The organism is Actinoplanes sp. NPDC000266, from assembly GCF_042899005.1.
In the GTDB taxonomy this organism is placed as follows: Bacteria; Actinomycetota; Actinomycetes; order Mycobacteriales; family Micromonosporaceae; genus Actinoplanes.
Genome location: NZ_JBIAZI010000003.1, coordinates 1,023,869 through 1,079,615, shown reverse-complemented (window position 1 = coordinate 1,079,615; position 55,747 = coordinate 1,023,869). Strand labels below are relative to the sequence as shown.

Below are 55,747 nucleotides of genomic sequence, written 5' to 3'. Positions count from 1 at the left end.
AGTTCCTCCGACAGGGTGCGCCACCAGCGGGGGAGCATGAAGTGCGGCAGCCGGAACTGGTTGACTCCCGGCCGTTGCCAGCTCTCCCACGGCTCGCCGCCGGGCGGCGCCGGGTCGCGTTCGAGGACGGTCACGTCGTGCCCGTCGTCCCGCAGCATCATCGCGGTGCTCAAGCCGGCCAGGCCGGCACCCAGGATCGTCATGTTCGCCATGCCCGGAGCGTGCGCCGCGGGACTGCTCACTCTCCAGGTCGTTCGCTGCCCAATCGCTGCCCGGTCTCGGCCTCCCACAGCCGCTCGGTCAGGGTCTCGACCGCCTTGGCCAGGTGCCGGCGATAGGTGCTGAACGGCAGACCCAGCGCCTCGGCGGCGGCTTCCTGCGAGGCCGCCGGTTTGATGTACGTCCGGTAGAGCACCGCGCGGAGACGCTCGCCCCGCGGCTCCGAAGCCAGGGCGTCCACCGCCTTCGCCAAGGCGGCGCGGACCTCGGCCGGGTCGCCGCCCAGAGCCGTGCCGATCAGCGGGCCACCACCGCCGGGATGGTGCAGCGCCGCCCGTACGGCCGCAACGAATTGGTCCTTGCCCAGCGGCGCCGGGCGGGTCAGCTCGTCCGGCGGCGGCCCACTGCCACCGGTCTGCTCGCGCTCGTTCATCATCTCGAGCCAGGCGTCGACCGGGAACCGCCGCCAGTCGTTGCCGTAGACCACGTGCCGCTGCCCGTCGCAGTCGGCCGACAGCACCTCGCGGAAGCCCAGATAGTCGAAGAACGGCCCCCAGAACGCGTGGTCGACCGTGGCCACGAACGCCCACGCCAGCGGCCGCCCGCACCATTCCACAATGGATGAGACCGAGCCCGCGAAGACCGCGTTCCGGTCACTCTGCGAGCCGTCCTCGCCGAGCAGGAACCGCGCGATGTCGACCTGCTCGCCCGGCCGCAGCGGCGCGGTGCGGTCGATGTGGGCGAGGATCGCCCGGACGACCGGATCGTCCTGGTCCAGAGCGAGACCCGACGGGCAGAGCGAGTGGTACGCGAAGCCGGGCCCGCCCACCACCGTGCTCGCCCCTTCCGGGCGGGCCGCGAACCACTCCCGGGCCAGCGCCTCCGAATGAGGGCCGACCTGCCGCCCGATCTGCGCGGCCACCGCCGCCAGCTCCTCGGGCCGGGACGGCACCACCGCGATGGAGCCGTGTTCCCGTACGGCCCGGAACTCGGCGCTGAAAGGCCCCCGCCGATGCAGATAGCCCAGCTGCTGGGCCAGCAGTTGCCGGTGCATGCCGGTTGCCGACCGCAGCCCGGACACGACGTAGTCGTGGATGATGCGGTGCAGCTCGCGGTAGCGGTCGGGGGAGCGGCGCTCGAACTCGGCGTCGAGCACCTCGCGGGTCAGGTCGTGCGGGAACAGCCCCTGCGGCCGGGCCGCGACGAACGGCCGGTCGCGCAGCCACTGCCAGACAGGGGAAGCGTGCACGTCGCCGACCGTGCGGCGCAGCAGATCCTCGGTGGTCACCTGCGCCTTCGCGCACGTGGCGAGCCCGAGCAGGTGCGCCTCGGACGGGGCGTCACGCATCACCGAGGCGGTCAGGGCCGAGATCAGGTCGGGCGCCTCGGCCAGGCTGCCCGGCACCACGCCACCGGCCGACACCACATCGGCCAGCAGCGCCAGCGCCAGCGGATGTCCCCGGCCCAGCCGCACGATCGCCTCGCGGTTGCCGGCGGCCACACCGGCCCGCGCGAGCAGGTCCGCACTGGCTTTCCGATCAAGAGCGGGCAAGTGACGTACGGCCACAACGGCGCGCCATCCGGGATCACAGCGCCACGCCGCCACGGGCGGGTCACGCCCGGCCAGCACCACGACCCCGTCGCCGGGCAGCGCCGGCACGAGATCGCGCCGCAGCCATCCGTCGAGCGCCTCCAGATGTTCGTAGCCGTCGACGAGCAGGACCTGCGGCTCGGCCCCGCCGACAGCACCCACGAAGTCCTCGGCGGTGGGCCGCAGATCCTGCCCGTCGACCAGCACCACCCGGCGCCCGGCCCGGCGGCCCCGCTCCCGCAGATGAAGCAGAAGCGTGGTCTTGCCGATGCCCCCGGGCCCGTGCACGAACAGCACCCGCCGGGGCGTGCGGCCGGCGAGAGCCTCGTCGAACCAGGCCACCTCGGTGTCCCGCCCGGCGAAGCTCCGCCACCGCACGTCCTCGACGACGTCGCCGAGCCTCGGCATCCCGTCAGTCTGTGCCCGCGGCCCGGCCGGCGCCGTCACCCAGCCGACAGGACCTTGGTCATGTTGCGCCCGGTCTCGGCAAAACCCAGCTGTTCGTAGAGGGCCCGGGCCCCGGTGTTGTGAGCGAAGACGTGCAACCCGATCCGCTTCAGCCCGGCGTCGTGGCACCAGCGCTCGGCGGCCAGCATGATCGCCCGCCCGTAGCCGCGCCGCCGAAGGCCGGCCTCGACGGCGACGTTGTAGACGAAAGCGGCGTCGTGGTCGACCTTGATCCAGAGGAAACCGACCCGCCGGTCACCGTCGTAGGCGTACCAGAAATGGTGCCCGGGGGTGGCGTACTCGCCGGGCAGCAGCCGCGCGTAGGTGTCGGCGGCGGCCCGGGCGGCTTCGGCCGCCGACAGCCCCGACGAGCCGGCGCTGCGCGCGTAGTGCGCTTCGACGCCGGCCCGCCAGGGCTTGTATTCGTCCTCGGTCATCGGCTGGAGCCGCACGTCCGTCATGCGGCCAACCTACCTAGAACGAGAAGGTGCACATCACCTTCACGCCGCCGGTGAACTCGGTCGTCTGATCCGGCGCCGGCCCGATCCGGTAGATGAAGTTGAGCTTCTTGCTGATGATCCCGCACTTGTCGGCGTACGAGGCGTCCTCGATCCACACCGACCGTCCGTCCTGCCCGAGATAGGCGGTGTAGACCGCCGCCCCGAGGAACTGCCAGACCCCCTTGCAAGCGCCCTTCGTGTCAGCGATCTTGGCGCTGATCTCACCCGACAGGGCGGCCACGCCGGCCAGCCCGCCCGCCTTCTTGGCCTTCTTCACCTTCTTGACGGCATCCGACACGAAGCAGTGCATCTTCGCCGCCGCCGACGCCTCACCGTAGAAACATCCACCCTTCTCCGACCATCACCATAAATGCCCGACAAAACCACCATCCCGGCCGATCCCGCACGGGGTCGGCAAACCGGCGACCCCTTCCGTGCAGCCGCTCCGCCCGGTTGCGACAGCCGTCCCGCCGTGGTGGTCAGCCGGCCGGGGACCAGCGGTTCTCGTGGCGGGCCGACTCCAGTGGGCGGCGGGTGCGCCAGCCGTGCCGTTCGAGGTCGGGGGTCTGCTCCACGTGAGTGACCGGGCCCAGGCACAGCCAGGCCACCGGGCGGATGCCGGCCGGGATGCCGAGCAGGGTGCGGAGGAAGTCCTCGCGGTAGAAGGAGACCCAGCCGACGCCCAGGTTCTCGGCGGTGGCGGCCAGCCACAGGTTCTGGATGGCCAGGCAGACCGAATAGAGGCCGGCGTCGGCGATCGCGTGGCGGCCCAGGATCGCCGGGCCGCCCCGGGACGGGTCGTAGGTGACCACGATGGACAGTGTTGATTCCAGGATGCCGTCGATCTTGATGCGGGCGAAGCGGGCGGCCGCCGCCGGGTCGTCGGCCAGGGTGGCGGCGAAGACGGCGCGTTCGTGCTGGACGTGCTGGTGGAACGACGAGCGCGGCGCGGCGTCCCGGATGACGATGAAGTCCCACGGCTGGGTCAGGCCGACGCTGGGGGCGGCGTGCGCGGCCGCCAGCACACGGTCGAGGGTGTCGTCCTCGACCGGTGCGCCGGTGAACTGGCCGCGCACGTCGCGGCGCGTGTGGATGGCGTCGTACAGGTTCACTTCTTCAGGGAGCCCGTGGTGGTGCCGGATCGTTGGTGCGCGAAGCACAGGACGCCCGGGTCGCCGGTCTCGATCTCTTCCAGGCGGGCGGTGAACAGGAGATACTTCGCGTCGGCCGGGGGCTTCGCGCCCGCGTACGCCAAAAATTTCTTCTCGCACGCGGCCTCGGCCTGATCATCGGTCGCTTTGGGCAGGTCGAACTTGGCGAACAGCTCGCTGCTGTGCGGCGACGAACAGGGCACCGCGTCGAGGTAGTCGCCGGTGTCGTTGTCCAGGTCCTTCACGCAGTCGCCGGCGCGCATGTTCTCGAAGCTCAGGGAGCGCTCGCCGCGCAGGACGCCGGTCGCGTCGCGGTCGGGGCCGTCGGCGACGTCACGGGCGATGGCGATGCCGGCGACCACGGCGATGACCGAGATCCACAGGCCGCAGACGCACAGGGCGATGATGGCGAAGCGCCGGCCCCGCTTGTCGCCGTTGCGCCGGCTCTGCCGCAGGCCGACGATGGCCAGGATGATGCTGATCAGTCCCACACAGCCGAACAGCGACAGGGTCAGGGCGGCGATGGAGAAGCCGTTGGTCTTGCCGTTCCACTGCGGGCGGGCGGGCGCGTACGGAGGCGGCGCCGGATAGTTCTGAAGATCCACCGGCGCCACCGTACCGGCCATCGACGGCCCGCGCTGCCCCGCTCAGCTCGCGGGGCGGCTCCGCCACAGCAGCCAGACGAAATAGGGCGCGCCGATCAGCGCGGTCACCAGTCCCGCCGCCAATTGCGAAGGGGCGATGACGGTACGCCCGAGGGTGTCGGCCACGCTCACCAGCACGGCGCCCAGGCCCACGGCGACCGGGACGGCCCGGGCGCTGCGCGAGCCGACCAGGGCGCGGGCCGCGTGCGGCGCCACCAGGCCGACGAAGGCGAGCGCGCCCACCGCCGTGGCCGCGGCCGCGGTGAGCACCGCCGCCACCGTCAGCAGGCCCAGCCGGGCCCGGTTCAGCGGCACGCCGAGCAGGCGCGGTACGTCCTCGTCGAGCGAGACCAGGTCGAGCGTACGGCTGGAGACCAGCGTCAGCGGAAGCGCGACCAGCAGCACCAGCGCGACCGGTACCACCTGGCCGATGCTGCGGCCGTACGTCGATCCGGCGAGCCAGGTGAGGGCGACGCTGACGTTCCACGGCGAGATCACCACGACGACCAGCGTCGTGACGGCCGTGGCGGCCGCGCTGACGCCGACACCGACCAGGACGATCCGGTCCGAGGCCAGGCCGCGGCCGGCCGCCAGCCAGTAGACCAGTGCGAACGTGCCCAGCGCGAACACCGTGGCCACCGCCATGACCGGCCAGGCGCCGATGCCGGGGAAGAGCAGGACCACCGCGACCGCGCCGACGCTGGCGCCCGGCGTCACACCGAGCAGGCTCGGCTCCGCGAGGGCGTTGCGGCAGACCGCCTGCACGATGGCGCCGGCCAGGGCGAGCGCCGCCCCGCCGAGCAGGGCCGCCAGCACGCGCGGCCAGCGCTGGTCGAGCACGAAGCCGACCTGCCGGCCGGCGTTGCCGCTGATCCAGTTCATGACGTCGCCGAGCAGCACGATCCGGTCGCCCAGCAGCAGCCCGGCGATCACCGCCGCCACCAGCAGCACCGCGATCAGCACGGACACGGTGATCACCCACGTGCGGGAGTGGACGGTGCCGTTCGCGCCGCGGGCCGGCGCCGCGGCCGGGCCGCCGTCGCGCAGCCGGCGGGCGAGCCAGACCAGGACGACCGCCCCGGCCAGGGTGGTGACGATGCCGGTGGGCACCGAGATGGCCACGTCGGCCGGCAGGATCAGCCGCAGGAGCACGTCGGCCCCGACCACGATCAGCGCCCCGCACAGGCCGGTGAACGGCAGCAGCAGCAGGTGTTTGCCGAGGCCGGGCACGCGCCGGGCGACCAGGCGGGCGATCACCGGCGCCGACAGGCCGACGAAGCCGATCGGGCCGGCCACGGTCACCGAGATCGCGGCCAGCAGGACGGCCGTGACCACGGAGAGGACCCGGGTGCGGCGCACGTCGACGCCGAGCACGCGGGCCGAGTCGTCGCCGAGGCCGAGCACGTCGAGCCGGTGGGCCAGCAGCAGCGCGGCCAGCACGCCGATCGCGACGACCGGGGCCGTCAGCTTGACGTTCTCGCTGCCCGACTGGACGGTCGTGCCGCTGCCCCAGGCGAACAGGCCGACGGTGTTCTGCTGGAAGAGCAGCAGGAGCACGGAGGTGAGCGCGTTCAGCGCGAGCGCGACGGCCGAGCCGGCCAGCACCAGGCGGGTCGGCCCGGAGGCGCCGCCGCGCGAGACGAGCAGGACGACACCGGCCGCGAGCAGGCCGCCCACGAAGGCGACCAGGCCGCCGACCGCGAACGGCACCGCGACGCCGAAGGCGGCCACGGCCACCACCGCGACGTAGGCGCCGGCGTTGACGGCCAGGGTGTCGGGGGAGGCCAGCGGGTTGCGGGCCACCGATTGCAGGATCGCGCCGGCGATGCCGACCGCGATGCCGACGAGCAGGGCCGCGCCGAGCCGGGGCAGGCGGCTGGCGACGAGCACCGCCACCGCCTCGTCGTTCTCGGCCGACCACGGGTTGATCGCCTTGAGCAGTTCGCCGACGCCCATGGCCGCGGTGCCCTGTGTGAGGTGCACCGCGGCCAGGACGGCGAGCAGCACGACCGCCACGGCGAAGACCGCTACCACGCCGTACACCTTTTTGAGCGGCGCCGCCGAAACCGGCGAAATCGTGCTGGTCATCGGTGGATCAGGCGGTCAGGGCGCTGGTGAGGGCGTCGATGTAGGCGTTCGCCGAGGCGGGGCCGCCGAACATCCAGATGCCGTCCGGGATGCGCTTGACCTGGTTGGCGGTGACGAACGGGAGCTGCTTCCACACCGCGTTGGTCTTCAGCGAGTCGGTGAAGTCGCCGCCGTCGGCGTCGTTGGCCACGTAGATGAAGGTGGTCGACGCGTCCTTGAGCTTGGTGAGGCCCTCGACGTCGGTCTGCGCGAGGCCGTAGTCCTTGTCGCCGCCGGTGGTCCACTGGTTCTTCAGGCCCAGCTCGTTGGCGATGGCGCCGAAGAACGAGTTCGGCGTGTAGAAGCGCAGCGACACGGTGCCGGCGTCGACCCAGCCGTCGGCCATGGCGAACGCGGCGCCGGACTTGTTGGCCTTGGCCAGCGCGTCCTTGCCCGCGGTGACCTTGGCGTCGAAGCCGGAGAGCAGCTCGGTGGCCTTGGCCTGGGTGCCGGTGGCCTGGGCCAGGGTGTTGACCGTCTTGCGCATGTAGCCGATCGGGTCGGCGCCGTCCGAGCCGCGCAGGGTCAGGACCGGCACCTGCTTGGCGATCGAGGCGATGACGTTCTCGGGCAGGTCCTTGGTGGTGACGACCAGGTCGGGCTTGAGCGCCACGATCGAGTCGAGGCTGGGCTCGCCGCGCTGGCCGACGTCGGGGGTCCCGGCGTCGATCGGGGCGCTCTTGTCCCAGTTGTTGTAGCCCTTCACGTCGGCCTGGCCGACCGGCTTCACGCCGAGCGCGACCAGGTTCTCGGTGAGGCCCCACTCCAGCGAGACGACGTTCTTGGCGGGGGCGTCGAGGTGCACGGCGCCGCGCTCGTCGGTCAGGTCGACCGGGCCGCTCGAGACGGCGGGGGCCGCGGCGGCCTCGTCGGCCGGGTCCTCGGTGGTGCCGCAGGCCCCGGTGAGGAGAACCGCGGCTACGCCAACGGCGAAAGCTCGGCGAGTGAGAGCCATGAGAGAAACGTCCCTTTCGAATTCAGGAGGTAAGTGACCGGCTGGTGTGCCGGCCGATGGGTCGCGTACGGACGTGGCCGTCGTCGCCGACGGTCACCTCGATGCGCAGGCCGTAGATGTCGGTGAGCAGGTCGGCGGTGAGCACCTCGGCCGGGCGGCCGTCGGCGCGCACGACGCCCTGGCACATCAGCACGACCCGGTCGGCGACCGCGGCCGCCTGGTCGAGGTCGTGCAGCACCACGCCGACCGCGACGTCGTGCTCGTCGGCGAGCTCGCGGACGATGTCGAGGATCTCGACCTGATAGCGCAGGTCGAGGAAGGTGGTGGGCTCGTCGAGCAGGACCACGCCGGTGTCCTGGGCCAGGCAGGTGGCCAGCCAGACGCGCTGGAGCTCGCCGCCGGACAGCTCGTCCACGGCGCGGTCGGCCATGGCGTCCACGCCGGTCATGGCCATCGCCTTGTCCACGTGGGCCGGTCCGCCGGGGTCACCCGAGCCGAACCGTCCCCGGTAGGGGTGCCGTCCGTAGGCGACCACGTCGCGTACGGAGACCCCGCCCGGAGTGGGCCGTGACTGCGTGAGAAGAGTGACCTGGCGGGCGAAGTCCTTCGGCCGCAGGCCGGCGGCGTCGTCGCCGGCGAGCAGCACGGTGCCCGACTGCGGGGTGTGCAGCCGCGCGAGCGAGCGCAGCAGCGTCGACTTGCCGGAACCGTTGGGCCCCACGAGAGCCACGACGGTGCCGGCACGCAACTCGATGCCCGCGCCGTGCACGACGGTCCGGCCGTCGTAGGCGAGCGTCAGATCGGCTCCGGTGAGCGCCGCGTCCCTGGTCATGAAGGTGAGGCTAACCTAAATCCGAGCGCGGCTCGAATCACGGGTCATAACGAGTCAAGATCATGTATGTGTTTAGGGTGACGTCATGATCGCGCACCCGGGGCTCCGCTTCACCGACCACACCGTGACCGTGCCGCTCGACCACAGCGACGCCGGCCAGGGGACGATCGAGGTCTTCGCCCGCGAGGTCGTGGCCTCCGACAAGGCCGGCGACGACCTGCCCTGGCTGCTCTACCTCCAGGGCGGGCCGGGCGGCAAGTCGCCGCGGCCGTTGCGTTCGGGCAGCTGGATCGCCCGCGCGGTCAAGACCCACCGGGTGCTGCTGCTCGACCAGCGCGGCACCGGCCGCAGCACCCCGCTGACCCCGTCCATGGCCGGCTCGGTGAAGCACTTCCGGGCCGACAGCATCGTGGCCGACTGCGAGATCCTGCGGGCCCGCCTCGCCGGCGGGCAGCGCTGGGACACGCTCGGCCAGAGCTACGGCGGCTTCGTCACCATGACCTATCTGTCCCACGCGCCGCACGGTGTCCGCACGGCGTACGTGACCGGCGGCCTGCCCGGCCTGACCGCCACCGCCGACGAGGTCTACGCCCGTACGTATCCGCGCGTGGCCGCCAAGAACGCCGAGTACTACCGCGCCTTTCCCCAGGACCGGGCCAAGGTCCGCGCGATCGCCGACCGCCTGGCCGCCGAGGACGTCCGGCTGCCGGACGGCGACCGGCTCACCGTCGAGCGCTTCCGGACGCTGGGCAGCGCGTTCGGCATGAGCTACGGATACGCCCAGGTGCACTGGCTTCTGGACGAGGCGTTCTCCGACTCTTTCCGGTACGAGGTCATGCAGCTCACCGGCTTCGTCGGCCAGCCGCTGTACGCGCTGCAGGAGTACATCTACGGCCAGGGGCCCGGCGCCACGAACTGGGCCGCCGACCGCGCTCTCGCGGCACGGCCGGAGTTCGCCGCGGACGCCGGCCCGCTGCTGTTCACCGGCGAGATGATGTACCCCTGGATGTTCGAGCAGATCCGCGCGCTGCGCCCGTACGCCGGGGCGGCCGCGGAACTGGCCGCCGCCGGCGACTGGCCGCTGCTCTACGACCCCACGATCCTGGCCGCCAACGAGGTGCCGGTCTACGCGGCCGTCTACGCCGACGACATGTACGTCGACATGGGCCTCTCGCTCGAGACGGCGGCCGCGGTCGGCAACGTCCGCACCTGGATCACCAACGAGCACGAGCACGACGGCCTGCGCACCTCGGGCGAGGACGTGCTCGGCCACCTCATGGACATGGCCGCCTTCACCAGGTGAACCGGCCCGGATAGCTCACCTCGGCCAGCCTCGCCTGTCCCTCGGTGCTCGGGTGGAAGTAGTCGATGCGGTTGACGAGCTCGAGGTCGAAGCGCACGTTGTGCACCTCGCCGGAGTCCCAACGGCACTTCTTCCCGTACGCCCGGCAGGCGTCCGCGAGCGTGTCGTTGTAGGCGTCGATGCGCCGTGCGACCTGGCGCCGCCGGTCCTCGTCGGCCTCGGCCGTGGAGGTGGGACGGGCCAGCAGGGACGGGCAGATGCCGCGGCTCCACGCCTTCACGGCCCTCGCGTCGTCGTGCCCGATCTCCCACAGCCGGTAGAGGTCGGGAATGCTCACCATCAGCACGCGCGTCTTCGGCAGCCCCTTCTTGAGCCGGGCCAGAGCGGCGTCGACCCGCTGGCGGAACGCGGCGGCCGAGGTCATGCCGGTCACGCCGGGCGCGCAGGCGTCGTTCGAGCCGATCAGGATCGTCACGTACTGGACCTTGGTGTTGACCGCCTTGCGGGCCTGGGCCGCGAGGTCGGCCGCCTCGGCGCCCGGCTCGGCGAAGTTGTAGGCCTTTCCCTTGATCGCCGCGTTGTGGTCGCGGATCCGCCGGTAGTGACTGTCCACCGCGGAGTCGCTGCCGGTCGCCCACGAACGGCGTTCGCAGGCGACGAGCGCGAAGCAGCTGGCGAACCCGGCGGTGATCGAGTCGCCGAGGGCGGCCATCGACGACGGATAGCCCTTCGACGAGCCGGCCGGCTTCGGATCGGCCGCGCCCGTGCCCTCCTCGCAGGCCAGCGCGAACACACCGAGCAGGGCGAGCACGGCAAGGTGCCAGCGACGCATCCCAACCCCAAGATTCACAGAGAGTGACGACGTGGCCACTCTACAGTGCCGGGACATTCCTCCCGGCCCGTGACCCGCGCGCACTTTCCCGCGCCGTCAGCTTGGTCCGGCGGCCCGCAGCTTGCTGAAGATGCCGGAGACGTGATCGCGGACGGTTCTCTCGCTCAGCCCGAGCCGCCCGGCGATCTGCGGGCAGGTCAGGTGCTGCGCGGCCAGGCCCAGGATCTGCCGCTCGCGGTCGCTGAGCTCCGGGAACGCCTCCGGCCGCCGATCGAGCCCCGAGAAGTACTCGATCAGCCGTACGGCCAGGGCCGCCCCGAAGACTTCCTGGCCGGCGGCCACCGCCCGTACGGCCCGAAGCAGCTCGGCCTTGCGGGCGCCCTTGAGCACGGAGCCGCGGGCGCCCGCCCGCATCGCGGCGAACACCGCGTCGTCGTCCTCGGCCATGCTCAGCACGAGAACCCGCACATGCGGCATGGCCCGCACCAGCCGCTCGGTAGCGGCGACGCCGCCCATCCCCGGCATGGCCAGGTCGATCATCACCAAGTCGGGCTGCAGCCGCGGCGCCATCACCAGCGCCTGCTCACCGCTGGCGGCGCCGTCGGCCACCTCGATGTCCTCGGACGTCTCCAGAAGCGCCCGCAGCCCCTCCCGGAAGGCCGCGTGGCCGTCCACGATCAGCGCGCGGATCGGCTCCATCAGCGTCGTCCCTCCCGCGCCCTCTCCCGCGGGAAAGCCAGCCCAACCCCCGGCCGTACGCATCCGGTCCGCCCCCGTCCGTCGTCATCGACCTCGGCCACCAGCCGCACAACGGCGGATCGGGCGCCGGAGTGACGGCAGTCCTCGGAGAGCCATCCGCTCCCCTTGATACGCCAACGGCGGCCCGGCGGGAACCGCCGCGACGGGAAGCGGACGGAACGCCGCTATTTTGTTCCCATGAGTCAGCTCGAAGACGTAGCCGCCCGCGACGGCTGGCGCTGCTGGGTGTGCGACGAACCGGTGGACCGCGACATGTCGGTGAACGACCCGCGCGGCCCCAGCGTCGACGCCCGTACCGCCGACCGCAAGGCCAAGCTCCCCGAACGCCTGGCCCACCGCGCCTGCAACACCCGCAAGGGCGCCGTGAAAGTGGTCATCGCCTGGCCCGACCGCCTGCACGTCACCGAGCCGGCCCCGCTGATCGCGGTGGCCGAACGCCTGGAACGCAAGGGCGGCCGCGAGCTGGTGGCCCGCTGCCCGAGCCGGAAGGACGCCCAGGAGACGGCCGACTGGCTGGCCGACCGCTTCTCCCGCCTGCTGCCGGCGGTGCCGGTGACCGCCACCGTCGACGCCGGTGGCGGCCAGTTCCTGGTCGCCCTGTCCACCGCCGCCGGGCGCGGGCGGCGCTGAGGTCACTCGTAGCAGCCCGGGCGGTCGCTCTCCACCTGCACGTAGACGACCTTGCTCTTCTGCACGTTGATCCGGTAGTGGGCGCCGTCGCCCTTGACGACGTCGACGAGGGCGTCGCCGCTGGTCCGCTTGGCGGCCGGCGTCTCGTCCCCGTCGGCGCGCCAGGTCAGCTGCGGATAGGCCTTGCGCACGGCGGCCAGGCTGCTGCCCGGCTTGATGCCCTCCGGCGTCTTCTGCCCGCCGAAGGAGTCGAGCGCCCGCAGCCCGTGCTTGCCGTTGAAGATCATCCAGTCCTCGTCCGACTGCCCCTTCCAGTGCGCGGAGACGCAGGCGTCGGCCCCGGCGGTGTCCTGGCCGTCGTTGACGACGATCAGGCCGGTCGCCTTGGCCGCCTTGAGGCTCATCCCGATCTTCAGAGGTCCGATGTGGTCCGGGTGGATGGTCAGCCCGGCCGGCGCCTCGCTCGTCGCCGCGGTGGACGGCGCGCTCGACGGCGCGCTCGACGGGGCGCTCGACGGGGCGCTCGACGGGGCCGGGGCTGTTGTCGTGGGTGTGGCCGTCGTGGGTGAGGCCTGGCTGTTCGGTGTGGTGGTGGTGTTGCCGCAGGCGGCGGCGAGAGCGACCAGAGTGGTCGCTCCGGCGATCTGGACGAGACGGCGCATCGGAATTTCCCTTCCCCGTATCCGGCGTCCCTCGGCGGTGACGCGCGGCCCAGTCAGCATCGCGGCTCCGGGAGAACGGCGAATCACGGATACGTGCCAACGCGGCCACGGCACGTAGCGGCCGCTACGCTCGGGCCATGTCGGCCCCCGGAGACGTGCCAGCGGAGATCCTCGAGCGGCTGCGGCCGATCTGCCGGGCGCTGCCCGAGACGTACGAGGAACCGGCCTGGATCGGCGTCCGCTGGCGGATCCGCGCCCGAACGGTCGCCCACGTCTACACGCCGGACCCCGCCCGGCATCCGCAGTACGCGCGCTACGGCGAGTCCCCGACGGTGATGACGTTCCGGGTACCCGCCGTCGACCTGCTGGGCCTGACCACCCCCGGTTTCCCGTTCTTCCGCGCGGCGTGGGGCACAAACGTGGCCACCGCCGTCCTCGGCCCCCACACGGACTGGACCGAGATCACCGAACTACTGACCGACAGCTACCGCGAGATGGCCCCGAAGTTCCTGGCCACCCGCCTCACCGGCCCCTGACCGCGCGAACTGAGTTTCACCGGCGAACAACGGGGGCACTGCCTGGCTGTGCGTCGCGGGTCCCGGCGGGTCTGGCGCTGGGTGCTCATCGCCTGCAGCGTCGTCGCCGTCGTGGTGCCGATCGGCCTGGGCCTCGCTCATCGAAGCATCGAATATGCCGGCTGGGAAGCGTCGATCGCCGCCGTGGCGATCGGGCTGGCCTCCTTGATGATGCAGGTCGTACGGGACCGCAAGGAAGCTCGTTCCTCCACTCCGGAACAGCTGGACTCGGCTTGCCGGAAACTGCGGGCACTGGTCAAGGCCCACTGGCGCGAGCGCCTGAAGTCCGCTGGGGCCGGCGAGCGGGACAGCATCGAGGTGCCCTGGCGGGTGGACGACGGTACAGACCTTCGCTCCGGCTCCATGGCTCTGACTCGTCTCGGCCGCTCGGAGTGGGGGCGGATCGTCATCGTGGGTGGGCCGGGGTCGGGCAAGTCGACTCTGGCCGCCAAACTCGCGATGGCGATCCTGGACGACGACGGGCCCGTTCCCGTGGTCCTGTCCCTGGCCGGCTGGAATCCGGCGTCGGCTCCGCTCGGCGATTGGATCGCCGCCGAGATCGGCGAGGTGCACCCTCTGGTGGCCGAGGACCAGTACGGCCCTACCGTGCTTCACGACCTGGTGGAGTTCCGGCGCGTTCTCCCCGTGCTCGACGGGCTCGACGAGATGGCGGCGTCACTGCGTGACCGGGCCTGGGCCGAGATCGACGCCACCTTCGAGGGCTCGGAACGGGTGGTCGTGACATGTCAGACGAACGCCTTCACGGCGCTGCGGACCGGGACCATCCGCGGCGATGACGTCAGGATCCGCCTCGAGCCGGTTCGCCCGGGCGGTGTCGTCGCCGCCTTCGAGCGCCATGTGCCGGCCTCCGGCCCCGAGTGGGGGCGCTTCTTCTCCACATTGCGGGCGGCGCCGGAGACGCCGCTTGAGGGGGCGCTCGGCAATCCCTTCATACTGGATCTCGCGCGGACGACCTACCGGGACGAGCCGACGGCCCCGACCACCCTGCTGCGCATGGCGACAGCGGACCGTGAGGCCGTTCAGGACGAGCTTCTGGAAACGTTCCTGAAGTCGGCGTTCGCCGGTCGCGACCGGACGGCGAACACGCGTCGCCGCCGGTATGACGTCGACGACGCCAAGAGGTGGCTCTGCTGGCTGGCGCGCCGCAACACCGTGCGTTTCGCCTGGTGGCGGCTTGCTGACGAGGTTCCGGCCTGGTCGCTCTATCTGATGACGCTGATGGTGGTCGCCGCGGCGGCAGTGGCAGTGGACGTCGTCTTCCAAGCCGTGATCGGGTTGCTCACCGGAACGCCGATCGATCCCGGCGCCGGCCTCGTTCGCGCCGCCGTCGTCTACGGCGTCATCGCACTGTTCGCGTATCGGCTGAGAGGCGCGCCGAGGCTCACCTATATCGCTTTCCGGGGCCGTTGGCCGCTTCTGCCGACCGAACTCGCCCGCCATGCCCCGGACGGGCTGGCCGCCTGCCTCTTGTCCGGGGTGGCGGCCGGGGTCGTGGTGTGGCTCGCCGTGAACCTGCTGGGCGCCGTTCTGGTGGGCCTGGTGTTCGGCCTGACCGTCGGTGTCGCCGTCACGCTGGTCGCCGGTGTCGAGGACTGGCTCAGCAATCCCTTGTTGGTGACAAGCCCGACCACGCCGGATGGCGCGCTCCGCGCCGAACGGCTCCGGACGGCGGCCCTGGCCCCGCTGGTGGGGCTGGTCACCGGCACACTGATTGCTTCGCTCACGTGGGTGTTCCTCGCGTCGGAGTCGCCGCCGGGAGACGTGGTCGCGGTCGCGATGATCCTCGGTCTCATGGCTGCGGTGGCCGTCGTGGCGCGCTCGACCTGGTGGCGGTTTCGGCTCGCGTGCCTCTGGCTGGCTGCTCGGGGCCGGCTGCCGTGGCGGCTGATGGCGTTCCTGCGTCACTGCCACGAGAACGGGATTCTGCGCCAGGCCGGGGCCACCTACGAATTCCGGCACCGGTTCGTCGGCGACTGGCTCGCGGGCGGACGAGGGCGTGGGAAGATTTGGCGATCTTGAAAGGGGCCGGGGGCTCCCGGACATGTGTGAGGGTGGACCCTGTGAACGTGGAGGGGCGCCGGGCCCGGTTCGAGGCCCTGGCCCCCGCGGTGATCGACGCGGTGCGGCGCTATCTGGCGCGGCGCACCGACCCCGCCACCGCGGACGACGTGCTGTCCGAGACGCTGCTGGTGTGCTGGCGGCGGCTCGACGAGATGCCCGAGGATCACCTGCCCTGGGCGTACGGGGTGGCCCGCCACTGCCTGGCCAACGCCGACCGGAGCCGGCGCCGGCAGGCCCGGCTGTTCGCCCGGATCGCCACCATCGATCCGCCGCCGGCGGCGATCGCCGGGCCCGAACCGCGTGACGACGAGCTCGACGTGGCCATGGCCGCTCTTCGCGGGGCCGACGCCGAGCTGCTGCGCCTGTGGGCCTGGGAGGATCTCACGCCCCCGCAGATCGGTGTCGTGCTCGGCGTCTCGGCCAACGCCGCCTCCATCCGGCTTCACCGGGCCAAGCAGAGACTGCGCGACGAGTTGCGAAAGACCGGGGCCGCCGCCGGACATGAGGGGGAGACAGAGGGGAGCCGGCCATGACCGACGACGACCTGCGGGCGCGACTGCGCCGCGCCGATCCGGCCCGCGATCTCGCGCCGGCCTCCCCGGAACGTTTTCCGCTGGAGGACATCATGACCACCGCACCGCCTCAGGCGACCCGCCGCCGTCCCCTGATCGCCCTGGCCGCGGCGGCTCTCGTGCTGGTGGCCGCCGGCATCGGCTGGCTGACGCTGCGACCCGAGGAGACACCGACCGTGACCACCCAGGAGCTTCGGACCGTGCAGTTGACCGCCCCGGGCGTACAGGCGAAATGCGTCGAACCGACCGCCGAGGTCCTCGCCGAGCGCGCCGACTTCGCCTTCGCCGGCACCGTCAGCGCCGTCGAGGGCGCCACCGTCACCCTCGACGTCACCCACGTCTACCGGGGCTCGGCCGCCGGGCAGGTCCAGATCGCGCAGGCCGGCGATTCCACCGAGCAGATGATGGGCAGCGGCAAGTTCGAGAACGGCGGGAAATATCTGGTCGCCTCCTCGCAGGGCAGCATGCTGATCTGCGGCTACAGCGGCGAGGCGGACGCCGAGGGCCTCCAGGGGCTGTACGACCGCGCGTTCGCATAAGTTGGAGGCATGCCACGCCGTGCCGTCCCGTTCCTGATCGCCCTCCTGACCGTCCTGGTCGTGGCGCCGCCGGCCCGCGCCGAGGCCCCCCAGCGGCTCGCCACGCAGGTCACCGACGCCTCCGGCTGGATCGACAACCGGGCGCCGGCCGACAACGCGCTCCAGGAACTGCAGGACGAGACCGGCATCCAGCTCTGGGTGGTGCTCGTCGACTCGTTCGACGGCACGCCCGCCCAGAGCTGGACCGACGAGACGGCCCGGCTCAGCGACCTCGGCGACCGTGACGCGCTGCTGGCCATCGCGGTGGAGGACCGGTCGTACTACTACTTGTTCCCCGACGACTCGCGGATTTCCAGCAAGGAGCAGGCCGAGGTCGCCGAGAAGGACATCGAGCCCGCCCTCAAGCGGGGCGACTGGTCCGGCGCCGTGGTCGCCGCCGCCCAGGGATATCAGGACGCGGCCTCCGGCAGCAGCGGCCTCGTCTGGGCCGTGCTCATCGTGCTGCTCGTCGTCGTGGCCGGGCTGGCCTGGGTCTGGCTGCGCCGCCGTCACCGCCGGGCCGCCGCCCCGCCGGCGCCCGAAGGCCCGACCGTGGCCGACCTGTCGAGCCGGGCCAACGCGCTGCTGGTCGAGCTCGACGACGACCTGCGGGCCAGCGAACGTGAGCTGGAGCTGGCCACCGCGCAGTACGGCGAGGAGGCCACCGGGCAGTTCCGGTCCGCCCTCGACGAGGCCCGCCGCAACGTCGGCGAGGCCTTCCAGCTGCGGATGACCCTCGACGAGACACCGGCCCCCGGCGAGCGCGCCCAGCTGACCCGCATCATCGAGCTGTGCGAGGCCGCCGACAAACGCCTGGACGCCGAGTCCGACGCCTTCGACCGGCTGCGTGACCTCGAGTCCCGCGCGGCCGAGGTGGCCGAGGAGGTCGATCGCCGCCGCGCCCAGGTCGAGGCCGCGCTGCCCGGCGCCGAGGCCACCGTCCAGGACCTGCTGTCCCGCTTCTCCGGCGGCGCGGTCACCGCCGTCACCGGCAACGCCGGCCAGATCCGCGAGCGTCTCACCTACGCCGCCGACTCGCTGCGCCAGGCCCGCGAGGCGCTGTCGGCAGGCAAGAACCCCGAGGCGGCGCTTGCCGTACGGGCTTCGGAACAGGCCGTGGACCAGGCGGCTCACCTGGTGAGCGCGATCGAGCGGGCCGCCGCCGAGCTCCCCGCCGCCCGCTCCGCGGCCGACGGCCTGCTGGCCGAGGTGACCGCCGAGACCGCCGCCGGCCGGGCCGCGCTGAGCGGCGGGGGAGAGGTGCCACCGGGCCTGGCCGCCGCCGTCACCGGCGGCGAGCAGGTGCTGGCCGAGGTCCGGGCCGCCCTGGCCGCCGACCGCCCCGACCCGGTCGGCGCCGTCGCCCGGCTGCAGGCGGCCGACGCCGCCCTGGACGCCGCGCTGGCCGCCGCCCGCGACGCGGCCGAGCGCGGCGCGCACGCCCGCAGCATGCTGGCCCAGGCCCTGCCGGTGGCCCGGGCCGAGGTCTTCGCGGCCAACGACTTCATCACCACCCGCCGCGGCGCCATCGACTACAACGCCCGCGCCGCCCTCTCCGAGGCCCAGCGCCACCTGGCCCTGGCCGAGAGCCTGGCCGCGGCCGATCCGGTGCGCGCCCTGACCGAGGCCCAGCAGGCACACCAGCTGGCCTCCCGCGCCGGCCAGGCGGCCCGGGTCGACGTGCAGGGCTGGGGCGGCGGTGGCGGATATCGTCAGCCCGGCGGCTTCGACGCCGGCGCGTTCGCCGGCGCCGTCCTCGGCGGCATCCTCTCCAACGCGGCCCGGGGCGGCGGCCGCTCTGGCGGCTTCGGAGGAAGCAGCCGCCACTCGGGCGGAGGTGGACGGTCCGGTGGCGGCGGGCGCCGCGGAGGCGGCGGCCGCTTCTGAGCGGGTGACGTTCAGCGCGATCCCGCCGGCGGCCTGACATGATCTGCCAGTCGTGCGTGTCCGCACGCTGGAGAGGATGATCCATGGCACCACCTGCCGCGAACCGACGGGCCTGGGCCGCCGTCGTCGCGCTGTCGCTGGCCGCGCTCGCGTTCGTCACCACCGAGCTGCTGCCGATCGGGCTGCTCACCCTGATGGCCGACGACCTGGACCGGTCGCGGTCCGAGGTCGGTCATCTGGTCACCTGGTACGCGGCCGTGGTGGTGCTGTTCTCGGTGCCGCTGACCCGTCTCACCCGCCGGATTCCGCGCCGAACCCTGCTCGGCGTGACCCTCGGGCTGTTCGCCGTGGCCAACCTGATCGCCGCGTTCGCCCCGTCGTTCGCGGTGCTGGCCGGGTCGCGCCTGCTGATCGGGCTGTGCCAGGCGCTGTTCTGGTCGATCGCCGCGGCCGCGGTCAACGACCCGTTCCCGCCCTCGGCCCGGGGCCGGGTGGTGGCGGTGTTCTCGGTCGGGACGGCGCTGGCCCCGGTGATCGGCGTGCCGGCCGGCACCTGGCTGGGGCAGCAGGCCGGCTGGCGGGCCGCGTTCGTGGCCGTCGCGGTGGTCGGGGTGGCGGTCACGGTGGCGGTGGTCGCGCTGGTGCCGTCCTATCCGCCGCAGGCCGGCGGCGCGGCCCGGGGCAGCGCGCCGGACCGGTCCGCCTTCCGGTGGCTGGTGGTGGCCACCACGCTCGGGGTGTGCGGCTATCTGACCTTCACCACGTACGTCACCCCGTTCCTGCTCGACGTCACCGGTGTGACGCCGGGCGCGCTGGCGCCGGTGCTGTTCGCCTCGGGCGCGGCCGGCGTGGCCGGCACGATGATCGTCGGGCATTTCCTGGACCGCCGGCCGGTCGCGGCCCGGCTGGTGCCCCTGGCCGTGGTGTCGTTCGCCCTGCTGGCCCTCTATCCCCTGGGCGCGGTGCCGGTGGCCGCGATCGCGCTGATCGCCGCCACCGGTGGTGGCTACTCCGCCTATCCGGCCGCCGCGCAGCACCGGATGTTGCAGGTGGCGCCGGCCAGCACGGACATGGCGTCGGCCTGGCTGAGCACGGCGTTCAATGTGGGCATCGCCGGTGGCTCGCTGCTCGGCGGCGCGGTGCTGCCCATCGCGGGCGCGAGGCCGCTGGCACTGATCGGCGGCCTGCTGGTGCTGGCCGCGCTGACCGTCCTGGCCGTCACCGCCCGCCGCGCGCGGCACGGCGACCGGCAAGCGATCCCCAGCGCGAGCACCGGTCGCATAACGCCATGATCAACACCGTATGCTCCCGCCGTGCCTCTGATCGTCCGGTTCCGGCTCGGCCGCGCCCGCATGACACTGCTCGCCCGGGCGGCCGTGGTGGGCTTGCTCAGCACCGTCCTGCCCCCGGTCGCCGGCGCCATCGGGCCGGCCTGGCTCGCCGTCGGCGGCGCCGGCCTGGCTCTGCTCGCCGTGCCGATCCTGCTTTCGGTGTTCCGGGTGCCGGTGCTCAGAGTGGACGAGGAGGGCATGCGGCTGGCGCTGGCCGGTGTCCGTCTTTCCTGGGCCGACATCGACTACGTCACCGAGGCGCCCGGGCAGGGCCATCCCGTGGTCCTGATTGTGCCGAAGGACGTGCCGGCCACGCTGCGCCAGATGCGGCCGTGGTCGCGGGCCGGAAGCCGGAAGGGCATCGCCAAGTACGGCACCCCGCTCGTCCTCGCGCGGGAGTTGACGGACGAGGCCCACGCCGAGATCCTGCCCGCCGTGGCCCGCTTCCGTCCCGCCCTGACCGCCGCGGTCGCGCCTTCGGCCGGTCCGGCGTGGCCGGTCGCGCCGAGCCCCGGGCCGGGTCCCGGCTGGAGGCCCGCGCGGACCCGGCGGCTTTCCGCCGGTGAACGCGTGGCCACCATCGCCGGCCTGGTCCTCCTGGTTCCGATCACGTTGCTGTCCGCCTTCCTCACACTGATCCTCCTCGCCTTGCTGATCACCGGCCACGACGAAGCCTCCGATGCGGTCTCCGGCATGCTGGCCAGCTTGGCGACGACGGCCGGGCTGAGCGTGGTCGTCTACCGCACCGTCCGCCGCCTCACTCGGGGCGGCTGACCACGACCGTCTTGCCGATGGCGGATCCCGCCTCGACGATGGCGTGGGCCTCGCGCAGGCCCGCGGCGTCGATGCCCTCGATGCGCCTGGTCATGGTGGTGTGCAGGACGCCCTCGTCGACCAGTTCGGCCACCCGGCTCAGGATGTCGTGCTGGGCGCGGCTGGTGGGGTCGTACAGCGCCCGGGTGAACATCAGCTCCCAGTGCCAGGCGATGCTCTTCGATTTCAGCGGCAGCAGATCCAGGCCGTCGGGCTCGTCGATGGCGACGATCGCGCCGTACGGGTGGACGATGTCGGCGAACGTCTCGATCATGCCGGCGGAGTGCGGGCTGAAGACGTAGTCGACGCCGCCGGGCAGGGCCTTGCGCAGGTCGCCGTGGTGGTCGACCACCCGGTGGGCGCCGCGGTCGAGGACGTACTTCTCGGAGTCGGGCCGTGACGCCGTACCGATGACCTCGAGGTCCGTCAGTTTCCGGGCCAACTGGACCAGGATCGAGCCGACGCCGCCGGCCGCGCCCAGCACCAGGATCGAGCCGGTGCCGGCCGCGGTCAGGCGCAGCCGGTCGAACAGCGCCTCCCACGCGGTCAGGGCGGTCAGCGGCAGCGCCGCCGCCTCGGCGAAGTCGAGCGAGGCCGGCTTGAGGCCCACGATCCGTTCGTCGACCACGTGGAACTGCGCATTTGTGCCTGGCCGGGCGATCGACCCGGCGTACCACACCTGGTCCCCGGGTTTGAAGAGCGTGACCGCCGCGCCCACCCCGGCCACGACGCCGGCCGCGTCGTAGCCGAGCACGCCGGAGCCGCCGCCGCGGCGCACCTTGACGTCGACCGGGTTGACCGAAACGGCCTCGATCCGCACCAGCAGGTCGTGCTCGCCGGGCTCGGGGACGGGCCGGGTGATGTCCTCCAGGACGTTGTCGCGGTAGCCGACCGCGCGCATCATGTCGCTCATGACCAGGACGGTATGCCGATGGCCCTAGTTACCGGCAAGGGATCTTAGTTCCCTTTGGGTACTACGATGGGCCGGTGACGACCGACTCCTGCTCCCGGCAGCACGACGTCTACGACGCGTCCTGCCCGTGCCGCCAGCTGCTCGACCTGCTGGCCAACAAGTGGAGCGCCCTCGCGCTGGGCGCCCTCGAGGACGGCCCGCGGCGCTTCGGAGCGCTGCGGGACCGCCTCGACGGCGTGAGCCCGAAAGTGCTCACCGCCACACTGCGACGGCTCGAGGAGCAAGGCTTGATCGACCGTACGGTCTACCCGTCCGTGCCGCTGCACGTGGAGTACGAGCTCACGGCTCTCGGGCAGGACGCGTGCGCACCGCTGGCCGCCCTGCGGCAGTGGGCGGTGGCCAACATCGACCGGTTCCCGGCGCTCACCGGAGCAGCGTGACCCGCCCGGTGTCCAGGTCGTAACGGGCGCCGGCGACCCGCAGCTCGCCCGCCGCCACATGCTCGGCGATCAGCTCGCTGCGCGCGGTCAGCGCCGCGACCTGTGCCACCACGTTGGCCCGGACGCCCCGCTCCACGACGTCGCCGGGGCCGCCGACGAGCGGCTCGACGATGGGGCGCAGCGCGTCGACGATCGCGCCGATGTGGCCGGGGGCGGCGCCGCCGCTCTCGATCGCGCCGACGGTGGCGCTGACGGCGCCGCAGCGCTCGTGGCCGAGCACCACGATCAGCGGGCAGCCGAACTCCTCGACCGCGAACTCGATGCTGCCCAGCAGCAGGTCGTCCACGATGTTGCCGGCCACCCGGTTGTCGAACAGGTCGCCCAGGCCCTGGTCGAACAGGACCTCGGGCGGCACGCGGGAGTCGGCGCAGCCGATCGTGACCGCGAACGGGTGCTGACCGGCCGCCACCTCGTGCAGGCGGTCGAGGCTCTGGTGCAGGTGGTGGGCGCGGCCCTCGACGAAGCGGCGGTTGCCGGCCAGCAGCCGTTCCAGGGGATCGTTGGGGTGGGTGGCGGCCGAGGCCGGTACGGCGGAAGCGCCGACCAGGCCGGCGACGGCTCCCGAGATGAGCAGGGAGCGGCGAGAAAGATCCATGAGCCTCGACATTAGTCAGTCAAGATGATCGATGCGGGCGGCCGTCAGGTGTCCGACACGAAGCTCCGCACGATCCGCTGCACCTCACGGAACCGCTCGGCCACGGCGTCGGCCTCCTCGGCCGAGGTGAACTGCCATCCCCGGAACGGCAGGTCGCCGCCGGTCGAGCGGAAGGTGAGCTGCTTGTTCCGGACGCCGACGTCGCCGAGCGTTCCGAGCTCGCGATAGCCGACGGGAGTCGCGTCCAGTTCCCAGTGCCGCGCCTGCGCGGGCGTGAAGACGATCTGGTTCCGCTTGGAGAACAGGTTCCAGCGCAGCATCAGCAGGCAGGTCTCGCCCGGTTCGAGCTGGCCGAGCGCGACGAGCTCGTCCAGCTGATCCCGGCCGACCGGATAGCGGGCGGTCAGGCCGTGGCCGAACGAGACGTGGTGCAAATGCTCGGCGATCGCGGCGGCGACCGGATCGCCGGCCTCCTCGATCGGCAGGAACAGGTGGCCGGCCAGCGCCAGCCGGGCCTCATCGGGCCGGCCGGCCCGCCAGAGGAGAGCGCCGAGCTGGAACAGGCCGTGCTTGGTGAGCTGTTCCCGAAAGGCGGTGATGAGCCCGGCGCGGTGGTCCGGCGGCAGGTCGCCCAGGGTCTCCGCGACCGTCGTGACGTCGGCGCCCGACTCCTGCAGGACGCGCTGGACCGTCGCCGGGGGGCCGTGCCGGGTCACGGCCGCGAGGACACGGCGGAGGTCGCCGGATGGCATCAGGGTCAGATGGTTCCGGAGGGCAGCCACGTTGTCGCGGCTGGCGAAGGTGTGGAAAGCCGAGACGACGGCGCTGATCGCGGGCGGCGGGAGGCTCGCGATGGTCCACGGTGGGGTGTCCCCGGACGCGAGCTCGGCCGCCACCACCAGGATCACGCAGTGGGCCAGGGCCGGAATCCGGGTGAGCACCGGGATGAGGGCGCGCCGCAGGCCGGGGTCGGTCCGGAAGGCCGACTTCGCGATCAGGGCGGCGCTGTCGTGGCGCGAGCCGAGCCACTCCGCGGCCAGCCGCCCCTCGCCGCGGGCCGACAGTTGCGCGAGGAAGCCGGCGAACTCGTCGTCCGGCAGGTTCGGGATCGCGCGCTCGACCGCGGCCGGCAGGTCGCCGCCCTGCTCACGGGCGAGGAGGTAGAAGCCGGCCAGAACCTCACCGCGGAGGCCGTCGATGAGCTTGCGCAGGAGCCCGGCGCGGTACGGCTCGGCCAGCCGGGCCGCCAGCTCGGCGAGCTCGTGATCGTCGCGGGCGCCGGCGGCCCAGCCGACCAGCTTGCCCGCGTCGCGCACGCGGCCGTGGTCGAGGAGGTGCTCGACGAGGCGGATCAGGCGCGCGGCCGAACCGGTCCTCGCGGCGGCGACGTACAGGCGTACGGCCTCGTTGCTCTCGTTTCTCCACAGCTCGGCGGCGATCGGCTCCAGCTCGTCCTCTCCCAGGCCGGCCAGCTCGCCGATCAGGGCCCTTCCCGGCTCGTCGAGATCCCCGCCGTCGCCGGCGAAGGCCAGCAGCAGGCGGGCCCGGACCGGCGCCGAAGCGGCTCGCCGGGCGGCGCGGACGGCGAGTTCGGCGGCCGGCGCCGCGAGACGCCGCCGGCTCATGTGCCGGGCGATCTCCGCGAGCTGCTCCGGCTCCCGGTCGACGATGGCCGGGATCGCCGCCGCGTACAGCCGGGCCGCCTCGCTGTCGCGGCCGGCCTCGCGCAGGGTGTCGGCGACCCGTGCCGCGTCCTGGCCCTTCAGGAGCTTGAGGGCCTGATCGACGGCGCTGTCGGCGGCGTCCGGCAGCCCGCGCGCGGACAGCGTCGACACGAGATCGATGACCCGGCCCGGGTGGCCCTCGGCGGCGAGACCGATCGCCTGCTGGAGCAGTTGGTCGCTCAGCCGGTGCCCGGCGCCCGGCCGGTCACGCAGACCGTGGATGACCTCGACGGTCCGCGCGGCGGCCCCGCCGGCGATCTCCCGCAGGAAATCGTCGGCGAGGTGCCCGGCCTCCATCTCGCGGAGCAGTTCGAGGATCGCCCAGATGTCGGCGAACGGCCGCGCCGAGGCGCCCCGCAGCACGAGCCGGGCGTCCGCCCCGGCCAGCCGCAACAGCAGGCCGGCCACCTCCTGGTCGGGTTTGCGCCGGCCGGCTTCCTGCAGGAGCAGCTCGGCCTGAGCCGCCCGCCCGGCCGCCCGCTCGTCCCGGACGCTGGTGATCAGAGCCGCCGGCGAGGCCGGCAATTCGACGAGGAAGGCGGAGCCGTCGTCGGGCGTGGGAGCGGCCGGCGGTTCGGCCGACCAGCGGTTGCGGGTGAGCACGATGGTCGCGCCCGCGTGGCGGGCCCGTTGCTGGGGCCGGGGACGGCCCTTGGCCAGCAGCTCGCGGTGCATCTGCCAGAAGACCTGGTCGACCGCGATGAGCTCGGGGGCGTCCTCGATGCCCTCCTCAAGGATCTTGACGAGCTCGCCGGTGAACGCGGTGTAGGTCTCGCCGGGCGGGGCCAGCGCGGTCTTCGTCTCGGCCGCCGCCACCAGCAGATAGCTGCCCTCGACGGCGGCCCGGTCGGCCAGGGCGTCGTCCCCGGGCATGCCGCCTCTCATGGCACGGGCGCTGTAGCAGCAGTCCAGGATGATCACTTTGGACGACCGCTTGTGGTGGCGCTGCACCTGACGGCGTACGTCATCGAACCGGATCGCTGTGAAGGGCTTGGCCGTGTCCGTGCCCGGAAGCGCGAGCAGCAGGTCGTCGCCGTCGTCGAGCAGGCCATGGCCGGCGTAGTAGACCAGCAGCGTGTCGCTCGCCGCGGCCGCCGCCCGGTGGATCTCCTCGAGGGCCTCGCCCGGTGACGCCGGTTCGGGCACCACCACGACGTGTTCGGCCGGCAGGCCCCACACCCGCTCGTCGCCGAGCAGCTCGGCCAGGCGCTCCAGGTTGGCGGTGACGGCCGGAAGGTCCTCCATGAAGGCGAAGCGCGACGCGCCGATCAGCACCGCCCGGGAGCGGGCGGGGTCGGGAAGTCTCACCGTTGCCCGTCGCGCAGGGCCTCGAGGACCCGCTGGATGGTCTCCTCGTCGGCGTCCTCGGCGGTGATCTCGACGTCACCCTGCTTGAAGGTGATCTTCGGGGCCTCGCCGCGGTCCTTGGAGGTGCGCCACTGCCGGTACGAGAGCAGCAGCGCGGCGATCGCTGTCGCGTTGCTGAGGATCACGTCGATCAGGTCGAGCGGGCTCTGCGCCCCCGGGCGGGTGCCGGAGGCGCCGAGCGACGCTTCGAAGTCGTCGGCCTCGAGCCACTCGGCCAGGCTGTGCAGGCTCGGGTCGTCGCTGGACGTGATCTGGATCAGCATGGGATCAATGGTGCGCCCGGACAGCAACCCCCACACTCGACCGAGTGGCCATCTCGCACTCCTCGGTGACGATGGCGATGAACCGGCGTTCGCGCCGGTTGGCCTTGGTCGACCAGCCGTCGCTGACGTCGGCCCACCACTTCTGCGCCTCGGGCTTGGCGAACAGGTCGGCGAGATTGAACCGCAGAGCCTTCTCGTCCATCTGTCCCATGTGCCACAGCGTGTTCCAGTGCGCGACCCAGATACTCATACCGATGGCCGTCATCCGATCGTCGCCGGCCGACCGGCCGGTCGCGTTGTAGTCCAGCTCGGGATGATCCAGCATCAGTTTGATCAGTTCGAAGTGCCGTTCGCGGATGTCGGTCATCTGCGTGGCGCGGGTCTGCTGTTGCTGGGCCGCGAGGAAGATCGCCACGGCGAGCAGTGCGGCGATCGACGCGATTGTCGGTAGATCGATCATCTCGACTCTCTGTTCGTTCGGGCGCCGTGTGGCCCCGTCGTCCGGGTCTCCGGCTGACGCGAACGGCGAGTCACGGCTGGGGGGCCTCGACGGAAACTCTCACGCGATCGAGGTCGCCACAAGGCGTAGTCGCACACCCTGTCCGTCGCATGCGGCCTGACTAGCCTTCGGCAGTCAAGTGCTTGTTTGTGTACGGAGCGTGCGCGTACCGGACACTGTCGGGTGACCGACACGCAGCTCATGCTCCCGCGCCCAGGAATCCACTGTAGACAGACCGGACACCTTTTCCCGGGCCGGATCGCACCGGAGGTCTGTTCCGGTAACCGTAAGCCGGGGATAATGGCGAAGTGCGCTTAACGCCCTTATGGGACTTCCGAGGCGTAGCCTTCGAGGCTAGTTAACCTCACCTAAAGTAGCCTTGTAAACACATTGGGTGAATGACTTATGGGAACGGGCGCGGACGGGCAGAATCCGGGCATGACCGCCACCAAGATCCTGCTGTCCGAATCGGAGATGCCGCGGAACTGGTACAACCTCGTGCCCGATCTGCCCAGCCCGCCGCCCCCGGTGCTGCATCCGGGAACACTCCAGCCGGTCGGCCCCGGCGACCTCGCCCCGCTGTTCCCGATGGCCCTGATCGAGCAGGAGGTGACCACCGAACGCTACGTCCCGATCCCCGACGAGGTGCTCGACGTCTACCGGCTGTGGCGGCCGTCCCCGCTGTTCCGCGCCCACCGCCTGGAGAAAGCCCTCGGCACCCCAGCCAAGATCTATTACAAGTACGAGGGTGTGTCGCCGGCCGGCTCGCACAAGCCGAACACCGCGGTGCCGCAGGCCTTCTACAACGCCGCCGCGGGCATCCGCCGCCTGACCACCGAGACCGGCGCCGGCCAGTGGGGCACGGCGCTGGCCTTCGCCAGCGCGCAGTTCGGTCTCGAGTGCGAGATCTGGCAGGTGCGGGCGTCGTACGACCAGAAGCCGTACCGCAAAATGATGATCGAGACCTTCGGCGGGACCATCCACCCGTCACCGTCCCCACTCACCGAGGCCGGCCGCCAGATCCTGGCCGCCGACCCGGACTCTCCCGGCTCGCTGGGCATCGCGATCAGCGAGGCGGTCGAGGTGGCCGCGCAGAACGCCGACACCAACTACGCGCTGGGCAGCGTGCTCAACCACGTGCTGCTGCACCAGACGGTCATCGGCGAGGAGGCGCTGCTGCAACTGGCCAAAGTAGGCGACGTGCCCGACGTGATCGTCGGCTGCACCGGCGGCGGCTCCAACTTCGCCGGCCTGGCCTTCCCGTTCCTGCGCGAGAAACTGGCCGGCCGCATCGACCCGGTGATCCGCGCCGTCGAGCCGGCCGCCTGCCCGTCGCTGACCAAGGGCGTCTACGCGTACGACTTCGGCGACACGGCCGGCATGACCCCGCTGATGAAGATGCACACCCTGGGCCACGACTTCATCCCCGACCCGATCCACGCGGGCGGCCTGCGCTACCACGGCATGTCCCCGCTGATCAGCCACGTCTACGAGCTGGGCCTGATCGAGGCGGTGGCCAAGGACCAGCGCGAGTGCTTCGAGGCCGGCGTGGCCTTCGCCCGCAGCGAGGGCATCATCCCCGCTCCCGAGCCCACCCACGCGCTGGCCGCCTGCGTCGAGGAGGCCCTGCGCTGCAAGGAGACCGGCGAGGAGAAGGTGATCCTGACCGCCCTGTGCGGCCACGGCCACCTCGACCTGCCGGCGTACGGCCGCTTCCTGGCCGGCGAGATGGTCGACCACGAGCTGTCCAGCGACGCCGTCAAGCAGGCCATGGCCAAGCTCCCGGCCGTCCCGGCCTGACAACGCCGCCGCGGGGCCCCCCCCCCCGCCGGCCCGGCCCCCCCCCCCCCCCGGCCCCCCCCCCCCCCGGGGGGCCGCGCCCGGTCCACACCAGCCGGCCGAACAGGTCGAGGCGATGCTCGATTCTCGCCCTCTCTCCCCGGTCCTGACCTCGACACCCGGCGTCGGAGCCCGGGCCGCAGCCCGGATCCTGCTCGAAGCCGGCGACATCGCCACGCTCCCGGCCTCGCGCTGAGGCGAACCACTGTGTATCAGTGACTACATGGCGTGATGTACCAGCCCTTCTGTGGCGCCCGGATCCGCCAAGATGAGTGCGGCTCATCAGCCTGGAACGACGCCGTTCGGTCAAGGCGGAGCCGCCGATTCAACCGTCGCGTCGGTTCGTTTCGAGTAGCACATTGCGGCGGCCCTCCGCAGGCGGCTCGAAACCTCGTGGAATCTTTTCCGCTACGTGGCAGGAATGGGAGCCGCAGAGGACCGGGAGCCTGTTTCCGTTTCTCCTGACAATTATGGTCCGAGTGGTTTGAGCGAGTTTTCGCGCCCGGGTGGGGGCGGGTTCGCGGTGTTTCGCGGCGCGCCGGGGGCGTGTGGTCGAGGTCCGCTCGGATGTTGCCGACTCGGTGGGTGCGCTGCTGTCGACGTTGGTCGCCGGCGGCGTCGTAGTTTCAGCGTGGGTGGTTTTGGCGGCCGTCGCCGGGTCTTGACGAGCGTGGGCGGGTGCGGCCGGACTCGCTGGGCCGCCGCCCCAGCCTGCACCGCCCGGATCAGGGCCGACCGGGCCTGCACCGCCCGGATCAGGGCCGACAGGGCCTGCGGTGACCGGATCGAGGCCGGCCCGGTTTGGGGTGGGCACGCCGGTCGGGCTGACGGCGGTCGGGTCGGGAGTGGCCCGGCCTGCCGGGGCGAGTGGGCGGCGGTGACGTGGTCGGTAGGGGCGGGGTGGCGCCAAGGGCGGCATCGGGGTGTCGCCGTGCAGGCTGCGCCACTTTCGGGTGTGGCGTTGTATCAATCCGTGTTGCCGGCGTTCGTGGTGGTCGCGGCGGAATTCCTCCTCGCCGGCGGAATAGTTACGGCGCTTGGTGGGGTCACGCCATTGAGCTATCTGCGTCTGGTTGAAAAACTGCATCTGACCCCGTATCCGGCCCATGAGTTATTCTCCCGCAGACGACGCCGGAGCGGTAATAGCGAAAATGTGCCACATTCATACGGGCGCCAAGCCGGCCGACCGTTCCTCAAGACGACACAGCCGCTGACCGGGCGGCGGCGCAACGTAAGGTTGCGCCGCCGGTCCGGGCGGGTCAGGACAGGTTGATGTAGTCGAGTTCGGCGAAACCGGTGCCGCCGGCGAAGTTCGGGGCGCCCTTCGCGAGGCGGATCACGTTGTAACCGGCGTTCAGGGTGACGGTGGTGGTGACCGTCGAGCCGAAGACGCCCCAGGTGGCGGTCGGTGGGTAGCTGACCGTTGAATACGCGCCGCCGTTGTAGGCCAGGCCCTGAGTCGCGGTGGCGCCGGTGCCGTTGGCGTAGCCGATCGTCATCGTGTACGCGCGGGCGGACGGCACGTTGACGATGAAGTCGGCGAACGACTGGCTGCGCATGTCGGCCGCGCCGTCCAGGCGGCCCACGTAGCCGCCATTTGAGGCCGATGTCGCCGGCAGGCGGGCGGCGTTGACCACGGTGGCGTTCTCCGCCTCGTACCTCTGCTGCCACGTGGGCACGCCCGAAGTGGGGGTGATGAGCAGCTGGTACGAGTCCCAGGCGTGCATGCCGGTGACGGGCACGCTGATGGCGCCGCCGGAGACCGTGTAGGTCGCCGCCGACACCGCGATGGGCGCGCCCTGGTTGGTGGTGCGGCCGGTGGTTCCGCTGCGGGTCAGGGTCGCGCGCACCTGCGAGCCGAGGCCGGCCAGGCCGGTCACCCGCACGGTGTTGTTGCCGCTGTCGCCTCCGAAGACGACATTCACCGTCTTACGGCTGCTGTCGTACGACGCCACGCCCTCCAGCCATGAGCCGGGCACCGTCTGGACGATGGTGCCCGACATGTCGCCGTACCACTTGTAGGTCCAGTAGGAGGAGGTCGGCGCGTTGTTGTGCAGCAGGCCGTTGAGCGTGCCCGCCTCGTACCAGTAGGCGCGCTCGGCGCTGCGTACGCCGTGCCTTTCGAAGACGGCCATGTAGTGCACGGCCACGCTGGGGATGTCCACTTGCGACGGCGAGGCGTACTCGTTGATCGAGATGGGCCGTGGGGAGATGCCCAGGGACTGCTCGATGGCCCGGTAGTCGGCGATGTGGGCCTGGAGGTTGAGGTAGCTGTCGTTGTCGAGCTCGTGCCAGACGATCACGTCGGGCAGCGTGTTCGTGTTCCGCGCGTTGGTCAGGAAGTCGGCCATCCAGGTGTGGTTGTAGATCGAGTGGCTCGGGCCGACGATCGGGGTGACCGCGTCCAGCGAGCGGATCAGCCGGTGGGTGCGGGTCCAGCCGGCCGCGAACGTGCCGGCCGACGCCGTGTTCCACGTCCAGTCGGGTTCGTTCCACAGCTCGTAGCCGTCGATGTTGGTGGTGCCGGTCGCGGCCAGCCGGGCCTGCACCATGGTGCGGACCTTCGACTCCCAGTCGGCCCAGCTCACCCAGCGGTACGGGAAGTTGGGGTAGATGTCGGGCAGGCGCAGGAACTGCTGGGCGCCGGCGCCGGTCACCTTGCCCGCGACCAGCAGGCCGTCGCAGCACGGGGTGGTGGCGCCGTTGCCGAGCTGCTGGGTGCCGGGCGGGGGCTGGGTCAGGTGGTTCATCTTGAGCGGGTACATCAGGTTCAGCGGGGGCTTGCTGCCGGTGTCGACGGCGTACAGGCCGCCGGAGGCCACGTGGGTGACCGGCCGGACGGGCGTGCCGACGTTGACGGTCAGCGTGTTGCCGGCCGCGAGGGCGGGTGCGGCCGGGGTGAGCAGGGCCAGGACGGCGAGGGTCACGGCGGTTCTTCGGTAGCGCACGGTTTCACCTCTCAGGGGGATGGTGTTGCCAAGGGGATCCAGACCCGCATGGGACCGGGCCTGCGGTTGGCCCACAGGAAATAGGGGATGGCGTCGACGTCGCCGGTGCGCAGCCGCACCCGCAGGGTGACCGGGGTGATTCCGTGGTCGTGGTGAACGGCGACGGGTGGCGCTGTGGTGTCGAGTTCCAGGTCTTCGAACACGACCTCCGGAGACGGCGGCAGGTCGGCGTGCTCGAGGCAGTAGACGAGAGGGCCGCGGGCGAGGGCGGCCGTGCCGCGGACGGCGTCGACCCGGCGGTGGGCGGTGACCAGCCGCGGCGGCATCGCCAGAACGAGCTCCACGCGGTCGCCGGCCTGCCAGTCCCGGTCCACGTGCAGGTAGCCGTCGCCCGTGGCCGAAGGCGTGACCGACAGCCGGGCGTCGTCGCACCACGCCGGCACCCTCAGCGAGAGCGTCCACCGGCCGGTGGTCCGCACGGTGATCGTGATCCGGCCGTCCCAGGGATAGTCCGTCGCGATCTCGACGGTGCGCCCGGCGTGGCTGATGACGCCGGCGGCGTACAGATGGATCTGAAGTCCGCCGGCGTCGCCGGTGGCGAGATAGGCGTGCAGCGAGGCCATCAGCCGGGCCAGGTTGGGCGGGCAGCAGGCGCAGGAGTACCAGGCGAGGCGTTGCGACGGCGCGTCCTCGTCCGAACCGTCGTGGCCGGTGCGCAGTTGCAGCGGGTTGGAGTAGAAGAACGCGCGCCCGTCCAGGGCCGTGCTGCCGGCGATCCCGTTGTGCAGCACGCGTTCCATCTCGTCGGCGTACTTCACCTTCCCGGTGGCCAGCAGCAGGCGCCAGGCCAGCTGGAAACTGCCGATCGCGGCGCAGGTCTCGGCGTACGCCCGGTCCGGCGGCAGCTCGTACGGATCCCCGTACGACTCGTCGCGGTGCCGCGAGCCCTGCCCGCCGGTGATGTAGGTGCGGCTGTCCTGGGCCGAGTCCCACAGCCGTTCAGCGGCAGCCAGCAGCTCACGGTCGCCGGTCTCCACGGCGACGTCGACCGCGCCGGCGAGAAGATAGAGCTGCCGTACGACGTGACCGGCGACCTCGGTGGCCGAGCGCACCGGCTCGTGGTCCTGATAGTTGCGGGGGCCGAAGCGTCCCCCGGCGACCATGCCGTGGCCGCGGTTGTCGATGAGCCGGGCCGCCAGGTCGAGGTACGGGCGGTGCCCGGTGACCCGGTAGAGCTCGACCAGCGCCGTCTCGGCCTCCGGGTGGCCGTCGATCTCGCGGGAGCCGCCGAACCGCCGTACGAGAAGATCGGCGAACTTGCGGGCGACCTGGATGACCTGCTGCGCGGCCGGGGTGGCGGGCGCCGACCGCGCCGCCGCCACGGCCGCCTGGATGAGATGGCCGGCGGTGTACATCTCGTGGCTGAAGTGCAGCTCGGCCCACTGCTTGTCGCGGCGCTCCGGGTCCTGGTAGTAGGAGTCCAGATAGCCGTCGGCGTCCTGGGCCTTCTCCAGCAGGCCCGCGGCCTCCTCCACGAAGCCGCTCGCCGTCGAGGACCAGAAGGCGGCCTCCAGGCTCTTGTGGACGTCGGTGTCGGCGAACCACATGCCGGTGAACTCGCCGTCGGCGTCGCCGGTGACGCGGCGCAGGTTGGCCAGGTTGCCGTGGGCGCGCAGCTGGTCGACGCAGTGCGGCAGGGTGGACTCGGCGTTGCGGGCCTGCCAGCCGCCGAGCAGGCCGTCACCGAGCCGGACCGCGCTCGCGGGCAGCGGGTGCAGCGCCGCGAGGGCGCCGGGCGTGGGCACGACGGGGCCGTGGATGTCGGTCATGGGTGTGTCCTCAGTCCTTCACGGCGCCGGCGGTGACGCCGGCCGCGACGTAACGCTGGGCCAGGATGAGCAGCAGCGTGGCCGGGAGGGAGGCGACCACGGCGGTGGCCATGATCGCGTTCCACTGCTGGTTGTTGTTGCCGATGTACTGGTAGATGCCGAGGGTGATGGGCCGGTGGGCGCCGCCGCCGTCGAGCGTGGTGGCGAAGACGAAGTCGGACCACGCCCACAGGAAGGCGAACAGGCTGACCGTGACGATCGCGTTGCGGCTGACCGGGAGGATCACCGAGAGGAAGGTCCGCCATTTCGAGGCGCCGTCGATCAGCGCCGCGTTGATCAGCTCGTCCGGGATGCCGGACATGAACGCGGTGAAGATGAGCACGCCGAACGGGACCGCGATGGTGGAGTCGGCCAGGATCAGGCCGGGCACCGTGTTGAGCACGCCGAGGCGCAGGTAGATGGCGTAGAAGCCCATCGCCATGATGATGCCGGGGATCATCTGGGCGATCAGCAGCACGAAGCCGAGCGCACCGCCGCCGGGCGGGCGCAGCTTGGCCAGCGCGTAACCGGCCGGCGCGGACAGCAGCAGGGTGAGCGCGACGGTGCCGAGCCCGACGAGCAGGCTGGTGCCGAGGTACGGCATCTGCTGGTCGAGAACCGCGCGATAGCCCTCGAGGGTGCCGTTGACCGGGAACAGGTGGGGCGGGTCGGCCCGCATGTCGGTGTCCCTGGTGAAGGACACGTTGACCATCCAGTAGACCGGGAACAACATGATCGCCGTCAGCACGATGCCGACGCCGGTCGTGACGTGCCGTCTCACGACGCCTGCCTCCTGGAGAAGCGGATGTAGAGCAGGCCGAAGAACAGGGCCATGACGATCAGCAGGTTGCCGACCGCGGCGCCGGGGCCGAACTCGGGCAGCATGCTGCCGAAGGAGAGCTGGTACGACCAGGTCGCGAAGGTGGTCGAGGAGCCGGCCGGCCCGCCCTTGGTCATGATCCAGATCAGGTCGAAGACCTTGAGCGTGTAGACCAGCCCGAGCAGCAGGGTGATGGCCGAGACCGGCCGCAGCAGCGGGAAGGTGACCCGCCGGAAACGCTGCCAGCCGGTCGCGCCGTCGATCGAGGCCGCCTCGTGCACCTCGGACGGGATGGCCTGCAGGCCGCTGTAGAGGATGACCAGGTTGAACGGGATGCCGATCCAGATGTTGGCGATGATCACGCTGACCAGCGACCAGTCCGGCGAGGTGAGCCAGTTGACGGGGCTGCTCAGGAACGAATTGACGACGCCGGAGTCGCTGTTGAGCATCCACGACCAGGTCGAGGCGCTGACGATCAAAGGCAGCAGCCAGGGTACGAGGAACAGGGCACGCAGCGTCGCGGACAGCCGGAAATGCCGGTTGAAGAAGACGGCGAGCGCGAGCCCGGCCGCGAACTGGACCGCGATCGAGGCGACCGTGAAGACGAGGGTGTGCAGCAGCGCCGGCCCGAAGGTGGGATCGGTGAAGACGGCCCGGTAGTTGTCGATCCCGCTGAACGGCGCGTCGCCGCGCACGAAGGAGCGCACGTTGTAGTCGCGCAGGCTCAGGTCGAGGTTGCGGTAGAGCGGATAGGCGTAGAACGCGGCCAGATAGATCACGACCGGGGCCAGGAACGCCCACGCCGTCCAGTGGCCGCGGCCCCGCCGGACCCGGGTCGTGCTCCGGGTCCGGGCGAGCGTGGAGGCGTGCGTGGTCACTTGGCCGCCGTGGCGGCCGCGGTCTGCGCGCCGGCCATCGCCTGCTGCGGCGTCTTCGAGCCGCTCAGCGCGGCCTGGAAGGCCTCCCACATCGGCTGGGAGATCTTCGGATAGCGGGTGCCCAGGTCGTCGCTGGTGCGGCCCTTGGCCGCCTGGACCGCCTCGACCCACACTTTCAGCTCGGGGTTCTCGGAGACCTGTTTCTGCTGTACGGCTTCGGTGGCCGCGATGTACGAAAGCGTCGTGTCCGTCGTGTACGCGTTGTCGGCGCTGGTCAGACAGGCGACGAGCTTCTCGGTGGTGGCGTAGCGGGCGGTCTCGTCCTGCACCGGGGCGGTCACGAACTCGCCGCCGGTGGGCGCGGGCGCGGTGCCGCCGCCCTGCGCCGGGATCGCGATGATCCCGTACTCGAAACCGGTCTTCTTGGCATTGGCCAGCTGCCAGGTGCCGTTCTCGCTGAACGCGAAGTCGCCGGCCGCGAACTCCTGCCAGCTGGTGGTCTGCGTGTTGTTGAGCACCGAGTTCGGCGCGTAACCCTTCTTGAGCCAGTCGGTCCAGAGGGTGAGCGCGGCGACGCCCTGCGCCGAGTCGAGCTGGGTCAGGTTGGCGCCGGAGCCCCAGAACCAGGGCAGGAACTGGAAGCTGCCCTCCTCGGTGCCGATCGCGGAGAAGGTGATGCCCTTCTTGCCGGACGCCTTGACCTTCTCCAGGGCCGCGGTCAGCGAGGCCCAGTCCTTGACGCTCGCCGGGTCGACCTCGGCCGCGTCGAGAACCTTCTTGTTGTAGTAGAGCGCCAGGGTATTGGCGCCGATCGGCACGCCGTACGTCTTGCCGCCGGTCTGCCCGGCGGCCAGCAGGTTGGGCGAGACGGCGGCAGTGTCGATCTTGACTTCGTCCGTCGTGGTGAGAACGCCGGCCTCGGCCAGGGTGGAGACCACCGGGTTGTCGACGATCAGCACGTCGGGGGAATTGCCCTGCTGCGCGGCGAGCAGCGCCTTGTTGGTCAGGTCGGTGGTGTCGTATCCGGTGCGCTCGACGGTCACACCGGCGTCGGTGCCGCACTTGGTCAGCAGCTTCACCCAGTCCGAGCCGTTGTCGAACTGCGGATAGGGGTCCCAGACGGTGTATTTGCCGCCGGCTTGCGTCTCCGTGCCGGTGTCGGAGGTCGACGAGCAGCCGGCTATGAGGCAGACGGTCATGGCCAGGACGGCGGTGGCGCGCCGTCGTGAAGGGGCGGTCATGAGCACTCCAGGAAACTCAAGGAAATCGATTGCCTCGAAGCTAGGGAGCGACTTGCCTCGATGTCAAGGGCAAGTTACGGTGCTGGAGGAAACCGGGGAGGAACCACTGAGCATCACCGAACGCGCCGTCACGATCAGTCAGGTCGCCGCCCTGGCCGGCGTCTCCACCGGCACGGCGTCCAAGGCGCTCAACGGCCGCGGCGCGCTGCGTCCGGAGACGCGGCTGCGCGTCCAGCAGGCGGCCGAGCAGCTCGGCTTCGTCGCCAACGCGGCCGCGCGGAGCCTGCAGACAGGGCGCACCTACACGGTCGGGATGATCACCACCGACAGCATCGGCCGGTTCAGCATCCCGCTGCTCATCGGCGCCGAGGACGCGCTGGGCGCGGGCCAGATGTCGGTGTTCCTGTGCGACGCCCGCGACGACGCCATCCGGGAGCAGTACTACCTGCGGACGCTGCTCAGCCGCAAGGTCGACGGGATCATAGTGACCGGCCGCCGGACCCAGTCCCGGGCGCCGATCGGCGTCGGCCTGCCGGTGCCGGTGGTGTACGCGTTCATCAGCTCGGCCGACCCGGAGGACTGCTCGGTCGTCCCCGACGAGGCCGACGGCGCGAGCCGCGCCGTGCGCCACCTGCTCGCGATCGGGCGGCGCCGCATAGCCCACGTCACCGGCCCCGAGCACCACCACTCGGCGACGGTGCGGGCCCGGGCGACGGCGGAGACGCTCGCCGCGGAAGGGCTCGAGCTGGCGACACCGGTGTTGTACGGCGAGTGGAGCGAGGCCTGGGGCCGCCAGGCCGCGGGCATGCTGCTGTCCTCGGGCGCCGGCGTCGACGCGGTGTTCTGCGGCAGCGACCAGATCGCGCGGGGCCTGGCCGAGGCGCTGCGCGAGGCCGGCAAGGCGATTCCGGGCGACGTGGCCCTGGTCGGCTTCGACAACTGGGACGTCATGGTCGACGGCAGCCGGCCCGCACTGACCAGCGTGGACATGGACCTGGAGGGCATCGGCCGCACGGCCGCCGAGCTGCTGCTCTCGGCCATCAACGGCGAGCCGGCACACGGCCGGCACGCCCGCCCGTGCCGCCTGGTGCCGCGCGCGTCGACCGCCATTTCTTAGAAACGTGAAGGTCGCAACGGAGATAAATTCGAGCCGCATTTCCGGGCGCGGTCACGGAATGGAAGACATGAATCGAATTTCTCTGGGCGTCATCGTCGCCGCCGGGGCGCTGTTGCTCGGTGCAGGACTTTTCGTCCACGGCACGGACACGAACTCATCGCCGGCGGCCGAGCCCCGGCACCACCCGGTTCGGCCGTCGCGATCATTTTCTCCGGGAAAGGCGTCGGAAACGCTCAGCATGAGCTGTCGCATTCCGCGGAAAGTGAAGATCGGCCAAACCGTTCTCATGAATTACGTCATCACGTCGTCGATGCGGGGCTGGATCGGTTTCGGGGCGGGCCTTCGAGCGCCCGGTGGAAAGGGCGACGTCCGGGCCGAGTTGTACGCGGACGACACGGGCGAGCAGCCCACCACCGTGGCCGACGCCCACTGCGGGGCGGTGACGGTCGGCGTGTGAGGCGGTGCGCTCTCAGCGCCGGCACAGGGCGGTGGGCCGACGATGCGGGACATGACGACGCTGTCGCACCGTCCCGCCGCGCTGCTCGTCGCGGTGTCCCGGCCCTGGTTCTGGCCGGTCTCGTGGGTGCCGGCCTATCTCGGCACCGTCCTGGCCGGCCATGCCTGGCTGCCGGACCGGGCCGACGCCGGGCGGGCCGTGGTGGCGCTGCTCATCCTCGGGCCGCTGGTCTGGGCCGCCGTTCTGGCCCAGAACGACCTGGAGGATCTGCGCAGCGACCGGGCCAACCCGCGCAAGGCCACCGCGCCCCTGGTGACCGGCGCCGTGTCGGCCCGGAGGCTGCGCACCTGGTACCGCGCGGCCGCGCTGGCGTCGGTCGGCGCCGCCTTCGTCGTCGGTCCGCTGTTCGTGCTCGGGGTGGGCGGTGTGCTGCTGCTGGGATGGGCGTACAGCGTGCCGCCGCTGCGGCTGAAGACCCGGCCGGGCTGGGACGTCGCGGTCAACGCGCTGGTGGTCGGTCTCGTGTCGCCGGTGGCCGGCTGGTCGATCACCCGCGATCCGTGGCTCTTCCCGTGGCCGGTCGCCGTGATCGGCGTGTTGTTCGCGGCCGCCCTGTACGTGCCGACCACGGCGACCGACCTGGCCGCCGACACGGAGGCCGGCGACACCACCTTCGCGGTGCGGTTCGGCGCGCCCTTTGCCTACCGCCTCGGGATCGCGCTGTGGGGCGCGGCGCTGGCGATCTCGCTCGTCTGCGCCGCGCTCGGCCTGGTGGTGCCCCGCTCCACGCTGACGGCTCAGCTGGTCATGGCGCCGGTGCTGCTGATGGCGTACGCCGCCCTGACCCGCCGCCCCACGATCACCAAGCTCGCCGTCGTCTCGGTGTTGTTCGGCATCCCGACGGCGGGTTTCGCGCTGGCCTACATCGCCACTGGCTGAGGCCGTATACGCGGCGTTTACACTAGGCTGGTGGAGGAGGATTACGAGTTCGGCGACGACAGCTACACCGCGCTGGGCGCAGCCGGGGTGGCCTGGCAGGACGCGGTGTTCGTGCTGCGCCAGAGCCGTCCCGTGGTGCGCAGGCACATCGGGGCGGTGCTGAACATCGCGGGCCGTGACCGGCAAGGGCGCTGGCTGGCCGTAGCGTTGGTCGAGACCGCTCCACAGCGTGCCGACCAGTACGCCGTCGCCGGGGCGCGCTATCTCGACGCCGTCGAGGTGGCCGCCATCGAGCGGATGCTGAAGGGATAGCCATGATTGACAACAGCGACGTCCGGGCCGCACTCGACAGCCGCGACTGGAGCGGCGCCGAGGTCGTCACCGACCGGCCCCGAGCGAAGATCGTGCACTCCGTCCGTCTTCCCGCCGAATGGTCCGAGGCCCTCGAGGCCGAGGCCGACCGGCGCGGAACCACCCCGTCCCGGCTCATGCAGGACTACATCCTGGCCGGCCTCCAGCAGGACTCGGCGGCCCCCGAGGGAACGGTCACGATCAGCCGGGCCGCCCTGCACCGGGCCATCGACGCCGCCCTGACCAGCGCCGCCTGACCTCAGCTCAGGCCCGCGAGCGGCGCAGCAGCCAGACGAAGTAGGGGGCGCCGATCAGGGCCATCATCAGGCCGGCCGGGATCTGTGAGGGGGCGATGAGGGTACGGCCGAGGGTGTCGGCCGCGCAGACCAGCAGGGCGCCCAGCAGCATGGCGACCGGGATGACGCGGGTGTGCCGGACGCCGGCCAGGCCGCGGGCCATGTGCGGGGCGACCAGGCCGACGAAGCCGACCACGCCGATCGCGATGACCGACACCGCCGCCGCGACGGCCGCGATCGAGAGCAGGATCAGGCGTACCCGGTCGCGGCGGACGCCGACTATGCGCGGGGTGTCCTCGTCCAGGGCCAGCAGGTCGAGCTCGCGGCGCATGCTCAGGACGGCCGGGGTCGCCAGGAGCAGCACCACCGCCACCGGCAGCACGTCGTCGAAGGTCCGGCCGTATGTCGTTCCCGAGAGCCAGGTCAGGATGCGCGGCGTGTCCCACGGGTCGGCCCTCAGCAGCAGGAACGTGCTGACGTCGCTGAGCGCGTAGCCGCAGCCGATGCCGATCAGCAGGAAACGGTCGGGGCGCAGACCGCCGCGCCAGGCCAGCACGGCGATCAGCGCGAACGCGGCCAGTCCCAGCATGACCGCCATGACGACCAGGGCGGGGCGGCCGCCGGACAGGCCCGACGTCACCACGATCACCGCGCCCAGGCCGGCGCCGGCCGTGATGCCGAGCACGCCCGGCTCGGCCAGCGGGTTGCGAACGGTGCCCTGCACCACGGTTCCGGCCAGGGCGAGCGCCGCGCCGGCGACGACGGCCGCCGCGACCCGGGGGGCCCGGTCGTCCAGGGCCAGGCCGATCAGGTCCGGTGCGCCTCCTTCAAGCCAAAGGACGATGTCTCCTGTACGCAGCCACAGGCTGCCCGCGAGCAGACCGGTCAGCACCGCCGCGACGAGCAGGACGGCCGCGGCCACCAGGACCGTGACGAAGCGGCGGCGGGTGCGGATCGCGACGCGCGCGCCCGGCGCCTCCCTGGTCGCGCCGGTGTCGCGCAGCCGGAGGGCCAGGATCACGATGACCACGGCCCCGAGCAGCGAGGTCGGGATGCCGGTCGGGATCGAGGCGGCCGCCTGCGGTCCCATCACCGCCCGGAGCACGCAGTCGGCCAGCAGGACGAGGAGCGCCCCGGTCAGCCCGCAGGCCGGGATCAGGAAGGCGTGCCGGCCGAGGGCGCCGAAACGCTTGGCGGCCAGGCGTACGGCGACGGGCGCGGCCAGGCCGACGAAGGCGAGCGGGCCCGCCAGCGTCACCGAGATGCTGGTCAGCAGGACGGCGCAGAGCACGGCCAGCACCCGGGTCGAGCGGACCGGCACGCCCAGCGAGGTGGCCGCGTCGTCGCCGAGGCCGAGCACGTCGAGCCGCCGGGCCAGCAGCAGGGCGATGGCCAGCACGATCACGATGACCGGGGCCGCCCGTTCGGCGGCGTCGAGGTTCAACTGGGCCAGGGAGCCACTTCCCCAGGCGTACAACCCGGTCGTGCTCTCCTTGAAGAGGATCAGGAGCATGGCCGTGGCCGCGTCGAGGGCCATCGCGACGGCCGAGCCGGCCAGGATCAGCCTGGTCGAGGCGATCCCGGACGCGCTGCCGGCGAGGCCGAGCACGACGGCGGCGGCCAGCAGCCCACCGCCGAAGGCCACGGCGCCCGAGGCCCACAGCGGCACGGCCAGGCCGAAGGCGGCGACCGCGCACAGCGCGAAGTAGGAACCCGCGGTGACGGCCAGGGTGTCCGGGGCGGCCAGCGCGTTGCGGGTGACCGACTGGAGCAGCGCCCCGGCCGAGCCGAGCGCCACCCCGACCGCGACGCCGGCCAGCACCCGCGGCAGGCGGGACCCGGTCAGCACGTCGGTGATCGGCACCCCGCCGACATCCTCGCGCGCTCCGAACAGGTAGCGCAGCAGATCGGCGAAGCCGACCCCGGAGGTGCCCTGGGTGATGTGCCAGAGCCCGGTGACCACGACCGCGGCGAGCAGGACGGCCAGCACGGCCGCCCCGCCCGCGACGCGGGCCTTCACTCCTTCGTCAGGATCTTGACGTACGCGTCGATCGCCTGCTCGTTCGAGAGCGGGCCGCCGGCGCCCCAGACGCCGGCCGGGAAGGCGTACGCCCGTCCCTCCTTGACGGCCGGCAGGGCGGTCCAGATCGGACTCTTGCGCAGCTCCTTGACGTAGCTGTCCGGGGTGTCGTCGTCGGAGTAGAACAGGGTCGCGCCGCCGACGGCGGTCAATCCCTCGATGTCGGTCTGCGCGAGCCCGTACGCCGGGTCGACGCCCCCGCTGCCGTACGCCGAATTGATCTTGTCGGTCCAGGCCGGCGTCAGGCCGAGCTGCTCGCCGAGCTCGGTGAACAGGGCGCCCTGGCCGTACGGGCGGATCACGAGATTGCCGCCCTCGAGCCAGCCGTCGAAGAACAGAAAGTCCTTGGCCTGTACGTCGGCGCCGGCGACCTTCGTCTTGGCGGCGGCCAGATGCTCGTCGAACTGCTTGAGCACCACATCGGCGCGCTCGGTGCGGCCGGTAGCCGTACCGATCATCGAGAAGACCTTCTTCATGTTCGCGATCTGGCCCGAGGCGTCGGCACCGACCGTCGCGAGAACGGGCACGCCGCGCTTCTCGAGCTTGGTGATGATCTCGTCGTTCGCCTTGAACGCCTCCACGACGATGAGGTCGGGCTTGGTGGCGTACAGGGCGTCGAGGTCGGGCTCGCCGCGCTCGCCGGCGTCGACGACGGTCGCGGGCAGCTTCTCCGCCTTGACGTACGTCCCGTAGCCCTTGGGGTCGGCCACCGCGACCGGGGTGAGGCACAGCGTGAGCAGGTCCTCGGTCTGCTGCCACTCGAGCACGGCGACCCGCTGGGCGGGCTTGGCCAGCTCGACCTTGCGGCCGACGCCGTCGGTCATCGACACCGGGCCGGTCGAGGTCGTCGTGGTGTCGTCGGCGCAGGTCTGCGACGTGGGGGCGGCCGAGCCGGCGGCGGACGGCTCGTCCACCTTCGTGGTGCCGCAGGCGGCGACGAGGCCGAGCAGCGCCGCGGTGGCCGCGAGGCGGTGGGGCAGATTCATGCGACGGTCTTTTCTCACGGAAGCCAAGTAAGGGTTGCCTTGCCTTACGGAGGCTAGGTGATGATCTTGGTGTCAGCAATCCCGTACTCAGGACAGCTGATACGGGATTCCGGACATCTGGCCCGGCGTCACCCGCATGACCCGGCGGAAGGCAGCGATGAACGTGCTCGGCTGCGAGTAGCCGAGCCGCTCGGACACGTCACGGACCTCGGCGCCCCCGGACAGCAGGGCCAGGGCCTCGTGGACGCGCAGGGCCTGCCGCCACTGCGCGAACGACAACCCGGTCGCCTCCCGGAACGCCCGCGTGATCGTCCGGTCGCTGATCCCCAGCTGGGCGGCCCACTCCTGAAGGCCGCGATCGTCGGCCGGGTCGTCGAGCAGCGCCTCGGCGATCGGGTCGATCCGGCTGTCGCCGGGCAGCTCCAGCGCGAAATGCCGCTCGGCCGGCTCGAGCACGTCGAACACGACGGCCTCGGTCCGGGCCCGCGCCGCGGCGTCGAGATCGCCGCGGGCCAGCCGCACGAGCAACGACTCCAGCAGCGGGGACATGGTGATCGGGGTCGGCCCCGAGAACTCGACCGGCGTCCGGCCCGGCGCGAAGAAGGCGTCGTGGAACTCGGCCCCGGCGGTCAGCCGGCCCCCGTGCGTGACCCCGGCCGGAAGCCACAGGGCGAACCCCGGCGGCACGGTGAACACCCGCCGGCCGACCCGGGAGGTCAGCGTCCCGCCCCGCACCCACACCAGCTCGTGCATCGGATGAGCGTGCGGCGACCACTCCGTCGGGACGCCCAGCACCTCGGACTCGGCCACGATGGCGAGCGGGGCCGGCTCGCCCGGCGGCACCGCCGCGGTCCGCCGGACCACGGTGCCCGGATCACGCCGCCACGTGCCCAGACTCGGATCGTCATGAACACCCGCCGCCACGCGCCCGAGCCTACGCGGGCGCCTCCCGGGCCATGCGGGGCGTGACGTGGCGCTCGCCGAAGCGGCGCAGCGATTGCAGGACCGGAACGATGTCTTCGCCGTCGGCCGTGAGCAGATATTCCTCGCGCACCGGCCGTTCCTGATATCGCCGGCGCCGCACGAGGCCGGCGCCCTCCAGCTTGCGCAGGCGCTGGGTGAGCGTCTCGCGCGGGGCCCCGGTGTTGGTCTGTATGTCGCTGAACCGGTGCACGCCGAAGCTGAGCTCGCGCAGCACCAGCAGGCTCCAGCGGTCGCCGACCACCTGGAGGGCGTCGGCGATGGAGCAGACGCGCGGCGCCCCGAGGTTCGCCGGTTCGTTTTCGCGACTCACCCGATCACGGTAACGCGCTAGAGTCGGTCTAGAAAACGAACTGACTGACGATGGGGAGCTCCGACATGAGCAGAGTGCTGATCACCGGATCGTCCCGGGGCATCGGCCGCGGCCTGGCCGAGGAACTGACCCGGCGCGGCCACGAGGTCATCGCCACCGCGCGCGACGTCGCGGCGCTGGCCGGCGTGCCGGCGGCTCTGAGGCTGCCGCTCGACGTGACCGATCAGGCGTCGGTCGACGCCGCGGTGGCCGGCGCCGGCCGCGTCGACGTGCTGATCAGCAATGCGGGTGACACGCTGCGCGCGCCCGTGGAGACGGTTCCCCTCCCGGAGGTTCAGCGGATCTTCGAGCTCAACACGTTCGGCGCGCTGCGGGTCGCCCAGGCCGTGCTGCCCGCGATGCGCGCCCGGGGCCGCGGCCGCGTCATCTTCGTCTCCAGCGTGCAGGGGCGCCTGGTGATCCCGCTCATCGGCGCGTACGCGGCCAGCAAGTGGGCGCTGGAAGCCCTGGCCGAGACCCTGGCGGTCGAGGCGCGCCACTTCGGCGTCGCCGTCCAGCTGTTCCAGCCGGGAGCGGTCGCCTCGGGCGGAGCCGGCCGGGCCAAGGTCTATCTCGGCGACGACAACCCGTACCGCCCGCTGCTCGATGAGCTGCCGAAGTTCCGGGCCGCCCCGATCTCGGTGCGGGAGGTCGCCGTGGCGGTGGCCGAGGCGCTGGAGAACGACGACGTCCCCTTGCGGGTGCCGGTCGGCGCGGCCGCCGAGGCGCAACTCGCCGCCCGCAAGGCCGCCGCCGAGGACGTGCCCTTCGTGCCGGCCGCCATCGACTGGTGAGGCGCGGCCCGCTGTCCGTCAGATAACGGCATCCGCAATCCGCCGTCGTCAGGTGTGCACAGTGAGCGCAGAAATGGGAGTCGTGGTCGCCGCGCCGGCCCTGGTCGCCGCCGGGCTGGTGGCCGGCGCCGGCTATCTGGCCGTTCGCGGCATCGGTGTGCTGGCCGGAGCGGCCGGCGACCGTCTCGCCGAACGGCAGACCCGGGGCTGGCAGGCCGCCGACCGGATCGCCCGGGCCGTGGCCGAGCACCGGCTGCTGCACGATCAGATCGCGCGGGGACGGGCGCACTTCGGCGCCCTGATCACCCCGCCTCCCGAGCTCGGGGAGGTCCCCTCGGTGGGCGGCCGGCTCGACCGGGCCGAGCAGTGGGCGGCCCAGGTCGACGCCGCGCTCGCCGCCGCCGACCAGCGGTTCCGGGCCGAGATGGCGTCGGCCCGCACCCGCTGGGTCCTGAACGAGGTGGCGGCCGCCCTCGACCGGCTGCCCAAGCCCGCCCCCGTGCCGGGCGCTCCCCGCGTCGCCACCGCCGCGCCCGCGCCCAGCACCCGGGTCGCCGAATCGCTGCGGCGGGTCATCGGCCGGATGGACGGCGGCGTCCCACCGGACCTGGCCGAGCGGCTGCAGAAGCGGGCCGCCGACGCGCTGGCCGCCGCGTCCGAGGACACCCAGCTGCGCCTGCTCGACGACCTGCGCTACTCCGTCGACCAGGCCAACGAGAAGGTCCACCGCCGCCGGGGCGCGCTGCGCGAGCTGACCGCCCGCCTGGCCGGATATTCCGGGCCGCCGGTCGACGAGGCGCTGGCCGCGATCAGCGCCGCCGGCGCCGAGCCCGATCCGGACCTGCCCGCGCTGGCCCGCCGGGTCGAGGCCGCGGTCGCCGCCACCCTGGCCCCGATGGTCCGCGACTACACCCGGCAGGCGCTGCGCGAGTCGCTCGAGGAGATCGGCTGCACGGTCGAGGAGGACTTCGAGGTCGCCCTCGGCCGCACCGGCCTGGCCCACCTGCGGCGCGAGGGCTGGGACGACCTGGCCGTCCGGGTCCGCAGCCGGGCCGGCGACTCCAGCGCCTTCTACTTCAACATGGTGGCGCCGGCCGACGGCGAGACCGCCGGGGCCGGGGCCGTCGAACATCAGTGGTGCTCCGCGGTCGACCGGCTGCTGCCCGCGCTGGGCGAGCGCGGCCTCGAGGTCACCACCACCCACCGCAGCCAGGAGGGCGATCCCGAGGTGCAGACGGTCGATCCGCGGCGCTATCCGTTCGAACGCCGCCGCCGGGATCAGCAGCGACGGCGTGACGAGCGGCGGCACGAGCGGGAGCTGCCCCGATGAGCGACGGATATCCGGCCTGGCTGCGTGAGGTCCGCACCGCGCTGTCGATCAACTCGCAGGTCGTCCTCTACGGCAACGTCCGCGACGTCTTCCTGCTGCCGGCGCCGCACGGCTGGGAGCCGTGCGACCTGCAGACCGGGCTGCACCGGGTGCTGGCCGACGAGGGCTACCAGCATCTGGTCGTCGCCGACGCGGTCGCCGGCCTCGGCGTGCTGCCGGCCGACCCGGTCACCGCCAAAGCGGCGGCCGAGGTGGTGCAGCGCGACAACAAGCCGGCCTGGGGGCCGTGGAAGGACAAGGACGGCCCGCTCGGCCCGCTCGGCGAGGTGATCGACCGGGTGGCGGCGGCGGACGCCCGCAGCGCCGTCCTCGTCGACTTCGCCTCCCGGCTGATGCTCGACCCGGCCCACCTCGACCCCTCCGAGCACGCGTTCTTCGCCCGCTGCGACCGGCTGTCGAGGGTCGCCTATCCCAAGCCGGCGCCGGCCGATCCGCGCCCGCTGTACAACCCGGTGGTCTGGGCCGTGAACAACGAGCGCGACCTGCCGGTCTGGCTGACCGCGGGCAACGACGACGTCCGCAAGATCGCCGTGCCGCTGCCCGAGTTCGGCGTCCGCGAGACCGCCGCCCGCTGGCTGGCCAACGCGCTGGCCGGCTATCGCGAGGCGGACGAGGACGGCCGCCGCGAGCTGGAACGGCGGCTGGCCGAGCAGACCCAGGGCATGACGCTGCGCGGCATGATGGCGATCGCCCGGCTGGCGGCCCGGATGCGCACCCCGATCGGCGAGATCGACGAGGCCGTGCGCTGCTACCGGGTCGGCGTGCACGACAACCCGTGGCGCGCCTCGCATCTGCGCGAGCGCATGCGCAACGCGTCGGGCACGATCTCGTCGCGGGTCAAGGGACAGCGCGAGGCCATCCAGCGGTCGGTCGACATTCTCGTCCGGGCGGTGCTCGGCCTCTCCGGCGCGCAGGCCGGCGGCAACGCCTCCCGGCCCCGGGGCGTGCTGTTCTTCGCCGGCCCGACCGGCGTGGGCAAGACCGAGCTGGCCAAGGAGCTCACCCAGCAGATCTTCGGCGACGCCCGCGCCTACACCCGTTTCGACATGAGCGAGTTCTCGGCCGAGCACTCGGCCGACCGGCTGATCGGCGCCCCGCCCGGATATGTGGGGCACGACGCCGGTGGGGAGCTGACCAACGCCGTACGGCAGAGGCCCTTCAGTCTTCTGCTGTTCGACGAGATCGAGAAGGCGAACCCGCGGATCCTCGACAAGTTCCTGCAGATCCTCGACGACGGGCGGCTCACCGACGCCAGCGGCTCGACCGTCTACTTCTCCGAGACGGTGCTGGTCTTCACGTCCAACCTGGGCGTGACGGCCGAGGAGTACGCGATCCAGGCCGAGGCCGACCCGCTCCAGCCGCCGTTCACCCGCGAGGAGCTGGAGAAGCGGGTGCGGCACGCGGTCGAGCACCACTTCGTGAGCGTCCTGAACCGGCCCGAGCTGCTCAACCGGCTCGGCGACAACATCGTGGTGTTCAACTTCATCGACGCCGCGACCGCCGCCGAGATCTTCGACGTGCTGGTCGCGCACGTCCGGGAACGGCTGAGGGCGGAGCACGGGGTCGATCTGAGGCTTGCTGAGGACGTACGGCGTCAATTGCTCGAAGGCGCCACCCGCAACCTCGGCATGGGTGGTCGCGGCATCGGCTCGCACCTGGAGAGTGCCCTGGTCAATCCGCTCGCCCGCGAGCTGTTCCGCCGTGACGGCCCGGCCGGCGGCGAGATCACCGTCACCGGTCTGCGGCACGCCGACGGCATCTGGCAGGTGAGCCTGGCATGAGGATCAGGATCAACCGGGTCCACTATCCGGTGCTGGTGCTCGGATACGGGCGCCGGGCCGGCGTGTGGACGCAGGGCTGCGGCATCGGCTGCGCCGGCTGCGTGTCCCGCGACACCTGGGACGCCGACCCGGAGACCGAGGTCGACGTCGGCGAGGTCGCGCGGTGGTGCGCGGGCCTGCCCGGCGACGTGGACGGGGTGACGATCAGCGGCGGCGAGCCGTTCGACCAGCCCGCGGCGTTCCTCGAACTGCTCGGCGCGCTGCACGCGTGGCGGGACGGCCTGGACCGGCCCATCGACCTGCTCGCCTACAGCGGCCGCTCGCTCCCGGTGCTGCGGAACCGCTTCGCCGGGCATCTGGCATTGCTCGACGCCGTGATTCCCGGCCCGTTCGTCGAGGCCCGGGCGCCCGGCAACCGCTGGCGTGGCTCGGCCAACCAGGAGCTGGTCCCGCTGACCCCGCTCGGCCACGAACGGTACGACGCCGAGGTGGACCGGCCGGCCGGGGCGACCCGGATCCAGCTGGGCAGCGACGGCGACCGGATTTACCACATCGGCGTGCCGGCGCCCGGTGATCTGACCGCGCTCGAGGCGGCCCTGGCCCGCCGCGGGCTGGCATATGAGGAGGCTTCATGGCGGAGTTGATGTGTCCCGGCTGCAAATCCGACATGCCGGCCGGTACGCAGTATTGCCAGTCGTGCTTCCTCACGCCGGTGGCGAAGCCGGCCACGGGTGCCCCGGCCGCTCCGGATGCCCCGGCTCCCTCGGACGCCCCGGCTGCCGGGCCCGCCTGCGGTGATCCCGACTGTCCCACCGGGGGACAGCCTCCGGAGGCCGGGTGCCGGCCCTGCGGGCTGAGCGTTCCCACGTTGAGCTTCGCGTGGGGGACGGTCGCCGTGCGCGCCGGCCGGCCGCTGGTGGTGGGCCGCGAGAACTCGCCGATCGCCGGGCACCTCGCCGAATACACGAACGTCGGCCGCCGGCACGCCGAGGTGCGCAGCGACGGCCGCGCCCTGACCGTGGTCGACCTCGACTCGATGAACGGCACCTTCGTCAACGGCGAGCGCCTCGCGCCGAACGAGGAGACGCCGGTGCGCGCCGGCGACAAGATCCGGTTCGCGGCCCGCCTCGAGGCGACCGTGACGGGAGGGGCGTCGTGAGGCCCGTCGACGTGGTGGCGGTGACCCACCGGGGCCGCGCCCGCGACCACAACGAGGACACGGTCTCAGTGGCCGGCTTCGTGTCCGGCGTGGTCGAGGGCCAGCCGGTGCGGTTCGCGGTCGATCCCGTCCGGCCGGTGACCTGCCTGGTCGCGGACGGCCTGGGCGGGCAGGCCGAGGGCGGCCGGGCGAGCCGTCTGGCCGCGGCCACGATCGCCGACGCGGCGCCGTTCTTCCACGACCGGGAGGCGGTGGTCGAGGCCGTACGGAAAGCCAATCAGGCGGTGTACGCCGAGATGGCGCTCAGCCCGGCGTGGAGCGGCATGGGTTCGACGGTGGTCCTGATGGTCCTGGCCGGCGAGAAGATGATCTGCGCGAACGTGGGGGACAGCCGCTGCTTCCTGCTGCGCGACTCGCACATGGTGCAGCTGTCCGAGGACGACTCGGTGACGCCGGCGCCGGGCGAGGCCACGGTCGCGACGGTGGTGACGCAGACGCTGGGCGGCCGGTCCCGTACGACCGCGGTCGAACCGCACGTCCTGGAGATCGAGGTACGCCCGGGCGACCAGTTCCTGCTGTGCAGTGACGGCCTCACCGACGAGTTGGCGCCGGAGCGGATCGAGGCCGAGCTGGCCGGGGCGGCCGATCCCCGTACGGCGGTCGAGGGCCTGCTGCGGGCCACGCTCGACGCGGGCGCCCGCGACAACGTCTCCATCGTGCTGGCCGCCGTCCCGGCGGCCGGCCCCTCCCAGGAAGGAAGCACCGAGTGACCGACGACGGACACAGCTACCCAGGCGCCGTCCGCGGAGTGGCCGGCGTCCCCGGCACGGTCCGCGACCACGCCGCCGTTCCCAGCGCTCCTGGAACTACTCGCGACGCCGCGGGTGCTCCTGGCACTACCCGCGACGCCGCGGGCGCTCCTGGCACTACCCGTGACGCCGCGGGCGCTCCTGGCACTACTCGCGATGCCGCCGGCGCTCCTGGCACGACGCGCGACGGTGGCGTGGCGTCCGAGCCCTTCGCGCGCGTCAACCTTCCTCCCACGCTGCGCCGCGACTACGACTACGTCCGGGAGCTCGGCGCCGGCGGCGAGGCCGACCTGCTGCTGGTGCGGGACCGGGCGACCGGCGCGGAGTGCGTCGTGCGGCTCTACCGCCGCCAGGACCTGCCCCTCGACGAGGAGAAGCTGAACCGGCTGCGCACGGCCGACCCGCGCCACCTGATCGGCCTGCTCGGCTACGGCCGCGGCGACGGATACGTCTGGGAGATCCTCGAGTACGCGCCGTACGGCTCCCTCGAGCAGCTGATGAGCCGCTACCCGGCGCCCTGGCCGGCCGACAAGATCCTCGACGTCTTCGACCAGCTGGCCCCGGCCATCACCTACGCCAACTCGCTCGGCATGGTGCACCGCGACATCAAGCCCGGCAACGTGCTGATCCGGTCGATGAACCCGGCCGACCTGGTGCTGGCCGACTTCGGTCTCACCAAGTTCATCGAGGCCACCCACGCCCACGGCACCAACTCGCGCACCTCGGCCTACGCGCCGCCCGAGGCGATCGCCGGCCACACCTCGAAGTGGAGCGACTGGTGGTCGCTCGGCATCATCATGTTCGAGCTGCTGACCGGCCGGAACCCGTTCCAGAACCCGGACGGCACCTGGTTCAACGAACAGGTGATCACCTCCATCCTGATCAGCCGCGAGATCTCGGTGTCGGACATCGCCGACGACCATTGGCGCCTGCTCGTGCGCGGCCTGCTGACCCGGGTGCCGGAGAAGCGGTGGGGCCCGGGGCAGACGGCCGCGTGGCGGGCCGGCGGCAAACCGCCGGTGGCCGACCCGGAGCCGGCGCGGGACCCGGGCCGCCCGGTGACGAAGAGCAGCGCGACGTTCGTGTTCGAGGGCGTCGGCTACAACGATCCGGTGGCGCTGGCCGCCGCGCTGCGCCGCGACTGGGGCGGCGGCCGCCGGCTGCTGGCCGGGCGCGCGGTCAAGGCGCCCACCTATCTGGCCCTCAAGGACTGGATGACCAAGCACGAGCGCAACGAAGCGGTGCAGGCGCTCAACGACGGCGTCGACGAACGCCCGGAGCGCGGCCTGATGCAGGTCATCATGGCGCTGGATCCGGACTCGCCGCCGGAGTTCAACGGCCGCCGCCTCGACGACGCGAGCCTGCGCGCGCTGACCCGCGACGCCATCGCCAACGAGCCGGCCGCCCGGCAGATCCTCGGCCAGATCTACGAGGACGGCATCCTCACCATCTGCGACGACACCCCCGGCTGCGCCGGTTACGCGCTGCTCGACGACCGCTGGCATCGCAACGTCGAAGCCGCGCAGGCCCGGCTGCGGCAGACCGGCGTGACCATCTCGCAGGGTGACTTGCAGACGTTACGGATGCAACTGCTGGTCGCCTCGTACGCCGGTCAGGAGAGCCTGTTCGCCGAACCGGCCGCCGGGGCGTCGAGCAACGCCGAGGCGTTGCGGCAGCCGTGGTTCCGCGCCCTGGTGGCTGATCGCCCGGACCCGCGGCAGGAGGCTCCGTGGCACGCCGCGCTCATGCTGACCGCCCCGGTCGCCACCCAGCAGACGCGGGATCAGCACGTCGAGGCCGAACGCGCCCGCCTGGCCGAGGAGCAGCGCCGCATCGCGGAGAGCCGCGCGAACATGGACCGCGTCAGCGTCCCGATCGGCGTGGTCTGCGGCGTCATCGCGTTCTGCGCTCCGCCCGCCGGCGCGCTGGCCGGCCCGGCCGCGGTGTACTTCGGCGTCCGCGCCCGGCGTACCCGCCATCGGGCCGCCTCCACGTGGGCGATCGGGCTGGGCGCGGTCGGCTTCGTCTTCGCCGCCATCACGATCATCATGTATCTCGCTTCCCTGGCGAGCGGGGCGGCCGCCTAGGGAGCGCCGTCGGAGGCCAGGAAAGTCAGGGCACGCGCGGTGCGGGAGCCCGGCTCGGCGGTGTAGACGAGCATGGTCAGGGCCGGATCGTCGTTGACCCGGAACGACTCGTAGTCGAAGGTCAGCTCGCCGGCGAGGGGATGGCGGTAGCGTTTCGCGCCCCGCCGGTAGCGCAGGACGTCGTGGGATGCCCAGAGGGCCCGGAAGTAGTCGCTCCGGGCCGACAACTCGTCGACGAGCCGGGCGATGTGCTGGTCGCCGGGGTCCCGCCCGGCCGAGGCGCGCAGCACGGCGACGCCGTTGTGGGTGGCGCCTTCCCAGTCGAGGTAGAAGTCGCGGGCCCTCGGATCGAGCAGCTGAAAGCGCAGAGTGTTGAAAGGTTCCCCAGGCTGCAGGGAGAAGACGGCCCGGCCGAGCCGGTTGGCGTAGAGGAAGTCCAGGCGGTCGTTCTGGATGAACGCCGGCGTGGCCAGGGCGTCCAGGACGCGGCGGAGTTCCGGCCGGACGACGGGCCGTCCGGCCGGCCGCTCGGGCCTGGTCCGCTGGATCGCGGCGACCAGGCTGAGGAAGTGGTCGCGCTCGTCCTCGCCGAGCCGCAGCGCCCGGGCCACCGCGTCGAGGACTTCGCGGGAGGCGCCGGCCACCCGCCCCCGTTCCAGACGGGTGTAGTAGTCGACGCTGACGCCCGCGAGGTGGGCGACCTCCTCACGGCGCAGCCCGGGCACCCGCCGCACGCCGGAGAACTTGGGCACACCGGCCTGGTCGGGGGTGAGGCGGGCGCGGCGGGTGGTGAGAAAACCGCGCAGCTCGGCCGGGAAGTCCATGATCCGACCCTAACCAGGGTCTGGCAGACCCTGGGTGGGACCCGGCCTCCCCGGCGGCGCCAAGATGCGGTTGGCTCGGCTCATGGTGGAACATCGCCCGCTCGGGCGTACCGGCGTCTCGGTCAGCAAACTGTGCTTGGGCACCATGATGTTCGGCGACTGGGGCAACAAGGACCACGACGAGAGCATCAAGGTGATCCATCGGGCGCTCGACGCGGGGATCAACTTCGTCGACACGGCCGACGTGTATTCGGCCGGAGAGTGCGAGGAGATCGTCGGCAAGGCCATCAAGGGCCGCCGCGACGACATAGTGCTCGCCTCCAAGGCCAACATGCCGATGAGCGACGACCCCAACCACCGGGGCAACTCACGCCGGTGGATCACGCGCGCGGCCGAGGACTCCCTGCGCCGGCTGGGCACCGACCGGCTCGACCTCTACCAGGTGCACCGCTGGGACCCGGCGGTCGACCTGGACGAGACCCTCGGAGCGCTGACCGATCTCGTACGAGCCGGGAAGGTCCGCTACATCGGTCACACCACCTTCCCGGCGTCGACGATCGTGGAGGCGCAGTGGGTCGCCGAGCGCCGGGGCCGCGAACGTTTCGTGACCGAGCAGCCCCCGTACTCGATCCTGGTCCGCAACGCCGAGAACGAGGTCCTGCCGGTGGCGCAGCGCTACGGGATGGGCGTCATCTCGTACAGCCCGCTGGCCGGCGGCTGGCTGTCCGGCCGCTACAGCCGGCAGGCGCAGGACCTGCCGGCCTCGGAGGCCCGGCGGCGGCTGGCCAACCGCTTCGACATGACCCGTTCCGAGAACCAGCGCAAGCTCACCGCCGTCGAGCAGCTCACCGACCTCGCCGACGAGGCCGGCCTGACGCTCATCGAGCTGGCCATCGCCTTCGTGCTGCGCCACCCGGCGATCACCGCCCCGATCATCGGCCCGCGCACGATCGAGCACCTGGACTCCCAGCTGGCCGCGGCGGACGTCGTGCTCACCCCCGACGTGCTGGACCGTATCGACGAGATCGTCCCGCCCGGCCTGACCCTCAACCCGGCCGACAACAGCTGGCTCAACCCCCTGCTGGAGCCGGCCGCCCGCCGCCGCTGACCCGGCCCTGGGGAACGTCAGCTTCTGAGGGCCTCCAGGTCGGTGAAGAAGTCGGGGTAGGTCTTGGCCACGCACCCCGGATCGAGGATCTCGATGCCCGGCGCGCTCAGGCCCAGCAGGGACAGGCTCATCGCCATGCGGTGGTCTTCGTAGGTCTCGAACCGGGTCGGCCTCGGGGTGCCGGGCGTGATGGTGAAGCCGTCCTCGTCCTCGACGGCGTCGATGCCGGCGCGGCGCAGCTCGGTGACCACGGCGGCGATGCGGTCGGTCTCCTTGCCCCGGATGAAGCCGATGCCGCGGACCCGGGTGGGGGAGTCGGCGAGGACGGCCACGGCGGCCAGGGTCTGGGCGGTGTCGGAGATGTCGGCCATGTCGACGTCGACGCCGTGCAGGGGGCCGGTCCGGCTCACGGTGAGCGAATCCCTCGTCCGGGTCACGGTGGCGCCCATCCGCTCCAGGACGTCGGCGAAGCGTACGTCCCCCTGAAGACTGGCCGTGCCGAGACCGCTCACGGTGACCCGGCCGCCGGCGATGGCGGCGGCGCCCAGGAAGTACGAGGCGGCGCTGGCGTCGGGCTCGATGTCATAGGTGCGCGCGGTGTAAGAGCCCGGGCGGACGGTCAGGCCCTCCACGGTCGCGCCGAAGGCGGCCATCACGGCCTTGGTCATCTCGACATAGGGAACCGAGACCAGCTCGGAGGTGAGCGAGACCTGAAGGCCGTCGCGCATCAGCGGCCCGGCCATCAGCAGGCCGGACAGGAACTGGCTGGAGATGTGGCCGCTGACGTGGACCGGGCCGCCGTGCATGGGGCCGCTGACCGCCGCGGGCAGGAAGCCGGGCTCGCCCAGCTCCTCGACCTTGGCCCCGACCTGGCGCAGCGCGTCGAGCACGGGCCCGAACGGGCGGGCACGCAGCTGCGGCGTGCCGTCGACGACCGTGCGGCGGGCGAACAGGGCCGCCGCCGGAAGGACGAACCGCGACGTCGTGCCCGACTGACGGGCGTCGACGACGGCGCCCTCGGCGGGCGATCCGCCGCCGGTGACCGACGCCGTACGGGAAAGGGGGTCGGCCGAGACGGACGCGCCCAGCGCGGCCACCGCCGCCATCATCGCCCGGGTGTCGTCGGCGAACAGGGCGCCCGTGAGAGTGGACTCGCCCGGCGCGAGGGCGGCGCAGAGCAGAGCCCGGTTGGTGATGCTCTTGGAGCCGGGCGGGCGGACGACGGCGTTGAGCGGGCGGGTGAGTGGCTGGATGGCGCGGGAATCGGTCACGCGCCCATTCTTCCGGGATCGCCCCCGGCCGTGCCGGAGGAATTTCCAGCCTGTGGATAACCGCCCCGCTGTGGACAACTCAAACGATCTTCGCGAGAGCCGCCACAATGGCGCGATGCGAATCAGGGCAGCACTTCTGGCCGACCTTCCGCCGCTGCGCGACATCGAGCGCGCCGCCGGCGAGAGCTTCCGCGCGATCGGTATGGCGGCGATCGCCGACGACGAGCCGCCGGCGCTCGAGGTGCTCACGCACTATCAGCGCGCCGGGCGGGCCTGGGTGGCGGCCGACGGGCCGGGGCCGCCCATCGGCTATCTGCTGGCTCGCCTGGTCGACGGGGACGTCCACGTCGAGCAGGTGTCGGTCCATCCGAGCCGCCAGGGCGAAGGCGCCGGCTCCGCGTTGCTCGACCGGGCGGAGACGTACGCGGTGGAGGCCGGCGCTCCCGCCTTGACCCTCACCACGTTCGCCGAGGTGCCGTGGAACGCGCCCTACTACCGGCGGCGGGGGTTCACCGTGCTCGGCGAGGCGGAGCTCGGCCCGGGGCTGCGGGCGGTCCGGGAGCACGAGGCCGCGATCGGGCTCGACCGCTGGCCCCGCGTCGCCATGCGGCGGCCGGCCGGGGCGGGTCAGTCCCAGTCGCGGTCGGCGGCCAGATAGAAGCCCGGGTAGGACGGCTGGTTGTAGGTGGTCTGCTGGCGGGCGACCTCGGCCCGGTACTGCGGATCGTGCATGAGGGTGGTGAGCTTGTGGGTGGTGACCTCCGTGCTGAGGTGGACGCGGATGGCGGAGCTGTCCGCGGTCCGTACGAGAAGCTCCTCGCGCCAGTCGCCGAAGATGTCGGCGACCAGGCTCGGGTTTCCCTTGGTGCCGTTGTTGGCCAGCGTGCCCTCGGCGGTCAGCAGGCGGCCGCGCTGCCAGTCGTCGATCGTGGGGGTCACGTCGAGGGCGCCGTTGACGATCTGGGTCGAGCCGTCGGCGGCCCAGTGGATGCTCTGGTTCGTGCCGGGGATCGGCCCGG

The 55,747-nt window shown here is 72.1% G+C and carries 54 protein-coding genes (2 of these 54 cut by a window edge); 25 read left to right on the top strand and 29 right to left on the bottom strand.

The features are described from left to right. The 9 genes from ACFY36_RS16450 to ACFY36_RS16410 all read right to left on the bottom strand — a co-directional run. Positions 1 to 212, bottom strand: the start of a protein-coding gene (locus ACFY36_RS16450; RefSeq protein ID WP_499746793.1) for an NAD(P)/FAD-dependent oxidoreductase. It extends 361 nt beyond the left edge of the window; 212 of the gene's 573 nt are visible here — the first part of the coding sequence; it begins with the start codon at positions 210 to 212; its stop codon lies off the left edge, out of view. Positions 213 to 238: 26 nt separating this feature from the next. Next, complete coding sequence (locus tag ACFY36_RS16445) at positions 239 to 2,218, bottom strand: ATP-binding protein (protein ID WP_499746792.1); 1,980 nt, start codon at positions 2,216 to 2,218, stop codon at positions 239 to 241. 35 nt (positions 2,219 to 2,253) lie between these two features. Then, positions 2,254 to 2,718, bottom strand: a complete 465-nt coding sequence (locus ACFY36_RS16440) for a GNAT family N-acetyltransferase (protein ID WP_499746791.1) — start codon at positions 2,716 to 2,718, stop codon at positions 2,254 to 2,256. A gap of 13 nt (positions 2,719 to 2,731) precedes the next feature. Next, positions 2,732 to 3,055, bottom strand: a complete 324-nt coding sequence (locus tag ACFY36_RS16435; RefSeq protein ID WP_499746790.1) for a hypothetical protein — start codon at positions 3,053 to 3,055, stop codon at positions 2,732 to 2,734. 181 nt (positions 3,056 to 3,236) lie between these two features. Beyond that, on the bottom strand, positions 3,237 to 3,869 hold the full coding sequence (bluB, locus tag ACFY36_RS16430) for a 5,6-dimethylbenzimidazole synthase (RefSeq protein ID WP_499746789.1): 633 nt from the start codon (positions 3,867 to 3,869) through the stop codon (positions 3,237 to 3,239). Beyond that, positions 3,866 to 4,513 carry a DUF4190 domain-containing protein gene (locus tag ACFY36_RS16425; protein ID WP_499746788.1) on the bottom strand — a complete coding sequence of 216 codons (648 nt, stop codon included), beginning with the start codon at positions 4,511 to 4,513 and terminating at the stop codon, positions 3,866 to 3,868. The genes bluB and ACFY36_RS16425 overlap by 4 nt, the downstream gene beginning before the upstream one ends. A gap of 42 nt (positions 4,514 to 4,555) precedes the next feature. Beyond that, on the bottom strand, positions 4,556 to 6,640 hold the full coding sequence (locus ACFY36_RS16420) for an iron ABC transporter permease (protein WP_499746787.1): 2,085 nt from the start codon (positions 6,638 to 6,640) through the stop codon (positions 4,556 to 4,558). Positions 6,641 to 6,647: 7 nt separating this feature from the next. Beyond that, positions 6,648 to 7,634, bottom strand: a complete 987-nt coding sequence (locus ACFY36_RS16415) for an ABC transporter substrate-binding protein (protein WP_499746786.1) — start codon at positions 7,632 to 7,634, stop codon at positions 6,648 to 6,650. Positions 7,635 to 7,656: 22 nt separating this feature from the next. Then, on the bottom strand, positions 7,657 to 8,466 hold the full coding sequence (locus tag ACFY36_RS16410) for an ABC transporter ATP-binding protein (RefSeq protein WP_499746785.1): 810 nt from the start codon (positions 8,464 to 8,466) through the stop codon (positions 7,657 to 7,659). A gap of 85 nt (positions 8,467 to 8,551) precedes the next feature. On the opposite strand from ACFY36_RS16410, the gene ACFY36_RS16405 reads away from it, so the two are divergent. Next, positions 8,552 to 9,769: an alpha/beta fold hydrolase gene (locus ACFY36_RS16405; RefSeq protein WP_499746784.1), complete on the top strand. Its 1,218-nt coding sequence runs from the start codon at positions 8,552 to 8,554 to the stop codon at positions 9,767 to 9,769. Here the strand turns inward: ACFY36_RS16405 and ACFY36_RS16400 are convergent. After that, on the bottom strand, positions 9,759 to 10,601 hold the full coding sequence (locus ACFY36_RS16400) for an SGNH/GDSL hydrolase family protein (protein WP_499746783.1): 843 nt from the start codon (positions 10,599 to 10,601) through the stop codon (positions 9,759 to 9,761). The genes ACFY36_RS16405 and ACFY36_RS16400 overlap by 11 nt on opposite strands. A gap of 96 nt (positions 10,602 to 10,697) precedes the next feature. Then, entirely contained in the window at positions 10,698 to 11,300 is a 603-nt protein-coding gene (locus ACFY36_RS16395) for a response regulator (RefSeq protein WP_499746782.1), read from the bottom strand. A 237-nt stretch (positions 11,301 to 11,537) separates the two neighbouring features. Here ACFY36_RS16395 and ACFY36_RS16390 point away from each other — a divergent pair, with 237 nt between their 5' ends. Next, positions 11,538 to 11,990, top strand: a complete 453-nt coding sequence (locus tag ACFY36_RS16390; RefSeq protein WP_499746781.1) for a hypothetical protein — start codon at positions 11,538 to 11,540, stop codon at positions 11,988 to 11,990. Positions 11,991 to 11,992: 2 nt separating this feature from the next. Here the strand turns inward: ACFY36_RS16390 and ACFY36_RS16385 are convergent, their stop codons facing one another. Next, on the bottom strand, positions 11,993 to 12,652 hold the full coding sequence (locus ACFY36_RS16385) for a hypothetical protein (protein WP_499746780.1): 660 nt from the start codon (positions 12,650 to 12,652) through the stop codon (positions 11,993 to 11,995). A gap of 137 nt (positions 12,653 to 12,789) precedes the next feature. Between ACFY36_RS16385 and ACFY36_RS16380 the strand changes: the two genes are divergently transcribed. The 7 genes from ACFY36_RS16380 (at position 12,790) to ACFY36_RS16350 (ending at position 20,451) form a co-directional block, all read left to right on the top strand. Next, on the top strand, positions 12,790 to 13,188 hold the full coding sequence (locus ACFY36_RS16380; RefSeq protein WP_499746779.1) for an MmcQ/YjbR family DNA-binding protein: 399 nt from the start codon (positions 12,790 to 12,792) through the stop codon (positions 13,186 to 13,188). A 48-nt stretch (positions 13,189 to 13,236) separates the two neighbouring features. Further along, positions 13,237 to 15,267 (top strand): NACHT domain-containing protein, encoded by a 2,031-nt coding sequence (locus ACFY36_RS16375; protein ID WP_499746778.1) that lies wholly within the window; start codon positions 13,237 to 13,239, stop codon positions 15,265 to 15,267. A gap of 41 nt (positions 15,268 to 15,308) precedes the next feature. Continuing rightward, positions 15,309 to 15,842 (top strand): RNA polymerase sigma factor, encoded by a 534-nt coding sequence (locus tag ACFY36_RS16370; RefSeq protein WP_499746777.1) that lies wholly within the window; start codon positions 15,309 to 15,311, stop codon positions 15,840 to 15,842. Continuing rightward, positions 15,839 to 16,420 (top strand): hypothetical protein, encoded by a 582-nt coding sequence (locus tag ACFY36_RS16365; protein WP_499746776.1) that lies wholly within the window; start codon positions 15,839 to 15,841, stop codon positions 16,418 to 16,420. Before ACFY36_RS16370 ends, ACFY36_RS16365 begins: the two co-directional genes overlap by 4 nt. 9 nt (positions 16,421 to 16,429) lie before the next feature. Next, on the top strand, positions 16,430 to 18,346 hold the full coding sequence (locus ACFY36_RS16360; RefSeq protein ID WP_499746775.1) for a TPM domain-containing protein: 1,917 nt from the start codon (positions 16,430 to 16,432) through the stop codon (positions 18,344 to 18,346). Between the two features lie 83 nt (positions 18,347 to 18,429). Next, positions 18,430 to 19,638 carry an MFS transporter gene (locus tag ACFY36_RS16355; protein WP_499746774.1) on the top strand — a complete coding sequence of 403 codons (1,209 nt, stop codon included), beginning with the start codon at positions 18,430 to 18,432 and terminating at the stop codon, positions 19,636 to 19,638. A 21-nt stretch (positions 19,639 to 19,659) separates the two neighbouring features. Beyond that, on the top strand, positions 19,660 to 20,451 hold the full coding sequence (locus ACFY36_RS16350; protein WP_499746773.1) for a hypothetical protein: 792 nt from the start codon (positions 19,660 to 19,662) through the stop codon (positions 20,449 to 20,451). Here ACFY36_RS16350 and ACFY36_RS16345 read toward each other — a convergent pair. Then, positions 20,435 to 21,403: a zinc-binding alcohol dehydrogenase family protein gene (locus tag ACFY36_RS16345; protein WP_499746772.1), complete on the bottom strand. Its 969-nt coding sequence runs from the start codon at positions 21,401 to 21,403 to the stop codon at positions 20,435 to 20,437. The two genes, ACFY36_RS16350 and ACFY36_RS16345, sit on opposite strands and share 17 nt — an antisense overlap. A gap of 74 nt (positions 21,404 to 21,477) precedes the next feature. On the opposite strand from ACFY36_RS16345, the gene ACFY36_RS16340 reads away from it, so the two are divergent. Next, the gene (locus ACFY36_RS16340; RefSeq protein WP_498687035.1) at positions 21,478 to 21,843 is read left to right on the top strand and encodes a winged helix-turn-helix transcriptional regulator; all 366 of its coding nucleotides are present in this window, start codon (positions 21,478 to 21,480) and stop codon (positions 21,841 to 21,843) included. Here the strand turns inward: ACFY36_RS16340 and ACFY36_RS16335 are convergent. Genes ACFY36_RS16335 through ACFY36_RS16320 form a run of 4 tightly spaced genes read right to left on the bottom strand, consistent with a single transcriptional unit; the run spans position 21,827 to position 26,313 of the window. Next, the gene (locus tag ACFY36_RS16335) at positions 21,827 to 22,498 is read right to left on the bottom strand and encodes a carbonic anhydrase (RefSeq protein ID WP_499746771.1); all 672 of its coding nucleotides are present in this window, start codon (positions 22,496 to 22,498) and stop codon (positions 21,827 to 21,829) included. The genes ACFY36_RS16340 and ACFY36_RS16335 overlap by 17 nt on opposite strands. 44 nt (positions 22,499 to 22,542) lie before the next feature. Beyond that, positions 22,543 to 25,530, bottom strand: coding sequence for a caspase, EACC1-associated type (locus ACFY36_RS16330; RefSeq protein ID WP_499746770.1), 2,988 nt, complete (start codon positions 25,528 to 25,530; stop codon positions 22,543 to 22,545). After that, the gene (locus ACFY36_RS16325; protein ID WP_499746769.1) at positions 25,527 to 25,853 is read right to left on the bottom strand and encodes an effector-associated constant component EACC1; all 327 of its coding nucleotides are present in this window, start codon (positions 25,851 to 25,853) and stop codon (positions 25,527 to 25,529) included. Before ACFY36_RS16325 ends, ACFY36_RS16330 begins: the two co-directional genes overlap by 4 nt. Positions 25,854 to 25,857: 4 nt before the next feature. After that, positions 25,858 to 26,313: a DUF6082 family protein gene (locus ACFY36_RS16320; protein ID WP_499746768.1), complete on the bottom strand. Its 456-nt coding sequence runs from the start codon at positions 26,311 to 26,313 to the stop codon at positions 25,858 to 25,860. Positions 26,314 to 26,790: 477 nt separating this feature from the next. On the opposite strand from ACFY36_RS16320, the gene ACFY36_RS16315 reads away from it, so the two are divergent. Continuing rightward, a complete protein-coding gene (locus ACFY36_RS16315) occupies positions 26,791 to 28,152 on the top strand; it encodes a TrpB-like pyridoxal phosphate-dependent enzyme (RefSeq protein ID WP_499746767.1) in 1,362 nt (453 codons plus the stop codon). Between the two features lie 1,298 nt (positions 28,153 to 29,450). Here the strand turns inward: ACFY36_RS16315 and ACFY36_RS16310 are convergent. The 5 genes from ACFY36_RS16310 to ACFY36_RS16290 are packed head-to-tail and all read right to left on the bottom strand — an operon-like array spanning position 29,451 to position 35,946. Beyond that, positions 29,451 to 31,139 carry a carbohydrate-binding protein gene (locus ACFY36_RS16310; protein WP_499746766.1) on the bottom strand — a complete coding sequence of 563 codons (1,689 nt, stop codon included), beginning with the start codon at positions 31,137 to 31,139 and terminating at the stop codon, positions 29,451 to 29,453. A gap of 11 nt (positions 31,140 to 31,150) precedes the next feature. Next, positions 31,151 to 32,968, bottom strand: coding sequence for a glycoside hydrolase family 127 protein (locus tag ACFY36_RS16305; RefSeq protein WP_499746765.1), 1,818 nt, complete (start codon positions 32,966 to 32,968; stop codon positions 31,151 to 31,153). A gap of 10 nt (positions 32,969 to 32,978) precedes the next feature. Further along, on the bottom strand, positions 32,979 to 33,740 hold the full coding sequence (locus tag ACFY36_RS16300) for a carbohydrate ABC transporter permease (protein ID WP_499746814.1): 762 nt from the start codon (positions 33,738 to 33,740) through the stop codon (positions 32,979 to 32,981). 44 nt (positions 33,741 to 33,784) lie between these two features. Beyond that, positions 33,785 to 34,705 carry a carbohydrate ABC transporter permease gene (locus ACFY36_RS16295; RefSeq protein ID WP_499746764.1) on the bottom strand — a complete coding sequence of 307 codons (921 nt, stop codon included), beginning with the start codon at positions 34,703 to 34,705 and terminating at the stop codon, positions 33,785 to 33,787. After that, positions 34,702 to 35,946 (bottom strand): sugar ABC transporter substrate-binding protein, encoded by a 1,245-nt coding sequence (locus tag ACFY36_RS16290; RefSeq protein ID WP_499746763.1) that lies wholly within the window; start codon positions 35,944 to 35,946, stop codon positions 34,702 to 34,704. The genes ACFY36_RS16295 and ACFY36_RS16290 overlap by 4 nt, the downstream gene beginning before the upstream one ends. Before the next feature lie 82 nt (positions 35,947 to 36,028). On the opposite strand from ACFY36_RS16290, the gene ACFY36_RS16285 reads away from it, so the two are divergent. The 5 genes from ACFY36_RS16285 to ACFY36_RS16265 are packed head-to-tail and all read left to right on the top strand — an operon-like array spanning position 36,029 to position 39,067. After that, positions 36,029 to 37,063, top strand: a complete 1,035-nt coding sequence (locus ACFY36_RS16285; protein WP_499746813.1) for a LacI family DNA-binding transcriptional regulator — start codon at positions 36,029 to 36,031, stop codon at positions 37,061 to 37,063. Between the two features lie 4 nt (positions 37,064 to 37,067). Continuing rightward, positions 37,068 to 37,520 (top strand): hypothetical protein, encoded by a 453-nt coding sequence (locus ACFY36_RS16280; protein WP_499746762.1) that lies wholly within the window; start codon positions 37,068 to 37,070, stop codon positions 37,518 to 37,520. A 51-nt stretch (positions 37,521 to 37,571) separates the two neighbouring features. Beyond that, a complete protein-coding gene (locus ACFY36_RS16275) occupies positions 37,572 to 38,459 on the top strand; it encodes a UbiA prenyltransferase family protein (RefSeq protein ID WP_499746761.1) in 888 nt (295 codons plus the stop codon). Positions 38,460 to 38,489: 30 nt separating this feature from the next. Then, a complete protein-coding gene (locus ACFY36_RS16270) occupies positions 38,490 to 38,771 on the top strand; it encodes a hypothetical protein (RefSeq protein WP_499746760.1) in 282 nt (93 codons plus the stop codon). A gap of 2 nt (positions 38,772 to 38,773) precedes the next feature. Next, on the top strand, positions 38,774 to 39,067 hold the full coding sequence (locus tag ACFY36_RS16265) for a hypothetical protein (protein ID WP_499746759.1): 294 nt from the start codon (positions 38,774 to 38,776) through the stop codon (positions 39,065 to 39,067). Positions 39,068 to 39,074: 7 nt separating this feature from the next. On the opposite strand, the gene ACFY36_RS16260 is transcribed toward ACFY36_RS16265, so the two are convergent. The 4 genes from ACFY36_RS16260 to ACFY36_RS16245 all read right to left on the bottom strand — a co-directional run bounded on the left by ACFY36_RS16260 (position 39,075) and on the right by ACFY36_RS16245 (position 43,466). After that, positions 39,075 to 41,126, bottom strand: a complete 2,052-nt coding sequence (locus ACFY36_RS16260; protein ID WP_499746758.1) for an iron ABC transporter permease — start codon at positions 41,124 to 41,126, stop codon at positions 39,075 to 39,077. Beyond that, the gene (locus ACFY36_RS16255; protein WP_499746757.1) at positions 41,123 to 42,172 is read right to left on the bottom strand and encodes an iron-siderophore ABC transporter substrate-binding protein; all 1,050 of its coding nucleotides are present in this window, start codon (positions 42,170 to 42,172) and stop codon (positions 41,123 to 41,125) included. The genes ACFY36_RS16260 and ACFY36_RS16255 overlap by 4 nt, the downstream gene beginning before the upstream one ends. An 87-nt stretch (positions 42,173 to 42,259) precedes the next feature. Beyond that, positions 42,260 to 43,096, bottom strand: a complete 837-nt coding sequence (locus ACFY36_RS16250) for a helix-turn-helix domain-containing protein (RefSeq protein ID WP_499746756.1) — start codon at positions 43,094 to 43,096, stop codon at positions 42,260 to 42,262. A 10-nt stretch (positions 43,097 to 43,106) separates the two neighbouring features. Further along, positions 43,107 to 43,466, bottom strand: a complete 360-nt coding sequence (locus ACFY36_RS16245) for a winged helix-turn-helix transcriptional regulator (protein WP_499746755.1) — start codon at positions 43,464 to 43,466, stop codon at positions 43,107 to 43,109. 65 nt (positions 43,467 to 43,531) lie between these two features. Here ACFY36_RS16245 and ACFY36_RS16240 point away from each other — a divergent pair, with 65 nt between their 5' ends. From ACFY36_RS16240 to ACFY36_RS16210, 7 genes are all read left to right on the top strand, one after another. Beyond that, the gene (locus tag ACFY36_RS16240) at positions 43,532 to 44,299 is read left to right on the top strand and encodes an SDR family oxidoreductase (protein ID WP_499746754.1); all 768 of its coding nucleotides are present in this window, start codon (positions 43,532 to 43,534) and stop codon (positions 44,297 to 44,299) included. Between the two features lie 61 nt (positions 44,300 to 44,360). After that, positions 44,361 to 45,629, top strand: coding sequence for a hypothetical protein (locus ACFY36_RS16235; RefSeq protein WP_499746753.1), 1,269 nt, complete (start codon positions 44,361 to 44,363; stop codon positions 45,627 to 45,629). Further along, positions 45,626 to 47,470: an AAA family ATPase gene (locus ACFY36_RS16230; RefSeq protein WP_499746752.1), complete on the top strand. Its 1,845-nt coding sequence runs from the start codon at positions 45,626 to 45,628 to the stop codon at positions 47,468 to 47,470. The genes ACFY36_RS16235 and ACFY36_RS16230 overlap by 4 nt, the downstream gene beginning before the upstream one ends. Beyond that, complete coding sequence (locus ACFY36_RS16225) at positions 47,467 to 48,114, top strand: 4Fe-4S cluster-binding domain-containing protein (protein ID WP_499746751.1); 648 nt, start codon at positions 47,467 to 47,469, stop codon at positions 48,112 to 48,114. The genes ACFY36_RS16230 and ACFY36_RS16225 overlap by 4 nt, the downstream gene beginning before the upstream one ends. Positions 48,115 to 48,338: 224 nt before the next feature. Beyond that, complete coding sequence (locus tag ACFY36_RS16220; protein WP_499746750.1) at positions 48,339 to 48,629, top strand: FHA domain-containing protein; 291 nt, start codon at positions 48,339 to 48,341, stop codon at positions 48,627 to 48,629. Then, on the top strand, positions 48,626 to 49,399 hold the full coding sequence (locus tag ACFY36_RS16215; protein WP_499746749.1) for a PP2C family protein-serine/threonine phosphatase: 774 nt from the start codon (positions 48,626 to 48,628) through the stop codon (positions 49,397 to 49,399). Before ACFY36_RS16220 ends, ACFY36_RS16215 begins: the two co-directional genes overlap by 4 nt. Then, positions 49,396 to 51,525: a protein kinase domain-containing protein gene (locus tag ACFY36_RS16210; RefSeq protein WP_499746748.1), complete on the top strand. Its 2,130-nt coding sequence runs from the start codon at positions 49,396 to 49,398 to the stop codon at positions 51,523 to 51,525. The genes ACFY36_RS16215 and ACFY36_RS16210 overlap by 4 nt, the downstream gene beginning before the upstream one ends. Here the strand turns inward: ACFY36_RS16210 and ACFY36_RS16205 are convergent. Beyond that, positions 51,522 to 52,349, bottom strand: a complete 828-nt coding sequence (locus ACFY36_RS16205) for a helix-turn-helix transcriptional regulator (protein ID WP_499746747.1) — start codon at positions 52,347 to 52,349, stop codon at positions 51,522 to 51,524. The two genes, ACFY36_RS16210 and ACFY36_RS16205, sit on opposite strands and share 4 nt — an antisense overlap. Positions 52,350 to 52,434: 85 nt before the next feature. Here ACFY36_RS16205 and ACFY36_RS16200 point away from each other — a divergent pair, with 85 nt between their 5' ends. Further along, on the top strand, positions 52,435 to 53,457 hold the full coding sequence (locus ACFY36_RS16200) for an aldo/keto reductase (RefSeq protein ID WP_499746812.1): 1,023 nt from the start codon (positions 52,435 to 52,437) through the stop codon (positions 53,455 to 53,457). 17 nt (positions 53,458 to 53,474) lie between these two features. Here ACFY36_RS16200 and aroA read toward each other — a convergent pair whose 3' ends face one another. Beyond that, positions 53,475 to 54,728, bottom strand: a complete 1,254-nt coding sequence (gene aroA / locus ACFY36_RS16195) for a 3-phosphoshikimate 1-carboxyvinyltransferase (protein ID WP_499746746.1) — start codon at positions 54,726 to 54,728, stop codon at positions 53,475 to 53,477. A gap of 115 nt (positions 54,729 to 54,843) precedes the next feature. Here aroA and ACFY36_RS16190 point away from each other — a divergent pair, with 115 nt between their 5' ends. Continuing rightward, positions 54,844 to 55,386: a GNAT family N-acetyltransferase gene (locus tag ACFY36_RS16190; RefSeq protein WP_499746745.1), complete on the top strand. Its 543-nt coding sequence runs from the start codon at positions 54,844 to 54,846 to the stop codon at positions 55,384 to 55,386. Here ACFY36_RS16190 and ACFY36_RS16185 read toward each other — a convergent pair. Further along, positions 55,356 to 55,747: the 3' portion of a rhamnogalacturonan lyase gene (locus tag ACFY36_RS16185; protein ID WP_499746744.1), read on the bottom strand. The gene runs 1,822 nt beyond the window's last position; the window shows 392 of its 2,214 coding nt (coding positions 1,823–2,214); its start codon lies beyond the right edge, outside the window; its stop codon occupies positions 55,356 to 55,358. The two genes, ACFY36_RS16190 and ACFY36_RS16185, sit on opposite strands and share 31 nt — an antisense overlap.

Excerpts from the sequence above, each read along its gene's own strand:
- ACFY36_RS16445 (WP_499746792.1), bottom strand. The coding sequence starts at position 2,218 with ATGCCGAGGCTCGGCGACGTCGTCGAGGACGTGCGGTGGCGGAGCTTC.
- ACFY36_RS16440 (WP_499746791.1), bottom strand. The coding sequence starts at position 2,718 with ATGACGGACGTGCGGCTCCAGCCGATGACCGAGGACGAATACAAGCCC.
- ACFY36_RS16420 (WP_499746787.1), bottom strand. The coding sequence starts at position 6,640 with ATGACCAGCACGATTTCGCCGGTTTCGGCGGCGCCGCTCAAAAAGGTG.
- ACFY36_RS16415 (WP_499746786.1), bottom strand. The coding sequence starts at position 7,634 with ATGGCTCTCACTCGCCGAGCTTTCGCCGTTGGCGTAGCCGCGGTTCTC.
- ACFY36_RS16410 (WP_499746785.1), bottom strand. The coding sequence starts at position 8,466 with ATGACCAGGGACGCGGCGCTCACCGGAGCCGATCTGACGCTCGCCTAC.
- ACFY36_RS16405 (WP_499746784.1), top strand. The coding sequence starts at position 8,552 with ATGATCGCGCACCCGGGGCTCCGCTTCACCGACCACACCGTGACCGTG.
- ACFY36_RS16400 (WP_499746783.1), bottom strand. The coding sequence starts at position 10,601 with ATGCGTCGCTGGCACCTTGCCGTGCTCGCCCTGCTCGGTGTGTTCGCG.
- ACFY36_RS16395 (WP_499746782.1), bottom strand. The coding sequence starts at position 11,300 with ATGGAGCCGATCCGCGCGCTGATCGTGGACGGCCACGCGGCCTTCCGG.
- ACFY36_RS16390 (WP_499746781.1), top strand. The coding sequence starts at position 11,538 with ATGAGTCAGCTCGAAGACGTAGCCGCCCGCGACGGCTGGCGCTGCTGG.
- ACFY36_RS16385 (WP_499746780.1), bottom strand. The coding sequence starts at position 12,652 with ATGCGCCGTCTCGTCCAGATCGCCGGAGCGACCACTCTGGTCGCTCTC.
- ACFY36_RS16380 (WP_499746779.1), top strand. The coding sequence starts at position 12,790 with ATGTCGGCCCCCGGAGACGTGCCAGCGGAGATCCTCGAGCGGCTGCGG.
- ACFY36_RS16365 (WP_499746776.1), top strand. The coding sequence starts at position 15,839 with ATGACCGACGACGACCTGCGGGCGCGACTGCGCCGCGCCGATCCGGCC.
- ACFY36_RS16360 (WP_499746775.1), top strand. The coding sequence starts at position 16,430 with ATGCCACGCCGTGCCGTCCCGTTCCTGATCGCCCTCCTGACCGTCCTG.
- ACFY36_RS16355 (WP_499746774.1), top strand. The coding sequence starts at position 18,430 with ATGGCACCACCTGCCGCGAACCGACGGGCCTGGGCCGCCGTCGTCGCG.
- ACFY36_RS16345 (WP_499746772.1), bottom strand. The coding sequence starts at position 21,403 with ATGAGCGACATGATGCGCGCGGTCGGCTACCGCGACAACGTCCTGGAG.
- ACFY36_RS16335 (WP_499746771.1), bottom strand. The coding sequence starts at position 22,498 with ATGGATCTTTCTCGCCGCTCCCTGCTCATCTCGGGAGCCGTCGCCGGC.
- ACFY36_RS16325 (WP_499746769.1), bottom strand. The coding sequence starts at position 25,853 with ATGCTGATCCAGATCACGTCCAGCGACGACCCGAGCCTGCACAGCCTG.
- ACFY36_RS16320 (WP_499746768.1), bottom strand. The coding sequence starts at position 26,313 with ATGATCGATCTACCGACAATCGCGTCGATCGCCGCACTGCTCGCCGTG.
- ACFY36_RS16315 (WP_499746767.1), top strand. The coding sequence starts at position 26,791 with ATGACCGCCACCAAGATCCTGCTGTCCGAATCGGAGATGCCGCGGAAC.
- ACFY36_RS16305 (WP_499746765.1), bottom strand. The coding sequence starts at position 32,968 with ATGACCGACATCCACGGCCCCGTCGTGCCCACGCCCGGCGCCCTCGCG.
- ACFY36_RS16300 (WP_499746814.1), bottom strand. The coding sequence starts at position 33,740 with ATGTTGTTCCCGGTCTACTGGATGGTCAACGTGTCCTTCACCAGGGAC.
- ACFY36_RS16290 (WP_499746763.1), bottom strand. The coding sequence starts at position 35,946 with ATGACCGCCCCTTCACGACGGCGCGCCACCGCCGTCCTGGCCATGACC.
- ACFY36_RS16275 (WP_499746761.1), top strand. The coding sequence starts at position 37,572 with ATGACGACGCTGTCGCACCGTCCCGCCGCGCTGCTCGTCGCGGTGTCC.
- ACFY36_RS16265 (WP_499746759.1), top strand. The coding sequence starts at position 38,774 with ATGATTGACAACAGCGACGTCCGGGCCGCACTCGACAGCCGCGACTGG.
- ACFY36_RS16255 (WP_499746757.1), bottom strand. The coding sequence starts at position 42,172 with ATGAATCTGCCCCACCGCCTCGCGGCCACCGCGGCGCTGCTCGGCCTC.
- ACFY36_RS16240 (WP_499746754.1), top strand. The coding sequence starts at position 43,532 with ATGAGCAGAGTGCTGATCACCGGATCGTCCCGGGGCATCGGCCGCGGC.
- ACFY36_RS16230 (WP_499746752.1), top strand. The coding sequence starts at position 45,626 with ATGAGCGACGGATATCCGGCCTGGCTGCGTGAGGTCCGCACCGCGCTG.
- ACFY36_RS16225 (WP_499746751.1), top strand. The coding sequence starts at position 47,467 with ATGAGGATCAGGATCAACCGGGTCCACTATCCGGTGCTGGTGCTCGGA.
- ACFY36_RS16205 (WP_499746747.1), bottom strand. The coding sequence starts at position 52,349 with ATGGACTTCCCGGCCGAGCTGCGCGGTTTTCTCACCACCCGCCGCGCC.
- ACFY36_RS16190 (WP_499746745.1), top strand. The coding sequence starts at position 54,844 with ATGCGAATCAGGGCAGCACTTCTGGCCGACCTTCCGCCGCTGCGCGAC.